Origin of the sequence: Agrobacterium albertimagni AOL15, assembly GCF_000300855.1 — a bacterium.
Classification (GTDB): domain Bacteria; phylum Pseudomonadota; class Alphaproteobacteria; order Rhizobiales; family Rhizobiaceae; genus Allorhizobium; species Allorhizobium albertimagni.
Genome location: NZ_ALJF01000013.1, coordinates 500,794 through 556,250, shown reverse-complemented (window position 1 = coordinate 556,250; position 55,457 = coordinate 500,794). Strand labels below are relative to the sequence as shown.

59 protein-coding genes, 1 tRNA gene and 1 pseudogene (2 of these 61 only partly in view) are annotated in these 55,457 nt (G+C 60.9%); 30 read left to right on the top strand and 31 right to left on the bottom strand.

Features of this window, described 5'->3' with window-relative positions:
* A protein-coding gene (locus QWE_RS25330) for an HGGxSTG domain-containing protein (protein ID WP_157790734.1) crosses the window boundary here: on the top strand, positions 1-147 show its end. Its footprint begins 441 nt before the window's first position; 147 of the gene's 588 nt are visible here — the last part of the coding sequence; its start codon lies off the left edge, out of view; its stop codon occupies positions 145-147.
* Complete coding sequence (locus tag QWE_RS18375; protein ID WP_006727675.1) at positions 147-467, top strand: hypothetical protein; 321 nt, start codon at positions 147-149, stop codon at positions 465-467. Before QWE_RS25330 ends, QWE_RS18375 begins: the two co-directional genes overlap by 1 nt.
* Positions 468-488: 21 nt before the next feature.
* Here the strand turns inward: QWE_RS18375 and QWE_RS18370 are convergent, their stop codons facing one another.
* The 4 genes from QWE_RS18370 to QWE_RS18355 all read right to left on the bottom strand — a co-directional run bounded on the left by QWE_RS18370 (position 489) and on the right by QWE_RS18355 (position 2,622).
* Positions 489-1,151: a hypothetical protein gene (locus tag QWE_RS18370; protein ID WP_157790733.1), complete on the bottom strand. Its 663-nt coding sequence runs from the start codon at positions 1,149-1,151 to the stop codon at positions 489-491.
* A gap of 65 nt (positions 1,152-1,216) precedes the next feature.
* The gene (locus QWE_RS18365) at positions 1,217-1,603 is read right to left on the bottom strand and encodes a hypothetical protein (RefSeq protein ID WP_006727673.1); all 387 of its coding nucleotides are present in this window, start codon (positions 1,601-1,603) and stop codon (positions 1,217-1,219) included.
* 99 nt (positions 1,604-1,702) lie between these two features.
* The gene (locus QWE_RS18360; protein WP_040300482.1) at positions 1,703-2,347 is read right to left on the bottom strand and encodes a recombinase family protein; all 645 of its coding nucleotides are present in this window, start codon (positions 2,345-2,347) and stop codon (positions 1,703-1,705) included.
* Between the two features lie 50 nt (positions 2,348-2,397).
* Complete coding sequence (locus QWE_RS18355; protein WP_006727671.1) at positions 2,398-2,622, bottom strand: hypothetical protein; 225 nt, start codon at positions 2,620-2,622, stop codon at positions 2,398-2,400.
* A 594-nt stretch (positions 2,623-3,216) separates the two neighbouring features.
* On the opposite strand from QWE_RS18355, the gene QWE_RS18350 reads away from it, so the two are divergent.
* Genes QWE_RS18350 through QWE_RS18335 form a run of 4 tightly spaced genes read left to right on the top strand, consistent with a single transcriptional unit; the run spans position 3,217 to position 8,723 of the window.
* Positions 3,217-3,714 (top strand): hypothetical protein, encoded by a 498-nt coding sequence (locus QWE_RS18350; protein ID WP_006727670.1) that lies wholly within the window; start codon positions 3,217-3,219, stop codon positions 3,712-3,714.
* Positions 3,711-4,166, top strand: a complete 456-nt coding sequence (locus tag QWE_RS18345) for a hypothetical protein (RefSeq protein WP_006727669.1) — start codon at positions 3,711-3,713, stop codon at positions 4,164-4,166. Before QWE_RS18350 ends, QWE_RS18345 begins: the two co-directional genes overlap by 4 nt.
* A gap of 13 nt (positions 4,167-4,179) precedes the next feature.
* The gene (locus QWE_RS18340) at positions 4,180-5,748 is read left to right on the top strand and encodes a hypothetical protein (RefSeq protein WP_006727668.1); all 1,569 of its coding nucleotides are present in this window, start codon (positions 4,180-4,182) and stop codon (positions 5,746-5,748) included.
* Complete coding sequence (locus tag QWE_RS18335; protein WP_006727667.1) at positions 5,745-8,723, top strand: hypothetical protein; 2,979 nt, start codon at positions 5,745-5,747, stop codon at positions 8,721-8,723. Before QWE_RS18340 ends, QWE_RS18335 begins: the two co-directional genes overlap by 4 nt.
* Before the next feature lie 35 nt (positions 8,724-8,758).
* Here QWE_RS18335 and QWE_RS18330 read toward each other — a convergent pair whose 3' ends face one another.
* The 4 genes from QWE_RS18330 to QWE_RS18315 all read right to left on the bottom strand — a co-directional run bounded on the left by QWE_RS18330 (position 8,759) and on the right by QWE_RS18315 (position 10,560).
* On the bottom strand, positions 8,759-9,229 hold the full coding sequence (locus QWE_RS18330) for a hypothetical protein (RefSeq protein ID WP_006727666.1): 471 nt from the start codon (positions 9,227-9,229) through the stop codon (positions 8,759-8,761).
* A complete protein-coding gene (locus QWE_RS24505; RefSeq protein WP_006727665.1) occupies positions 9,222-9,782 on the bottom strand; it encodes a type II toxin-antitoxin system HicB family antitoxin in 561 nt (186 codons plus the stop codon). Before QWE_RS24505 ends, QWE_RS18330 begins: the two co-directional genes overlap by 8 nt.
* A complete protein-coding gene (locus QWE_RS26060; RefSeq protein ID WP_006727664.1) occupies positions 9,779-10,030 on the bottom strand; it encodes a type II toxin-antitoxin system HicA family toxin in 252 nt (83 codons plus the stop codon). Before QWE_RS26060 ends, QWE_RS24505 begins: the two co-directional genes overlap by 4 nt.
* Positions 10,031-10,227: 197 nt before the next feature.
* Entirely contained in the window at positions 10,228-10,560 is a 333-nt protein-coding gene (locus tag QWE_RS18315; RefSeq protein ID WP_006727663.1) for a hypothetical protein, read from the bottom strand.
* A 294-nt stretch (positions 10,561-10,854) separates the two neighbouring features.
* On the opposite strand from QWE_RS18315, the gene QWE_RS24500 reads away from it, so the two are divergent.
* From QWE_RS24500 to QWE_RS18300, 3 genes are read left to right on the top strand one after another with little or no spacing between them, the layout of a single operon-like run.
* On the top strand, positions 10,855-12,627 hold the full coding sequence (locus tag QWE_RS24500; RefSeq protein WP_006727662.1) for a hypothetical protein: 1,773 nt from the start codon (positions 10,855-10,857) through the stop codon (positions 12,625-12,627).
* Between the two features lie 2 nt (positions 12,628-12,629).
* A complete protein-coding gene (locus QWE_RS18305; RefSeq protein ID WP_006727661.1) occupies positions 12,630-13,076 on the top strand; it encodes a hypothetical protein in 447 nt (148 codons plus the stop codon).
* A 16-nt stretch (positions 13,077-13,092) separates the two neighbouring features.
* Positions 13,093-13,278: a DUF4376 domain-containing protein gene (locus QWE_RS18300; protein WP_006727660.1), complete on the top strand. Its 186-nt coding sequence runs from the start codon at positions 13,093-13,095 to the stop codon at positions 13,276-13,278.
* A 63-nt stretch (positions 13,279-13,341) separates the two neighbouring features.
* Here QWE_RS18300 and QWE_RS18295 read toward each other — a convergent pair whose 3' ends face one another.
* The 3 genes from QWE_RS18295 to QWE_RS18285 form a co-directional block, all read right to left on the bottom strand.
* Complete coding sequence (locus QWE_RS18295) at positions 13,342-14,478, bottom strand: hypothetical protein (protein WP_006727659.1); 1,137 nt, start codon at positions 14,476-14,478, stop codon at positions 13,342-13,344.
* Positions 14,475-14,969 (bottom strand): DUF4365 domain-containing protein, encoded by a 495-nt coding sequence (locus tag QWE_RS18290; protein WP_006727658.1) that lies wholly within the window; start codon positions 14,967-14,969, stop codon positions 14,475-14,477. The genes QWE_RS18295 and QWE_RS18290 overlap by 4 nt, the downstream gene beginning before the upstream one ends.
* Before the next feature lie 605 nt (positions 14,970-15,574).
* Positions 15,575-15,650 (bottom strand) — tRNA-Thr (locus QWE_RS18285).
* Between the two features lie 194 nt (positions 15,651-15,844).
* Here QWE_RS18285 and QWE_RS18280 point away from each other — a divergent pair.
* The 3 genes from QWE_RS18280 (at position 15,845) to QWE_RS18270 (ending at position 17,909) form a co-directional block, all read left to right on the top strand.
* On the top strand, positions 15,845-16,618 hold the full coding sequence (locus QWE_RS18280; RefSeq protein WP_006727657.1) for an NAD kinase: 774 nt from the start codon (positions 15,845-15,847) through the stop codon (positions 16,616-16,618).
* 8 nt (positions 16,619-16,626) lie between these two features.
* The gene (locus QWE_RS18275; protein WP_006727656.1) at positions 16,627-17,103 is read left to right on the top strand and encodes a hypothetical protein; all 477 of its coding nucleotides are present in this window, start codon (positions 16,627-16,629) and stop codon (positions 17,101-17,103) included.
* 92 nt (positions 17,104-17,195) lie between these two features.
* The gene (locus QWE_RS18270) at positions 17,196-17,909 is read left to right on the top strand and encodes a methyltransferase domain-containing protein (protein ID WP_052018218.1); all 714 of its coding nucleotides are present in this window, start codon (positions 17,196-17,198) and stop codon (positions 17,907-17,909) included.
* 64 nt (positions 17,910-17,973) lie between these two features.
* Here the strand turns inward: QWE_RS18270 and prfB are convergent.
* The 3 genes from prfB to QWE_RS18255 all read right to left on the bottom strand — a co-directional run bounded on the left by prfB (position 17,974) and on the right by QWE_RS18255 (position 23,160).
* Positions 17,974-19,102 (bottom strand): peptide chain release factor 2 gene (prfB, locus tag QWE_RS18265; protein WP_167539704.1). Its coding sequence is split into 2 segments (ribosomal slippage): positions 17,974-19,032 and positions 19,034-19,102, totalling 1,128 coding nucleotides; the frame shifts between segments, so codons are not numbered across the junction.
* 105 nt (positions 19,103-19,207) lie between these two features.
* The gene (locus QWE_RS18260) at positions 19,208-21,661 is read right to left on the bottom strand and encodes a penicillin-binding protein 1A (RefSeq protein WP_006727653.1); all 2,454 of its coding nucleotides are present in this window, start codon (positions 21,659-21,661) and stop codon (positions 19,208-19,210) included.
* A 242-nt stretch (positions 21,662-21,903) separates the two neighbouring features.
* Positions 21,904-23,160: an N-acetylmuramoyl-L-alanine amidase gene (locus QWE_RS18255; RefSeq protein ID WP_006727652.1), complete on the bottom strand. Its 1,257-nt coding sequence runs from the start codon at positions 23,158-23,160 to the stop codon at positions 21,904-21,906.
* A 687-nt stretch (positions 23,161-23,847) separates the two neighbouring features.
* Here QWE_RS18255 and QWE_RS18250 point away from each other — a divergent pair.
* Positions 23,848-26,778 carry an Rne/Rng family ribonuclease gene (locus tag QWE_RS18250; RefSeq protein ID WP_006727651.1) on the top strand — a complete coding sequence of 977 codons (2,931 nt, stop codon included), beginning with the start codon at positions 23,848-23,850 and terminating at the stop codon, positions 26,776-26,778.
* Between the two features lie 74 nt (positions 26,779-26,852).
* On the opposite strand, the gene QWE_RS18245 is transcribed toward QWE_RS18250, so the two are convergent.
* Together QWE_RS18245 and QWE_RS18240 are read right to left on the bottom strand one after the other, a co-directional pair.
* Positions 26,853-27,413 (bottom strand): GNAT family N-acetyltransferase, encoded by a 561-nt coding sequence (locus QWE_RS18245; RefSeq protein WP_040300597.1) that lies wholly within the window; start codon positions 27,411-27,413, stop codon positions 26,853-26,855.
* A 116-nt stretch (positions 27,414-27,529) separates the two neighbouring features.
* A complete protein-coding gene (locus QWE_RS18240) occupies positions 27,530-28,696 on the bottom strand; it encodes a pyridoxal phosphate-dependent aminotransferase (protein WP_006727649.1) in 1,167 nt (388 codons plus the stop codon).
* A 191-nt stretch (positions 28,697-28,887) separates the two neighbouring features.
* On the opposite strand from QWE_RS18240, the gene QWE_RS18235 reads away from it, so the two are divergent.
* The 6 genes from QWE_RS18235 to QWE_RS18210 all read left to right on the top strand — a co-directional run bounded on the left by QWE_RS18235 (position 28,888) and on the right by QWE_RS18210 (position 33,713).
* Complete coding sequence (locus tag QWE_RS18235) at positions 28,888-29,649, top strand: DsbA family protein (protein ID WP_006727648.1); 762 nt, start codon at positions 28,888-28,890, stop codon at positions 29,647-29,649.
* A gap of 143 nt (positions 29,650-29,792) precedes the next feature.
* On the top strand, positions 29,793-30,233 hold the full coding sequence (gene aroQ, locus QWE_RS18230) for a type II 3-dehydroquinate dehydratase (protein ID WP_006727647.1): 441 nt from the start codon (positions 29,793-29,795) through the stop codon (positions 30,231-30,233).
* Positions 30,234-30,255: 22 nt separating this feature from the next.
* Positions 30,256-30,738: an acetyl-CoA carboxylase biotin carboxyl carrier protein gene (gene accB, locus QWE_RS18225; protein ID WP_006727646.1), complete on the top strand. Its 483-nt coding sequence runs from the start codon at positions 30,256-30,258 to the stop codon at positions 30,736-30,738.
* Between the two features lie 4 nt (positions 30,739-30,742).
* The gene (gene accC / locus QWE_RS18220; protein ID WP_006727645.1) at positions 30,743-32,095 is read left to right on the top strand and encodes an acetyl-CoA carboxylase biotin carboxylase subunit; all 1,353 of its coding nucleotides are present in this window, start codon (positions 30,743-30,745) and stop codon (positions 32,093-32,095) included.
* A 5-nt stretch (positions 32,096-32,100) separates the two neighbouring features.
* The gene (gene aat / locus QWE_RS18215) at positions 32,101-32,715 is read left to right on the top strand and encodes a leucyl/phenylalanyl-tRNA--protein transferase (RefSeq protein ID WP_006727644.1); all 615 of its coding nucleotides are present in this window, start codon (positions 32,101-32,103) and stop codon (positions 32,713-32,715) included.
* 17 nt (positions 32,716-32,732) lie between these two features.
* Positions 32,733-33,713: a hypothetical protein gene (locus QWE_RS18210; protein WP_006727643.1), complete on the top strand. Its 981-nt coding sequence runs from the start codon at positions 32,733-32,735 to the stop codon at positions 33,711-33,713.
* A 158-nt stretch (positions 33,714-33,871) separates the two neighbouring features.
* Here QWE_RS18210 and QWE_RS18205 read toward each other — a convergent pair whose 3' ends face one another.
* Positions 33,872-35,350 (bottom strand): phospholipase D-like domain-containing protein, encoded by a 1,479-nt coding sequence (locus QWE_RS18205; protein ID WP_006727642.1) that lies wholly within the window; start codon positions 35,348-35,350, stop codon positions 33,872-33,874.
* A 242-nt stretch (positions 35,351-35,592) separates the two neighbouring features.
* Here QWE_RS18205 and QWE_RS18200 point away from each other — a divergent pair, with 242 nt between their 5' ends.
* The 3 genes from QWE_RS18200 to QWE_RS18190 all read left to right on the top strand — a co-directional run bounded on the left by QWE_RS18200 (position 35,593) and on the right by QWE_RS18190 (position 39,277).
* The gene (locus QWE_RS18200) at positions 35,593-37,872 is read left to right on the top strand and encodes an FdhF/YdeP family oxidoreductase (protein WP_006727641.1); all 2,280 of its coding nucleotides are present in this window, start codon (positions 35,593-35,595) and stop codon (positions 37,870-37,872) included.
* Positions 37,873-38,033: 161 nt separating this feature from the next.
* Positions 38,034-38,777, top strand: coding sequence for a cytochrome c oxidase assembly protein (locus QWE_RS18195; protein WP_006727640.1), 744 nt, complete (start codon positions 38,034-38,036; stop codon positions 38,775-38,777).
* A complete protein-coding gene (locus QWE_RS18190) occupies positions 38,777-39,277 on the top strand; it encodes a CopD family protein (RefSeq protein WP_006727639.1) in 501 nt (166 codons plus the stop codon). The genes QWE_RS18195 and QWE_RS18190 overlap by 1 nt, the downstream gene beginning before the upstream one ends.
* Here QWE_RS18190 and QWE_RS18185 read toward each other — a convergent pair.
* Complete coding sequence (locus QWE_RS18185; RefSeq protein ID WP_040300596.1) at positions 39,255-39,752, bottom strand: DUF2231 domain-containing protein; 498 nt, start codon at positions 39,750-39,752, stop codon at positions 39,255-39,257. The two genes, QWE_RS18190 and QWE_RS18185, sit on opposite strands and share 23 nt — an antisense overlap.
* A 39-nt stretch (positions 39,753-39,791) precedes the next feature.
* Between QWE_RS18185 and coxB the strand changes: the two genes are divergently transcribed.
* From coxB to QWE_RS24495, 3 genes are read left to right on the top strand one after another with little or no spacing between them, the layout of a single operon-like run.
* Positions 39,792-40,502 carry a cytochrome c oxidase subunit II gene (coxB, locus tag QWE_RS18180; protein ID WP_240532576.1) on the top strand — a complete coding sequence of 237 codons (711 nt, stop codon included), beginning with the start codon at positions 39,792-39,794 and terminating at the stop codon, positions 40,500-40,502.
* Entirely contained in the window at positions 40,499-43,024 is a 2,526-nt protein-coding gene (ctaD, locus tag QWE_RS18175; RefSeq protein ID WP_006727636.1) for a cytochrome c oxidase subunit I, read from the top strand. Before coxB ends, ctaD begins: the two co-directional genes overlap by 4 nt.
* Position 43,025: 1 nt before the next feature.
* A complete protein-coding gene (locus QWE_RS24495; protein ID WP_006727635.1) occupies positions 43,026-43,361 on the top strand; it encodes a hypothetical protein in 336 nt (111 codons plus the stop codon).
* 9 nt (positions 43,362-43,370) lie between these two features.
* Here QWE_RS24495 and QWE_RS18165 read toward each other — a convergent pair whose 3' ends face one another.
* From QWE_RS18165 to QWE_RS18140, 6 genes and pseudogenes are all read right to left on the bottom strand, one after another.
* Complete coding sequence (locus QWE_RS18165; protein WP_006727634.1) at positions 43,371-43,850, bottom strand: VOC family protein; 480 nt, start codon at positions 43,848-43,850, stop codon at positions 43,371-43,373.
* A gap of 164 nt (positions 43,851-44,014) precedes the next feature.
* A complete protein-coding gene (locus tag QWE_RS18160) occupies positions 44,015-45,064 on the bottom strand; it encodes a sensor histidine kinase (RefSeq protein ID WP_052018217.1) in 1,050 nt (349 codons plus the stop codon).
* Positions 45,065-45,171: 107 nt separating this feature from the next.
* Positions 45,172-45,411 (bottom strand): hypothetical protein, encoded by a 240-nt coding sequence (locus tag QWE_RS18155; protein WP_006727632.1) that lies wholly within the window; start codon positions 45,409-45,411, stop codon positions 45,172-45,174.
* Between the two features lie 462 nt (positions 45,412-45,873).
* A pseudogene (locus tag QWE_RS25820) lies at positions 45,874-46,308 on the bottom strand (DUF2155 domain-containing protein); the annotation flags it as partial.
* A 107-nt stretch (positions 46,309-46,415) separates the two neighbouring features.
* Positions 46,416-46,814, bottom strand: coding sequence for an NADH:ubiquinone oxidoreductase subunit NDUFA12 (locus QWE_RS18145; protein ID WP_006727630.1), 399 nt, complete (start codon positions 46,812-46,814; stop codon positions 46,416-46,418).
* A gap of 108 nt (positions 46,815-46,922) precedes the next feature.
* Positions 46,923-47,390, bottom strand: a complete 468-nt coding sequence (locus tag QWE_RS18140; RefSeq protein ID WP_006727629.1) for a GNAT family N-acetyltransferase — start codon at positions 47,388-47,390, stop codon at positions 46,923-46,925.
* 57 nt (positions 47,391-47,447) lie between these two features.
* On the opposite strand from QWE_RS18140, the gene QWE_RS18135 reads away from it, so the two are divergent.
* Positions 47,448-47,882, top strand: a complete 435-nt coding sequence (locus QWE_RS18135; protein WP_052018216.1) for a hypothetical protein — start codon at positions 47,448-47,450, stop codon at positions 47,880-47,882.
* A 27-nt stretch (positions 47,883-47,909) separates the two neighbouring features.
* Here QWE_RS18135 and QWE_RS18130 read toward each other — a convergent pair whose 3' ends face one another.
* The 3 genes from QWE_RS18130 to gatB are packed head-to-tail and all read right to left on the bottom strand — an operon-like array spanning position 47,910 to position 51,129.
* On the bottom strand, positions 47,910-48,407 hold the full coding sequence (locus QWE_RS18130; protein ID WP_006727627.1) for a GNAT family N-acetyltransferase: 498 nt from the start codon (positions 48,405-48,407) through the stop codon (positions 47,910-47,912).
* An 11-nt stretch (positions 48,408-48,418) separates the two neighbouring features.
* Positions 48,419-49,618: a TIR domain-containing protein gene (locus tag QWE_RS18125; protein ID WP_006727626.1), complete on the bottom strand. Its 1,200-nt coding sequence runs from the start codon at positions 49,616-49,618 to the stop codon at positions 48,419-48,421.
* Between the two features lie 5 nt (positions 49,619-49,623).
* Positions 49,624-51,129: an Asp-tRNA(Asn)/Glu-tRNA(Gln) amidotransferase subunit GatB gene (gatB, locus tag QWE_RS18120; protein WP_006727625.1), complete on the bottom strand. Its 1,506-nt coding sequence runs from the start codon at positions 51,127-51,129 to the stop codon at positions 49,624-49,626.
* A gap of 138 nt (positions 51,130-51,267) precedes the next feature.
* Between gatB and QWE_RS18115 the strand changes: the two genes are divergently transcribed.
* Positions 51,268-51,618, top strand: coding sequence for a DUF1294 domain-containing protein (locus QWE_RS18115; RefSeq protein ID WP_006727624.1), 351 nt, complete (start codon positions 51,268-51,270; stop codon positions 51,616-51,618).
* Here the strand turns inward: QWE_RS18115 and QWE_RS18110 are convergent.
* The gene (locus tag QWE_RS18110) at positions 51,600-52,109 is read right to left on the bottom strand and encodes a GNAT family N-acetyltransferase (protein ID WP_006727623.1); all 510 of its coding nucleotides are present in this window, start codon (positions 52,107-52,109) and stop codon (positions 51,600-51,602) included. The two genes, QWE_RS18115 and QWE_RS18110, sit on opposite strands and share 19 nt — an antisense overlap.
* Before the next feature lie 274 nt (positions 52,110-52,383).
* Between QWE_RS18110 and QWE_RS18105 the strand changes: the two genes are divergently transcribed.
* The 3 genes from QWE_RS18105 (at position 52,384) to QWE_RS26055 (ending at position 53,190) form a co-directional block, all read left to right on the top strand.
* Positions 52,384-52,641: a YjhX family toxin gene (locus QWE_RS18105; protein WP_006727622.1), complete on the top strand. Its 258-nt coding sequence runs from the start codon at positions 52,384-52,386 to the stop codon at positions 52,639-52,641.
* A gap of 83 nt (positions 52,642-52,724) precedes the next feature.
* Positions 52,725-52,910, top strand: coding sequence for a hypothetical protein (locus tag QWE_RS18100; protein ID WP_006727621.1), 186 nt, complete (start codon positions 52,725-52,727; stop codon positions 52,908-52,910).
* Complete coding sequence (locus QWE_RS26055; protein WP_100220937.1) at positions 52,894-53,190, top strand: type II toxin-antitoxin system RelE/ParE family toxin; 297 nt, start codon at positions 52,894-52,896, stop codon at positions 53,188-53,190. Before QWE_RS18100 ends, QWE_RS26055 begins: the two co-directional genes overlap by 17 nt.
* Before the next feature lie 3 nt (positions 53,191-53,193).
* Here the strand turns inward: QWE_RS26055 and QWE_RS18095 are convergent, their stop codons facing one another.
* From QWE_RS18095 to gatC, 3 genes are all read right to left on the bottom strand, one after another.
* Entirely contained in the window at positions 53,194-53,676 is a 483-nt protein-coding gene (locus QWE_RS18095; RefSeq protein ID WP_157790731.1) for a GNAT family N-acetyltransferase, read from the bottom strand.
* The gene (gene gatA, locus QWE_RS18090) at positions 53,670-55,151 is read right to left on the bottom strand and encodes an Asp-tRNA(Asn)/Glu-tRNA(Gln) amidotransferase subunit GatA (protein ID WP_006727618.1); all 1,482 of its coding nucleotides are present in this window, start codon (positions 55,149-55,151) and stop codon (positions 53,670-53,672) included. The genes QWE_RS18095 and gatA overlap by 7 nt, the downstream gene beginning before the upstream one ends.
* Before the next feature lie 77 nt (positions 55,152-55,228).
* Positions 55,229-55,457, bottom strand: partial view of an Asp-tRNA(Asn)/Glu-tRNA(Gln) amidotransferase subunit GatC gene (gene gatC / locus QWE_RS18085; RefSeq protein WP_006727617.1) — the 3' portion only. Its footprint extends 59 nt past the window's final position; the window shows 229 of its 288 coding nt (coding positions 60-288); its start codon lies off the right edge, out of view; its stop codon occupies positions 55,229-55,231.

Below are 55,457 nucleotides of genomic sequence, written 5' to 3'. Positions count from 1 at the left end.
AAGGCGCTGACAGAACAGCCCGAGCGTCCCGCCTCGCCGGAATTGGCGGCGCTACAAGCGCACGCTGCATATCTGGAAGCCGAGCGCGATCGATACCGGGCCTTGGCCCAGGCAGAACAGCAAGCGACAACAGGGGTTTTTGACTGATGACAGTCGAGCACGATGAAGAAGACGCAGCACGCGCAAGAGCAATTCGAAGACTGCGCACCCGTGGGCTGGAAGCGGCAGTGAACGCCTTGATCGATCTTGCCGAGGACAAGACCGCTCCGGCCAACAGCCGAGCGGCAGCCGCGAGCGCGCTTGCGCGTGGGAACGGGCTCTATGCGACCACCGGCAATGAACCTCCCAAGGCTCTCCATGAGATGACGGCCGCCGAGCTAAAAGCGGCAGGTGAAGAGATCGAGCGGGAGCGCCGTGAATTCCTCGCCCTCATGGAAGCCGGGGCCGAGGGCAGCGTTTTCGAATGAGGGTGGCAGTTAGTGCCTCCCTCAGATCTTCGAGTTCTTAAGCTGGTCGGTGCCGGTCCAGGCCGCGCCGCCCCCTTGCCCTACACTTTCGACCCAACCGCCTTCCCGCAGTTGCATCATGACGGCGCGCAACGCGAGACGCTTCATCTTCGGGACCAGCGGGCTGATGTCCTTCAGTTGCATCGATCCGCGAGCATGAATGGCCTTCAAAATCTTTCGGGCGTTCGGGGTCTTATGAAGGTCTGCTATCCGTTCGACCCGCGCCGCTCGTGTTCTGGCGTGGTAGCGCTCAGTCGGCGTCGGGGTGGTAGGTTGCGAAAGCCCCGGGGAATCCGGCGGCGTCGGCTGCTTGGAATCACCGGGGGCTTTGATCGGTGCGCGCATCTGCGCAACGCGCTTTCGCACCACGCTGTGCGGCTGATACCCAGCCCAGTAAGCTCGATGCTTGCGGCGTTTGCCTTCCCGTATCTCAACCAGCCAAGAGCGATCCGGGTCAGTTTCTGGAGAGTGAATGCCGCCGAATACGTGGTCGAGCACATCGAGAGCAGCACTCGACGCTGATCGGTCACTCGGGATTCTATCTGCGGCCGACAGGGCGTCAGCGAGGCTCAGAGTATAAATGCTGAGCGCTCGCGCCTTTCCTTCTGTATCGAGGCCCGGTTGCGAATAGGCATCTTGCAGCATCACCTGAATGCCGCATGTCACGAGGGCAACGAACTCTTCGCGCTTCGCCCGTTCAGCGTCGGGATCTATGCACCCAGCCACTGCAAACCCGTTGCAAGCCATGGCTTCAGTAGAAGACCCGCGACCGCTGCCAGCACCGCCAAACCTATGGCGGCCGATGGGCCAAATAGCTCGAATTTCAGCTCATCACGAAAGCCAGTTGCGGGCCGTGCGCCCATAAGGTTCGACGCGACCTCGTCACGGGCCGCGACGGCACCAAGAACGGTATCCGCAAGCTCTCCAGCTAACCGCTCGACCAGTATCAACGCAGCGGAGAACGCGAGCGCAAAGGGCGCCGGAATGGCGGCCCAAATCACACAGTGAGTAAGAAAGGCCAACCCCACGTAAACGACGCCGCGCGCCTGGCGTGACGCCATCGTGTTCGAGACCAGATTATCGGGCATGTGGGCCATAGCAGACGCCTTTCCAGGTTGTGGCGCTCCTGCAAAATGCCCTTGCGGGCGCGTTTCGTCAATCAACGCGCCCGAGACGTGGCAAAGGCGGGGTTACGGCTACAAGCCCCACTCACTCAGGTTCTTATCGGCGGCGCCCGGATCGGATCGGATCCGCATAACCGTTTGGCGTGTCAGTCCGGTTTCGTCGGCGATCGCCGTCACCCCGGCATCTTCCGCCAGCATCTCGATCACTCTCGCCAGTGTCTTTCGATCGAAGCTCGGCTTCCGGCCCCGGTAGACTTTCGTCCGTTGGGCCGCTTCCGCCTTGGCATGCTCAATCCCGGCCTTCTGGGCTATCTTGAGCGCTTCCGCCTGCGCTTGGGCCGACGCAGCCATAAAGGCGATCATCGCATCCCTCACGGCCATCTGCATGGGATCTTTGGTCGAGCCGTCAAAGGTCAGGCCGTTGATCACAGTCTTGATCACGACCCCTTGGGCCATGAATTCGCGGATCGTCTCTGTCACATCCGCATAGTTTCGCCCAAGGCGATCAACCCAGCGCACCACGAGCGTGTCGCCCTCTCGCAGCATGTCGAAAAGCCTTCGTCCTTCAGGTCGGTCCCGCATCTTGACGTTGAAGCCTGAGACGCCGTGATCGGCAACGACGCGGTCAAAGACGAACCCAGCCTTTTCAGCTTGGGTCTGTTGGTGGGCTAGGGTCTGCTCTGTGGTGGAGACCCGGCAATATAGAACTGTCTTCATGATGAATTGGCCGGCTTGCGCCGGCCCTCCTTGGTTGAAATGGATATGGCTCACATCACCCCGACGCAATAGGCGTCGGCGTATTCGGCATGGTTGCGCAGGAAGGTCGCGGTAGCTTCGCGAAGGCGGGGCCACTGGCAGTGCATCCAAATGGCTTCGATCTCTCCCAGAGCGTCCCTCGTCGTCGCCAGATCGCCCGATGCGATTGTCTCGCGCACTTCGTGCTGGAGCATGGCGAATTCACGGAGCATCTGTTCAGCATGGGCAATGTTCATAGCGTCTCTCCTTCGTACGCTTGGGTTGTGACCGTATACAATCATGACCGTTGACTGTATGTCAACCCGTACGTACGTAAAAAGTGACCGAAAATGCATTTACGCTACGGTATGCCCTAGCGGACACCATGAGACGGCCCTGATAGCATTGACGCGCCACGCTTGGCCGCAACGCAGCAGCGCCCGCGCCGCACCGCTGCTACCCTGCGCCCCCGCCCGCACCCCTGGCACATAGTCGCCCGCGCATCTGACCCCCACCGGGCCGCGCCGCTAGAAATTTGCGATTTCGTGGATGTTCGGACCTCTCAAAACGCACCCGCCCCGCTGGCTTCGGGAGCTGTTTCCTGCTACATTCGTGTCGCTGGTAAACCGCGAAAATCGAGCAGTCGCATCGCCGCCCGTCTCGGGCTCTCGTCAATCGAACAAAACCCGTCAGCACTCCGCCGACGCGCCAGTTCGTGACCATGCGATGCAGCCATGCGCCCCTTTGATCCCGCCGAACCCTTCGCAGTATTCCTCCGGAAACGGAGGGGTAGATCAGTCAGTCAGCACAGCCGAAACTTCGACAACATCAACGTCGAAGCAGGTTGCACCGTGGACGGCATCGCAGTACAGGCAGCAAATCAGAGTGCGGCTCACGCAATTCAGCAATTGCGCCTGGTCGGCGGGCAATCGGATTGGACCTTCAATCTCCAGATGGGTCTTGGGACCATTCTGGACCTCTCCGACCCCCGGCGCGAGAGGTACGAGCTGCCCGACAGCCGACCGACGCGGGATCTGCTCGCTGGCGTCTACGGAGCACTTGGAAATGCTATTCGGTGGGGTACGTCTGACCCCTACATGGGAAAGATCGAGGCCGAGCATCTGACCGAAGGCCTGCTGGCCGCCGCGCGGCTGGTCGAGGCGATCGACAAAGAAGACACCAGCGCCGACCGGTACATCGATGACCGCACCCGCGTGAAGATCCTCATCCACCACGCCCGAATTGCCGAACACCGCCAGAACCTCGAAAGGCGCCGGCGAGATCGTGAGCATGGGACCATCGACCAGATACTCGGAAAGGCGGCTAACGAGGCCGAGTTGTTCGCATGAGCACCAAGACCGGGAACGAATGCCTCGAAATTGCCGTCGCCAAGCTCAGCAACGCAGCCGAGGGCAAGCATGCCCTTCTGAATTGCGCTGACGGCCTTTCCGCAATGATCGCGGCCACCAGCTTGGGCGGGCTCGATCAGACCCTCGCGGCTGATGCTCAGCGGCTCTTGTTCGCAGTAGCCCCGCAGGTGGTCGCCGATCCGGCGCTCATGGGCCGGCTTCCTGCCGAGCATGTCTATCACGCGCTTGGCGCGGCCTCTGCGGCTCTGACAGCTTCGGACCCTGACAGGTTTCTGTGGTTGTTGGCCTTCACTCGGCTGTTCGAAGCCGAGATCCGGGCCTTGCATCTGCGCAGCCTCGTCGCTGCCTGCAATCAGCCCGATCTTGCCCACGCTATCAGCCGCAACCCTCTCGCCGCCGTGTTCCATCCCGAACCGATGACGGCGCACTGAAGGAACCGACGCCATGATTTCGAAAAATCGGCATTTCAACAGCCCAATTATGGCTCAAGCCGCCGCAAACCTGTCGTCGCTGTTCGCTCCCGCCATGGGCATGGAGAGCGGTGCAGACGCAGCCGCCTATGCGACGGCCGATGCGCGCCGCGCTGAGATGAACAATCTCGGTCGACTTTTTGAGTATTCGCAAGACCCGAACCTTGACCAGACACGCTTCGACCGAATGGGGCAGGCAGTCGGCCGATGGAACCCGTCGCAGGGCTACTACGCTGTAGATCAGGGCAACGCGACGCAGCGTTACGGGTACGACACTCAGGCCGCGACGTCGCTCCAGAACAACACCGCTGATAACCTGCGCGCATTGGAAGAGCGCCGCATGATGGAAGCGGCTGCGATGGATCGCCAGATGGCTTCTCCGGTGGTCCTCAATCAAGGCCAGCGGGCCTTTTTGCCTTCCCTGACCGTTGAAGCAACGGACCTGATGCAGATCCTGGAGGGCGCGCCCAAGCCGCTCAGCGAAACGGAATGGACCGCTCAGCAGAACCAGCGCCTGCTCGACAACGGCCGTCTGACAGACGCCGACCTGATGGACGCCATCATGGGCGACAAAGCCCCGGTGAAGGCAATCGATCCGCGCACCAATCAGCCCGCTTTCATGACGCCAGGGGCAGCGACAAGGACAGGGGCTCAGCCCTATGAGCCGGCCAGCGCCGAGCGCGTCGACAACTATCTGGCAGTCGGCCCCGATGGGCAGGAATTCCGCTTCCCCGGCATCGTCGGGCCAGATGGTCGGATCGTGAACGCGAACAACGGCCAGGTCGTGACGAACGTGATCCGCAAGGAAGGCACTGGCGGCGGCATGTCCCTTGAGGCCGATGGCCAGGGCGGCATCCGCTTCACGACGGGCGGGACCGGCAACACGGTCAGCCAGCAGACACAGCTTCAGGGCCAGCGGGACGCAGCAGCGCGCAGCGCACGTGAGCTTCAGACCTTGTTCGACAACATCTCGGCTTCTGATGTCGGCGTTGCGGGTAACTTCAATGAGCTTCTGACGAACTATGGCGCCCAGATCTGGCCCGAGGTGGCCCGCGGCGACGTGACCTCGATGCGGGCTCAGATGACCGCAACCACCATGGGACTGGCCCGCAGCTTGGCCGGTGACAGCCGGATCTCTGATACCGATCGGCGCATGGCCCAAGAGGTCATGGCCGGCAAGGGCTTGGGCGAGAGCTTGCCCGGCGCAAGGGCGAAGATTGCAGCGCTCACAGTCCTGCATGCCTATCGCGAGAAGTTCGCCGGTACGCTGGCCGAAGGCGGCGAAGCCCTGCCCCCGATCAATCGCGCAGTCGTGGGCCAGCTTGTCGATGAAGGCGCAATCTCGCCGGCACTGGCACAGACCTACGTTGAGACCATGCTCAGCACCAGCCGGGGCGGCCCGACGCGGGTTCCGGGAATGGACAGCCTGCAACCGAACCAGCCCGCGCAGGCCCCCGCCTCGCCTCAGTCGCCACCGCCCGGAGTTGATCCAGCCGATTGGGAATTCCTGACCCCTGAAGAGAAGAGGCTTTTCGGACAATGACCCCTGAACAGCAGAAAGCCCTTGCTCTCGCCCGCGCTCGTCGCCGCCGCACCGAGGCCGAACAGATGGAAATCCGGCCGGAAGACCGCCGAGACAGCCGGGGCGTTCCGGGTGGTCCCGATCTGCCCGCGATCCCGCCGCCGGGGCGCGCCGAGCGTGCAATTGATACCGCCGGCACGGTTATGGGCGCACCGCTCGACATGGCCGACAGCGTTCTCAGCAGCATTTTCGGCATGCCGCCTTCTGAGATCTCTGCGGGCGAGCTGTTCGGCTCGGGAATGCAGGCCGTCGCGGGCATCAAGGAAAACCGCCACATCGAGGCGACCAATCCGGGCATTCAGCCGGGCGGGGCTCCGCTCAGCGAGCGGGCCTACTCCTCATTCCTGAACACGCCTGAAGCCCGCGATCGCTATCTGACGAACACCTACGGCGCGCAGAATGAAGGCTGGTATGTCCTGAACGACCAGTTTGGCAATCCGACCGATCGGCGTGTTGTTCGGGATAAGGACGGCATCGAGCGTCTGTTCAATCCGCCAGGCATCGACATGGGCGATATTGCCAGCATGTCCGGCGGCGTGCCTGATCTCGTCGGGGCCATTGGCGGCGCGGCGGCATCCGTGCCGGCCTATTCCGTCAGCCCCGCCGTGGGCATCCCCGCTTCGGCGGTCATGTCTGCCGCAGGCGCCCAGATGGTCGGCGAGACCGTCGGTCGCCTCTTTCCCGAGAACCGGGAAGTCGAGCCGTCGATTGTTGACGACGTTCTGCCCCGCGCGGCTGGAGAGGCCAGCGTGGACGCGCTCCTTGGGACCATCTTCGGCGGGGCCGGCAGGCTGGCATCCGGCGCGACGAATTGGGCCAAAGCCCCCTTTGCCAAGTCGGCATCCGATCCCATCGCGACTGAATTCCGGCAGGCATCCGAACGCCTGCGCTCCCAGGGCTATGATATCGCCCCGCTGGCATCCGAAGAGGGCGCGGGCGGGTTCATCCCCCGAATGGAAGGCATGCTTGAAAAGCTCCCCGGATCGAGCGAAGCGATGCGTCAATATCGCCAGCGCGGCGATCAGGCTGTTTCTCGCTTCCAGGATGATCTGGCCGGCGGCGTGGATCCGAACCAGGTCGGACGGGAGGCTGTGGGCGAGCTTTCGACGCAGAGGCAAAATCTGACGATCGACCGTGAGCAGGCCCTGACCCGCGCCGATCAGGCTATTGACCGGAACCAGGCCAGCTTGACCGAGCGGCAAGGCCCGCTGATGTCGGCTGAAGGCGCCGGCCAGCAGACCCGTGCAGGCTTGGACCGTGCGCGGCAGGAGTTCAAGGACGAGGCGAAGCGGCTCTATGATGCCGCGCGCGCCGCTCCCGGCGGTCAGGACGCAATCGTGAATGTCGGCCCGGTTCGGGATCAGGTGGCCCGCATCCGGGAGGCGCTGCCTCCGACTGCTGACGGCAGCCCGAGCAACCGGTTCACGCCGCAGGGACTTTCCCGCTTCCTGCTTGGCGTCGATGACATTGCCGAGAACGTGACCATTGAGCAGGCTCGCCAGATGCGATCCCTGATCATGGACGCGATCGACGACAAAACTCTGATGCCTGGGGTGCCGGAACGCTACCTGAACCAGTTGAACCAGGCGATCTCTCGCTCGATTGATGACAGCGTTGCCCGTGCCGGAACGCCGCAACTGCGCCAGGCGCTTTCCCAGGCGAACCGGTTCTATGCGCAGAACATCGACCGCTTCAACCGCAAGGGCATCGCGGAGACCTACCGCGAACCGACGCAATCGGGCTTTGTGGAAGACAACAAGCTGGTCGAGCGGCTGCTGACTGGCAGAGGTGCGCCCGGCGTGATCCGCGAGACCCGCGACCTGATGGGAGCTGACAGCCGCGAATGGGCTGCCACCAGAAGGAGCGCCGTCGAGCAGATCCTGGACACCGGGCGGGACCAGACCCGGCAGGGCCGCAAAGTGGTCAACGTTGACGGGCTCGTGGAAAGGCTCAACCGGCTGGACGATGAAGCCGTGACCGAGCTTTTCGGCGTTGCCGACGCTCAGCAGCTTCGCAATCTGGCCGTCGATATCTCGAACCGATCGAAGTATCTCGACGCCGAGGCGCTATCCCAGAACGGAACGCCCAACATCATGAGCCAATTGCGAGCCGCAGCCGTCGCCGAGGACCAGATCGCCCGTCAGTACCGCGACAGCGCAATCGGGCCTTTCCTTCGGGGCGAGAACGGCGCGGCTGCCAAGCTGAACGCCGAAGAGTTGGTGCCGTGGCTCTATCGCCGCGCTTCGCCCAATGAGGCCCTGCAGGTCATGACCAAGCTGCCGGCGCCGATGAAGGCCCAAGTCGAGCGCGGGATCGTCGCGGACATCGTTGAAAGCGCGATCAGCCGCGGCGGTGGCGACATGTCGGCCGTGCGTCGTCTCGTGACCAACGAAGCAAACCCGGCAGATAGTCAGGGCATCGCGGAACTCCTCGGGGCGGGCAAGGACAGTGTGAGCCGCCAGCAGGCGGATCGGATCAACGCGCTCGTGTCGCCTGAAAACCGCCAGGCGCTGCGGGATCTGGCCCTGATCACGGCTCGCCGCCAGGAACGGGACGCCACGACCAGCGCGATCGGCGGACTTGCTGCAGGCGCTGCGGTGACGGGCATGCTCTCTTCTCCAGGCCGTGCTTTCCAGGGCGCCGTCGTTGCTCGTGGTCTCGCTGCCTTGATCACGCAACCCGGCTTCAGGCGCTGGATGACCAACACCAACCGCAAAACCATAAGCCCTGGCGCACAAGCCCAGATGACGGCGCTCACGCCCCAGGCGATCGGGCTAGCCGGCAACGCGTTGGCTGAGAACTCAGACGTGCAAGCCGCTTTGGAGTGGCTGAATGCTGGCGCATCCCAGGTCAACGAAGCGGGCGAGCGTGTGACCCGGCCGCCTCAGGGCGCTGGATCATGGGAAGACTTCTTCGAGCGCGAGATTGCGCGATAGACTGCTACACTTCACACGTGACTCAGAAGATGCGTTTAGTCGGCTTCGAGCAAAACGTCGTCGTCGCCTTCTTCCACGTCTTCCTCCACGCGAACCGTGGCTGCCATGGGTGGTAGTACGGGGAACTCTGCTCGCATCTGCTGGGTGACTATTGCTGCCAACGAAGCAAAGTTACCCCATATTACTGTCTGCGCGTATTTACGCGCGGATAGCTCCACAGCCGCTGCATCCATGTTTTCACACTGAAGGCCACAAAAGTAACGAGCCCGTATTGCCGTGCGGTAGGCTTTCGAGCCTTTCTCGCCCTTGCCGATTATTACCTTCGCGTTGAAGAAATACAAAGAATCTTCGACAAATTTGGGCGGCGTCACTACCAAGCTGTAGTTCAACTCTACGTCGTCAACATCCTCGAACGATGGGTCGAAAGAGAGATCGATATCAAGCAGCGATAAGCCTGCAATGGCGGACGTCGGCTTACTTTTCTTTGGCTGCGGCTTCTTAGGCATCGAACTTTGCTCTTGGCGCCACTTTCGCTACACGGCGCAACAACGCTTGGTCATCCTGAGATTCGTCATTCCAGCGGTGAAAATTCAAACGAACCTCTCGGCCATACTCATGGGACGCATCACTCCCAGCATGGGATGTTATTATTTTCGTCCATTGGGCGATCGATGCGGCGTCGATATGTGCTTTCGACTTGGAAAAAACGCCGTCGATCCTCTCCGAGAGCTTTCCACATTCAAGCTTTTCGTCGATTGACACGCAGATCCACTTGTTGAGGGTCATGCCCTCATCGGCGGCACGCATAGCCGCGCGCTTGTGTAGCTCAGGCCCAAGCCGCACATTGAAGCTGCCCTTGAACGGCTGTGTCGGCTCTCGCCCTTCCTCTGCACAGTCGAGCAAGTACGCTTCTATGAGGTCCTCTAGCGCCTTTTGCGCATCAGATGCTCTATCCACCTCGGCGACCAGAAGATCGTCGATGTGGAGCACTTTCACGAAAAGGGTGCCGTCTTCGAACTCAACGGAAGCTTGATAGCCTTTGTAGTTCACCGTTTTCATATCAATCCTTGCTCTTCGAGCGTGTCACGTATCTGACGCACCAGGTATAGCTTTATCTCCTTATCGGGATGCGGCTCGTGAAACCTGATGATGTGCTTCGTCTTGTCATGCACGAATTTACGCCCGGAACCCCCGTTCGCCGTCTTGTCGGAGTAACCCAGGTTGCCGAGCAGACGCAGAAGCTCCTTGTAAGGGAACGGTCCTTGGCATGCCCTAAAGTCCTGAAGCAGTCGTTCTGCGCGCGACATAGACAGCTACCTAACGTCTATTCCACGACCACAGTTCCGATGCAACTGAATTTTAGTCGCATGCGCCAGCGCATCGTATGTAGGGAATGTTTCGGACAAGTTAATGGCCACCGCCTGCGAATAAACCTAGTGATTCCGTGAAACTACATCGTGTCATCCTAAATTGGGAAGAGGTACGGGTAGTTATCGACTGTTGATCAGCTGCAACCCTTGCTCTTCAGGGTGTTCTCGATTGCTTGAACCTTCCCCTTCGCAACGGCAACCTGACCTTCCTTGTCGCCGCCGACGGCCGAGGACATTGGTACGCCGATCAGGAACACGCCGACTGCGTCGCCGGTGGCCGCTTCATTCTGAGCCTTCGAAACTGCGGCGAGGTTCTGTTGCTCCTTGATCAGCTCATTCCCAAGCTGCTGGCAGCTCTGGCCCTGGTACACGGCCATGGGGATATCGACTGGCACGATTGCGTCCGGGCGTTTGGCGCAGGATGAGAGAGCGGCAAGTGTTGCCGCGGCGACGACGTATTTCTTCATGATGCTCCCCAGCATGGTTTCCAAGCAGCAAGCTATCCGGGGAGTACTCAGAAATAAAGAGTTGTCTTGGTTTCCCACACAGACCTTAGGCTGAGGGACGGCCTCAGGAACTGTGGGAGATAGATGGCTGATCTCCTTGTACATTCCACGTAAATCAAGTAGGATTTCAGTGCTGGTAAACGGCGGAAAATCGAGCAGTCCGCACCACCGCTTCTTTGAAGCTGAGATCAACTCCTTCGCCCTTCCCTCGCCTTATGACGCGAGTTCCGCGAAGTTGTTTACGTGGTGCGATATATGCCTCCGCTGACACCGTACAGCCGTAGCTACTCCTTCACCGACTATCAGGCCAGTAACCCCTCGGCTCCTCTGCCCGGCATCCAGGTCGACAGCGAACTGGAAAACGTAGAACAGTCGATCGGCGGGATCGTGAACGCGATCAACGACGTGCGTAGATCCGACGGCAAGCTAAAGAATGCTATCGTCACGATCGACAGTCTCAGCCCTCAAGTGGCCGCGGGTGTCGGCGCCGGTGCGCTCGCTTCTGCGGAAGCCGCCGCTGCATCGGAATTGGCAGCCGCAGCAAGTGAAGCCGCCGCTGCTTCGTCGGCCTCTGCTGCGGCTGGCTCGGCCGCAAATGCTAGCGACGCCCTCGAAGATACGGAGATAGCTCAGGCACAAGCGGACACGGCCCGTGTCGCAGCGCAAACGGCCCGCGATTATGCCTACCAGTGGTCCAGCGCGGCGTCCGGCGTGGACGTCAACGACGGCGTGAACCCGGTCAACAAATCGGCCTATCATTGGGCACAGGTCGCGCTGGCGGCTGCGGCGGGCTCGATCGCTGATGGATCGGTGACGACGGCGAAGCTGGCCGATAACTCGGTCACTTCGGCCAAGATCGTGAACGGTACGATCGCCACGGCGGATCTCGCAGACGGGGCCGTGGCAACGGCGAAGATCGCTGATGAGAGTGTCACGACTGCGAAACTGGCTAGCAGTATTGCCGTTGTGCGGTTTGACGCCGTGCAGTCGCGGACGCTGACAGAGCGCGGTCAGGCGCTCGCGAATATCGGCGGCGGCGTCCTCGCCGGTTTCCGCAACAAGCTGATTAACGGGGCTGCGCAGATCATTCAGCGCGGCGGGCGCACGATCGCGGCAGGGGCTTCGGCCTATGTCTTCGACCGGTTTCTAGTGACAAACAACACCAACCAGACGGTTACAGTCAGCCAGGTAGCCTTTGCCCTTGGCAGCGGCTTCGCCCGCGAAGCCCGAAACGCAATGCGCTTCAGCTTCACCACCGCTCCGACCACCGGAACGCTTCGCATTGAGCAGCGCATCGAGTTCGTGGATAGCATTCGGGCGACTGACCACACCTTTATCGCGTGGATGTCTGGACCGAGCGGATCAGAAGCTCTCGCGGCAGAGTTCATCCAGAATTTCGGGACGGGCGGCTCGCCTTCTACGCAGGTTGTCACTCCGATGACTTTCGCAGGGTCGAGCCCGACGACGATCTTCTCGGCATCGACCAACCGGCGGGCTTGGGGTGTTACCGTTCCTTCGTTATCGGGCAAGTTTCTCGGTATCAACGGCAACGATTTCGCCGCTGCGGCAATCGTAATGACACCCCGGCAGGCTGGCAACTACGATCTGACTTGGCTGTCGTTCGTGGAAGGGAATGCAACGTCGGAAGAAGACCCCTTTGCTCCGCGTGATCGCGGGCACGAAATTGCCCTTTGTCAGCGCTTCTTTGAAAAGAGCTATTCTTTGACCGTCCCGCCGGGAACGGCAACAACGAACGGCCAAGAAGCGGCTGTTTCCCCGGCTGGCGGTATCGGGGCAATGCGCTTCTCACCAAGGTTCAAAGTGCAGAAGCGCTCTGCGAACCCGACAGTTGTGCTTTACAGCCCGTTTAACGGGTCTCAGGGCTTCATTTATGATGGCCCCGCGCTCACGAACCGAGCGGCGTCGGTCGATATCACCTCTGATGGCGCTTTCTCGTGCGTAAATAACGTCACGACGACATCAGGCGCTACCCACTCAGTCCAATGGGCAACGGATGTGGAGCTTTGATCATGGAAGTTCACAGTTATAACTTCGCGGGCCTGATCGAGGCCACCATCGACGGCGTCCGCATGACCGTTCCCGACAACATGGGAAACCGCCATCGACAGATGATTGCGGAGTGGGAGGCAGACGGGAATACGATCCCGGCTTTCGAGCCCCCGCCGGCGCCGGTACCGGAAGGCATCTCCGACCGGCAGTTCTTTCACATTCTCGCGGTGGACGGCCTCATCACCGAAGCCGAAGCCCTCGCTGCCGTGAAGACCGGCGATGCGCCGGCGGCATTCGAGACACTTATCGCATTATTGCCTGGGGACGAGCGGTTCGGTGCACGGATGCTTCTGGAGGGCGCGACGACATTCGAACGCCGTCACCCCCTCACTGACGCATTCGGCACGATGTACGGCATGACGTCCGAGCAGGTCGATGACTTATGGCGGCGTGCTGCGGCGCTATAGTTTGGAGTTCGCGCCCATGCGTGTTCGATTCCTCACCGATCGGGACAACGGCGACCACTATCTGACCCCTGCCCAGGTGATCGAACTGGTCAACGCCGGCAAAGCGTTCATGCAAGTTCTGCACGAGGCTAAGCGCGCGCTGAAGGCGGCAGACCCGATCCCGGTCGACTACGATGACGACAGCTACTGGCCATCAGCGTGACTGTCGCGTTGCTTTCGAGCGGCTGGGCGTTTCAGCAGCCATTCGTTGGCACGAATTTGAAGCTCAATCGCCGCCAAGATCTTCAGCAAGGACTTCCAAATTGCGAGGGTTATCGAGGCGCCAGCGCTGACCTTCTCTTCTGAGATCACCGGTGATCATAACCGGATTTTTGTCGTCGTGCGCAGCGAGTGCAACCGTATAGAGATCTGACGGAAGCTTCGTTTTGACTGAGACTGGTTTGCCATCCACGAACGTCTTAACAGTGACTTGTCCGTCATCATCTTCCACACGTCGCCCGGCGCCGACCACGTAACCTTCAAGACGTTCGTCTGGCCGCGGTTCCTGAAGGCGAAGGACGCGTGCTGCTTCGCGCAGAACTTCGCTCTCCGACTTCCCGAAGACGACCCGGCGCCGAGCTTCAGGTGTGGGTCGGGTTCTGGACCATGTTACGGAGACATCAAGACCTTGCCCCACGTCAATGAGGCTCGACAGAGCCTCGCACAGGTTCGCGCTTACTCCTCTTTGAACGGATTTCAGGAAGGCGCTTATTCCTTCCCCCCGGACAACCTGCTCAGCGGCTTTGTGCGCGGCTTGTAGGCCGTCAGCTAGATAACGGGTAACAAGACGGTCGAAGGGTTCCTCCGTAGGCACAGGCCAGAAGTCAGGTTGCTTGGGTTCAAGTGATGGGGGTACCGGTGCGAAAAGCGTCACGACAAAGCTGCCATGCTCGGTCTGCCCAAGCCTCACGCGGTTCATATATGCCGTGGCTTCCTTGTTCTTCCCGGTTCGATATGCGGGTCGCGGATCATTCGCGGAGCAGGCTGCCGACAGAAGTATCTCTCTTGCCTGCGCGAAAATGTTCACGCCTGCATCAACCTGCACCGAGCCATCGTCGTCTGCTTCCGGTGCCCTTACACGGATGACGTCCCGGTCCGACCCAATCAGGTCTCTAAAGACCTGCATTTCCGTGCGCCCTTCGAACCGTGCTAACTCGTCAATGATCTCGGCAACTATCCTTGGATAATCTCCTAGCTGTGCGGTGCCTGGGATAATAAGCTCCGGTCCACCTTCGCGTACATAGATGTCCGAATGCTCGCCGTATCGGTCAGTCCTCGCCCAACCCTCCGTAGTCGCGTAAGACATCAGGGCAAAGGGAGTAACCGAACCTAGGATCTCAGGATCGACAATCACGGCGTTCATCTTAATGTTCCTGTCCGGGACATTTCCAAGAGCCTGACAAGCCCAGGCACGTCAAATCTATTGTTCGACGGCACGTCAACAGTCACCGTGGTCGAATTTGCGGACGCGGGTGAACCGGTAAGACACACCCAATACGCACAGTTCCTGAGAATCAGGCAATCGATACCAACATTCACCCAATCAACTTGCTCAGATGGCAGATGCATCACCACCAATATGCGTGGTGTTTGCGTCTGAATAATGAGGTGATCGTAATTCCTTCTTTTCAGGGGAAATTTCCAAACGTCTTCCGACTTCGTTAGGTTTATCGTCGCCTTGACCTGAGCGTCTATCTTCGGTCGAAATCCTCCACCGGCTTCAATTGTGACATCAATGCCGTCCCTATCGAAGTTTCTCAGGGCAACGACATAGCCGGCCGCTGCGGCGACCGCATGAACATACGCCGTCGACAACGCCTCCTCGATATCAGTCGCTGCCAAAAGAGAATCCATTGCCGCCCCTCATTCTCCCAGAACAATGCCTTACAGAGATTTGCAAACAGTTTCCACCTTGGAAGAACTCGTCTCAACGGGGTCACAATAGTGCATCGCACACCTGATCCCGTTTGGCGTCGGCGCGTCGTTCAAGGTGCAGCCGTTACCGCGGGCGATCCGGTTAAGCAGATCCGGCATCACCACGTCCCGGGCCGACACGCGCAATCATCGCGTCACCGTCGTAACGGCGCCGGATCTCGCATCTCAGGCATTCAACGTGGATCTTTTGGCCGGCGTATTCGGCAAGGGTGCGGGCTCCCCTGGATGAAGACATGGGCGGTCACTCGTGGGCCGCCGCATATGGCCCGGTTATTCGTTCATGTCGCCGCCGGGCTCTCTATCGCTCGAATGGCCGAGACGCGCAAGCCTGGCAGTCGAGCGGCGACCTTCTGACGCTCTCCGGCTCTCTCCAGAAACTTCTTCGGCTGCCGAGGGCGCTTGTCGCGCTCATGTCGCGTCGATTCGCCGAGCATCAGTGAAAACCATTGGAAACCAACGTTTCTCATTTGCAACATGGCGCGACAAGGATTTGAGCGATTTCAGAGCTAAGTGCTTGAAATTTATGGTGCCCCCGGCAAGGTTCGAACTCGCGACCCCCTGATTACAAATCAGGTGCTCTACCAACTGAGCTACAAGGGCAGTGCGGGGTGTTTAGGCGGAAATCGGTTTGCGGTAAAGCAAAAAATCGGGCCAGGGTTAGCGGAAATGGTGAATAGCCAAGCGCAGGCCCGATGCTTCGCCCACCAGCGCGCCGAACCGATTCCGGGGCAAAACGGCTTGTGGTTACAGGTAGATGTCATGTACCACTTGGCGACATTTCATCAGGGCTCGCCATGTCTCGCACGTTCCGGTCGCTCGCCTTCATCGCCTCCAATACGGACGAAGCCCAGGCTTCGCGCAATGAGCTGATTCGCCGCTATGGTCATACCGAGCCAGCCGAGGCCGACGTGATCGTGGCACTCGGCGGCGACGGCTTCATGCTGCAGACGCTGCATGACACGATGAACAGCGGCAAGCTGATCTACGGCATGAACCGCGGCTCCGTCGGCTTCCTGATGAACGATTATTCGACGGACGAACTCACCGAGCGGATCTCGGCGGCGGTCGAGAATGACTTTCACCCGCTGAAGATGACGACGAGCAATGCGGACGGGTCGGTATCCTTCGCATTGGCGATCAACGAGGTCTCGGTGCTGCGGCAGTCCTATCAGGCAGCCAAGCTCCGGGTCATAATCGACGGACAAGTCCGGCTGGAGGAACTGATCTGCGACGGCCTGATGGTGGCGACGCCGGTCGGCTCGACCGCATACAATCTCTCGGCGCATGGGCCTATCCTGCCGCTGGAGGCACCGCTTCTGGCGCTCACACCCGTCAGTGCCTTCCGTCCGCGGCGCTGGCGTGGGGCGTTGCTGCCCGACAAGGTGACCGTGGTGCTCGAGGTGCTGGAGCCGGGGAAGCGGCCGGTCAACGCGGTGGCCGACCACACGGAGGTCAAATCGGTTCTTCGAGTGGAGATCGCGCAGTCGGAGGACACGACGGCGCGCATCCTGTCGGATCCCGACCGCTCATGGTCAGACCGAATCATCGCCGAACAGTTTTCCGATTGAGGTTCTCCATGAAGCTTCTCGCCCTCTCCGCCCTCCTGGTCCCCCTGCTCTTTTCCGCTCCGGTGATCGCAGACGAGATCGATGAGCTCCCCGTGACCGCCACCTTCGTGATCAGCGGCGGCTACTGGGAATCGGGGCCGGAAGGCGTCGCGGGGGTCGAGACGCCGGTCGAGGCCGGCGAACGGGGCTACTACAAGCTGGTCGCCATCCGCCAGGCGGATCGGACGGCGCGCATCCATTTGCAGATGATCGCCTCAGGCGAAGCGGGGCTCAGGCTTGTCGAGAGCGTCGAACTCGAAGAGTTCACGGCCATCAAACCCTATGTCACGGGCATTCGTCCCGAAAGCATGACCGGAGTTGCCGCAACGCCCGGATTCTTCGCCACCGTCTATCTGAAGACTTCGCCGGAAACCGAGCGTGTCGAGGAATGGACGGTGTTGATCGACGAGCTCGGCGACATCAAGGTCGAACGGGCGAGCAACTGAGCTTGCGTTAACCCTTTATTAGCTATGCGGTTTACAAGGGCGGTTAAGATTCCTTAAGGCTAGCCTCTCAAGAAGCTTACGGAATACCCGCCGTGTTCAACATCTCCCCCACTTCGTCCGGCAATAGGTTCCGTCTCAAACGGATCGAACAACTCGGGCGCATGATCGACGATGTCGTACGCATGAAGGGTTCCTGCAGCATCGTCGATCTCGGCGGCACGGCTGAATTCTGGCAGACATGGCAGTCGCGCCTCGATCTGGTGCACACGTCTGTCGAGTGCATCAACATCTCAGGCTCTCCTGACCAGGGCACTATCGATCTGCCAGGCGTGAAGACCACCATCGGCGATGCCTGCTCGCTTCCGATGTTCAAGGACAATGCTTTCGACATCGTGTTCTCCAATTCGGTCATCGAACATGTGGGATCGTGGACCAGAAAGCGGGCTTTCGCATCGGAAGCCAGACGGCTTGCGCCATCCTACGCGATCCAGACACCGAGCTTCTCCTTCCCGATCGAGCCGCATGCCAGGCTGCCCTTCATACACTGGCTGCCCGACCCGATGCGGTATCGGGCGCATTTGCTGATGCGCACGGGGTTCTATCCGAAGGCCGCCAACCTGGACGAGGCGATGGGCGCCCTGGAGGACGCCACGCTTATCGACCGCCGCCAGATGCAGCACCTGTTTCCAGACGCCACGATCTGCACGGAGACGTTCCTCGGATTTGCCAAGTCCTTCACGGCGATACGCCATACCGTGGCAGATGAGACGACTGCGGATCCGCCGCGGATGAGACGTGCGGCTTAGGCATGAAAAAAGGCGGAGCACCCGATGCTCCGCCTTTTTACGTCATGTCCGTTGATCGATGCGATCAGTCGATGTCAGACACTTCCGAAGCCTTGCCGCTGATGCGGTGAGCAAGGGCTGCTTCCATGAACTCGTTGAGCTCACCGTTCAGGACGCTATCCGGATCGGTGCTTTCAACGCCGGTGCGCAGGTCCTTGACCAGCTGGTAGGGCTGCAGCACGTAGGAGCGGATCTGGTGACCCCAGCCGATATCCGTCTTGGAGGCGGCTTCGGCATTGGCTGCTTCTTCGCGCTTCTTCAGCTCCACCTCGTAGAGACGGGCCCGCAGCATGTCCCAGGCCTTGGCGCGGTTCTTGTGCTGCGAGCGTTCCTGCTGGCAGGCAACCGCGATGCCGGTCGGGATATGCGTGATGCGCACAGCCGAGTCGGTCGTGTTGACGTGCTGTCCGCCGGCGCCCGAGGAGCGGTAGGTGTCGATGCGGCAATCGCTTTCGTTGATCTCGATCTGGATCGAGTCGTCGACGACCGGGTAGACCCAGATCGACGAGAACGAGGTGTGGCGACGGGCATTCGAATCGTAGGGCGAGATGCGGACCAGGCGATGCACGCCCGATTCGGTCTTCATCCAGCCATAGGCATTGTGACCCTTGATCAGGATGGTCGCGGACTTGATGCCGGCTTCTTCGCCGTCATGCACTTCCAGGACTTCCACCTTGAAGCCAGAGCGTTCGGCCCAGCGGGTATACATGCGCAGAAGCATGTTGGCCCAGTCCTGGCTTTCGGTGCCACCGGCGCCGGAATGGACTTCCACATAGGTGTCGTTGCCATCGGCTTCGCCGGAGAGCATGGCCTCGACCTGTCGGCGGGCAGCTTCCGTCTTCAGGGCCTTGAGCTGGTCCTCGGCATCCTTGACGACCGATTCGTCGCCCTCTTCCTCGCCCATCTCGATCAGCTCGATGTTGTCGTTCATCGCCTGTTCGAGGCGCTTCACGCCAGCAATGCTGTCATCCAGCTGCTGGCGCTCGCGCATCAGCTTCTGGGCTTCCTGGGCATCGTTCCAGAGGTTCGGATCCTCGGCCTTATTGTTCAACCAGTCCAGTCGTCTTATCGCCTGGTCCCAGTCAAAGATGCCTCCTCAGCAGGCTTATGGCCTGCTTGATTTCGTCGACGACATTTTCGATTTCATTACGCATGCGTTCGGTTCTCAACCTCTGAAACTGGTGAAAATCTGGTCTTCCGCATAGTTGCGCCCGGCCCTGATGTAAAGGGCCGGGCTGCGACGGATGGAAAGGATTGGATTAGAACAGACCGCCGGAACCGGAGGTGACGGCCTGATTGGCCTGCGGCGAGTCACGCAGGATTTCCTCCGGCGCCGCGTAGCCGTCCATGCCGATAATCGACAGCGAATCCGCCGGACCCGTGCCAGGCTTGAAGGCTTCGATGATCGTATCGGGCTCGCCCTCATAGGCAAACATGCCGGTGGTGCGATTGACCGGAATGAAGCTCATGCCGGCCGGGACGAAAAACTGGCCGGGTGGCGTGTCGGCCGTTGCCATCTGCATGAAGTCGTTGAAGACGGGGGCTGCAAGCGAACCGCCGGTCGAGCCGCGTCCCATGGGGGCCGGCTGGTCGAAGCCGATATAGACGCCGGCGACCAGATCGGGCGTGTATCCGACGAACCAGGCATCCTTTTCGTCATTCGACGTGCCGGTCTTGCCAGCGACAGGGCGACCAAGCTTGATCTTGCCGGCAGCCGTGCCGCGCGACACGACACCTTCCATCATCGAGGTGATCTGGTAGGCGGTCATCGGATCGAGAACCTGCTCGCGATTGTCGACGACTGTCGGCTCTTCCTGACCGGTGAAGCGCTCGGCGTTACAGGCCTCGCAGATGCGGTCCTCGTGCCGGAAGATGGTCTTGCCGTGACGGTCCTGGATACGGTCAATCAATGTCGGCTTGATCTGCTTGCCGCCGTTGGCGAAGACGGCATAGGCCGAGACCATGCGCATCACCGTGGTTTCGCCCGAGCCAAGCGACATGGCGAGCACCGGGTTCATCTTGTTATAGATGCCGAAGCGTTCGGCATATTCGGCGACGAGGTTCATGCCCATGTCGTTGGCGAGGCGCACCGTCATCAGGTTACGCGACTTCTCGATGCCAAGGCGCAGGGTCTGGGGACCGGCCGAGCCACCGCCGTAGTTCTGCGGGCGCCAGACCTGGCCACCGGAGACGAATTCGACGGGCGCATCCATGATGACCGAAGCCGGAGTGTAACCGGTGTCGAGAGCGGCGGCGTAGACGAAGGGCTTGAAGGAGGAACCGGGCTGGCGCATCGCCTGGGTCGCGCGGTTGAATTCCGACTGGGCGTAAGAGAAGCCGCCGGCGATTGCCAGCACGCGGCCCGTATGCGGATCCATGGCGACGAGGCCGCCCTGCACCTTGGGCAACTGGCGGAGGCGGTAGGCGCTCGAACCCTCTTCCTTGGCTTCGACATAGACGACGTCACCCGGATTGAGGACACCAACGGGCGACTTGCTCGACTTGCGATCGGCGCTCGCCGAGCGGAAGGCCCATTCCATATCGCCAGGTGCAATCCGGCCGCGGACACGCTCGGCGACGACCTTGCCGCCGGCTTCCTTGGCTGGCTGCAGGCCGATATCGACGCCATCGGCGGCAACGTCGAGCACGACGGCGACCTTCCATTCCGGCACATCGGCAAGCGCGGGGATTTCGGCGAGCGGAACGCCCCAATCGCCTTCCAGCGAAATGGTCTTGATCGGTTCGCGGAAGCCGCGACGCTGATCATATGTCAGGAGCGCCGACTGCAGCGCCTTGCGGGCCGCAACCTGCATCTTCGGATCAAGCGAGGTGCGAACTGAAAGGCCGCCTTCATAGAGCGCCTGATCGCCATATCGTTCGATGATCTGGCGACGGACTTCCTCGGCGAAATAATCCGAAGCGAAGAGCGAGGAGCCGGTCCGGCGCAGGTTGACGCCGAGCGGTTCCTTCTTGGCTTCGTCGCCCTCCTCGCGCGCGACAAAGCCATTTTCGACCATGCGGTCGATGACCCAGTTGCGGCGCTCGAGTGCCGCTTCGGTGCGGCGGAAGGGATGATAGTTATTCGGGCCCTTGGGGAGGGCCGCGAGATAGGCGGTTTCGGCGATGGTCAGTTCTGTTACCGACTTGTCGAAATAGGTGAGTGCCGCGCCGGCGATGCCATAGGCATTCAAGCCGAAGAAGATCTCGTTCAGGTAGAGTTCGAGGATCTTGTCCTTCGAATAGGCCTGCTCGATGCGGAAGGACAGGATCGCTTCCTTTATCTTGCGGTCCATGGTCTGGTCGGACGAGAGGAGGAAGTTCTTCGCCACCTGCTGGGTAATGGTCGAGGCACCGACTGGACGACGACCGGAGCCGAAATTCTGCAGGTTGACGACAATCGCGCGACCGAGACCGGTGATGTCAACACCGGGGTGGTTGTAGAAATTCTTGTCTTCGGCCGAGAGGAAGGCCGCCTTGACGCGGTCGGGGATCGCCTGGATCGGGAGGAACAGGCGGCGCTCGCGGGCATACTCGGCCATCAGCGCGCCGTTGCCGGCATGGATGCGGGTCGTGACCGGCGGCGAATAGCTGGCGAGAACCTCGTAGTCCGGCAGGTCTTTGGTTACACCTATCAGATAGACGGCGATGACCGCCGCGACGCCGAGCGCAAGCACGGACGCCAATCCGAAGAGATATCCAATCAGTCTGATCATGTTTCCGCTACCGGCTCTGCTTCAGGTTCGCGCGCTCTTCTTTAGAGCTTCGCATACCCTGTGGCGTTTTGCACGTCATGCGGTGGATGGCAAGACATGCGGACTTCACGTGTAAGGCCGGGCGATTCGAGATCGCTCACCTTTGCGTAACCTACATCGGAGTAACGGAGACAATGTGAGGAAAATAGGGCCGTTAGCGGCAGAAGTCCGCCGTGACCACAGCTTCCCTTTCACGATGTTGCCTATCCGCCATTGGCGAACTGCGGCTCGCGATATCGCTTGATCGCCTCAACCAGAAGATCGGCTACTCTGTCGCGCCAGGCAGGATCGAGCAGCAGCTTTTCATCGTCCTTGTTGGACAGGAAGCCGAGCTCCAGAAGAATGGAGGGCACATCGGGCGCCTGCAGAACTCGGAAGCCGGCATGGCGGTGGGGATTGTTGATCAGCGAGATCTGCCCCTCGAAGGAACCGACCACGGCCTGGGCCATGGCGATCGAGAAGGCCTGCGTTTCCCGACGCGTCAGATCGAGCAAGATGTCGCCGACCTCCGGCTCCGTTTCCGTCGGCAGCTGCACCCCGCCGATGGTGTCGGAAAAGTTCTCGCGCTCAGCCAGCTGGGCCGCCATGTGGTCGGACGCCTTGTCCGAAATCGTGTAGACCGTGGCGCCCCGGATGTCGGCCTGACGCAGCGTGTCGGCATGCAGCGAGATCAGGAGATCGGCCCCCTTCTGGCGCGCAATCAGCACGCGCTCGGAGAGCGACAGGAACTTGTCGGCGTCGCGTGTCATCACGGCTCGGATGCCCGGCAGGTCCTTCAGCTTCTCTTGCAAGATCTTGGCAAAGGCGAGCGTGATGTCCTTCTCTGCCGTCTTGGTGGATGCCCCCGTAGCGCCGGCATCGATCCCGCCATGGCCAGCGTCGATCGCGATGACAAACTCGTCGGTCGCGGGAGCTGCAACCGGAAGCGCGCTTGTGGGCGAAGCTCCCTCCTGCGGTTCGCTCCAGGCTTGACCCGAGACGAGTGCGGCAAAATCCTGGGCGGGAACCAGTTCGGCATCGAGCACAAGCCGATAGCCACCCTCGGCCTCGTTTGGCATGACGGTTGCGGTTGCAAGCCGTGCCGGACGTGCAGCCGTCAGCACCAACCGGGCGGAGGTGGCATCCATAGAGCCATAGCGGATGTCGCTGAAGAGGCCGGTCGCCTTCAGGTCGTCCTGCGCGAAGGCAAAGGCAGTGGCCGGAAGGTCGATGACAATACGATCAGGGTTGGCGATGTAGCGGATGGCGATCGTCGGCGCCCGGTCGAAGTCGAGCACGATGCGGGTCCGCGCCTCATCACCGGCGATGCGCGCACCATAGGCTACCAGACGTCCGGCAGGTGCCTCAGCAGTCACGGCATGGGCTGTACCGACACTCGGTGACACCGGCGCCAGCCAGACGAGCGCCGCCAGAACGATTCGGCTGAAAAGCGCATGTTTTCGCCCCGCCGGTACCGCCAATGCTCGTGTCAAATCCTGCCCCCGTCGCGGCGAAGTCACAACTGTGATGCAAATCACAAGCCGCACGCTTCGCCATTTTCTGCAATTGTCCGCCGCATGCCTCGCCCTGCCGGCCCGATGAGCGTGGAAATTGCGGTTCAGAACCGCTTTCACGCTCTGAATCACGCACACAGAGGCAGTGTCTCTAATTCACTGCCATTATGGCATAAATCCGTTTGCTCTTGCTATTGTGACGTAGAAAACATACAAGGCAAACGAGGGATAAAAGTGCAAACGGGATAGAATTCCGCCCACGGCTGCCAACCTCAGACAATGGAATTGGCGCCTGTTCAATCGGACATTCATCTGCCGTCGCCGCATTTTTTCCTGAAACTGGTTCAACACGCCGACACGGTCGGCACATCATCGGTGGCTCTCCACCATCAGCTCTTTACCGAGCCTTCATCGGGCCCCGAGGGGTTCATATCATTGTCGTTGACGTACGGTTTTTGATGTCTTTGCAACAGGTTTACATAACCAGGAACGGATCGGGATCAGAAAGTGTCCCGCTGTCCGTCCGTATGTTGCAAACCCGGTCCTCCGTGCGTCCACATCTATATCCGGCGCACAGTCCGCTAGGTTCCAGCCGCTTCAAAGTTCAGCGCGCGGGTGGACCACCGACCGAGGGCGCCGAGGAGCACAGCTTAAATGGCAGACAAAATGCTTATCGACGCGTCTCACGAGGAAGAGACGCGCGTTGTCGTCGTTCGTGGTAACCGCATTGAAGAATTCGACTTCGAATCCCAACATAAAAAGCAGATCCGAGGCAATATCTATCTGGCGAAGGTAACGAGGGTCGAACCATCGCTGCAGGCCGCTTTCGTCGATTACGGTGGCAACCGCCACGGCTTCCTGGCCTTTGCCGAAATCCACCCCGACTATTACCAGATCCCGCTCGCCGACCGTCAGGCGCTGCTTCGCGCGGAAGCCGAAGAGCATCGCAAGGAAAACGACGTCGAAGGCGATGAGGTCTTCAACGACCCTGCCCAGCAGGATCAGCCCGACATCGGCATCAACCCCACCAATTCCGTCGCCTCGGCGATCGTTGACGATGTCGCGGCCGAACTGGCAGCTGAAGCCGACGCCGATGTCGCCGCGGCGGCTGTGGTCGAAGGCGAGAGCGAAGTTGTAGCCGAAGAACCTGCTGCCAAGGCCAAGCCGAAGCGGGTTCGCAAGCCGCGCGCCAAGAAGGCCGCCGCTGAGGAGACGTCTGCGGAAGAGGGCAGCGAAGGCTCCGACGACGCCGAAGGCGGCACCATTGCTGCCATGGTCGACATGGACGAGATCTCCGAAGAAGCCGGCGGACGCCGTGGCGGCCGTCGCGGCGATGATGACGGCGACGATGATGACGACGATCACGTCGAGGAAAAGGAAGAGATCGAATCCGTTGGCGCAGAAGACGCCATGGAAGAGGTTCCGGATCGCGTCATCCGCAAGCCGCGCAAGCAGTACCGCATCCAGGAAGTGATCAAGCGCCGGCAGATCCTGCTGGTTCAGGTTGCCAAGGAAGAGCGCGGCAACAAGGGTGCGGCTCTCACCACCTATCTGTCGCTCGCCGGACGTTACTCGGTCCTGATGCCGAACACCGCGCGTGGCGGCGGCATTTCCCGCAAGATCACCCAGCCGACAGACCGCAAGCGCCTGAAGGAAATCGCCCGCGGGCTCGAAGTGCCGCAGGGCATGGGTGTGATCTTGCGCACCGCCGGTGCGAACCGCACCAAGGTCGAGATCAAGCGCGACTTCGAATATCTGATGCGTCTGTGGGAGAATGTCCGCACGCTGACGCTCGCCTCGACCGCGCCTTGCCTTGTTTACGAAGAGGGATCGCTGATCAAGCGCTCGATCCGCGACCTCTACAACAAGGATATTTCCGAGATCATCGTCTCGGGCGAAGAAGGCTATCGTGAAGCGAAAGACTTCATGAAGATGCTGATGCCGAGCCATGCCAAGGTGGTTCAGCCGTATCGCGACCTGCATCCGATCTTTGCCCGTTCGGGCATCGAGGGCCAGCTCGACAAGATGCTGCAGCCGCAGGTGACGCTGAAGTCGGGCGGCTACATCATCATCAACCAGACGGAAGCGCTGGTTTCGATCGACGTCAACTCCGGTCGTTCGACCCGCGAATACTCGATCGAAGACACGGCCCTCCAGACCAACCTGGAAGCGGCGGAAGAAGTTGCCCGCCAGTTGCGTTTGCGCGACTTGGCCGGCCTGATCGTCATCGACTTCATCGACATGGAAGAAAAGCGCAACAACCGCGCCGTCGAGAAGAAGCTGAAGGATTGCCTGAAGAACGACCGCGCCCGCATCCAGGTCGGCCGCATCTCGCATTTCGGCCTTCTGGAAATGTCGCGCCAGCGCATCCGCGCATCGGTGCTGGAATCGACCACGCAGGTCTGCCCGCATTGCGCCGGTACTGGCCTCATCCGCTCGCAGTCTTCCGTTGCCCTGCATGTCCTGCGCGGCATCGAGGAATTCCTGCTGAAGGCAACGACGCACGACATCATCGTGCACACGACGCCGGAGACGGCACTCTACCTCCTCAACCAGAAGCGCGACACGATCGTCGACTATGAAGGCCGCTTCGGCGTGTCCATCGTCATCGACGGCGGCATGCCCGCCCAGCATGGCGGCTCGCAGCACTTCACCATCGAGCGCGGTGAAGCCGTCGAGAACCCGGTGAAGATCGAAAGCCTGATGTCGCTTCTGCCCGAGATCGAGGAAGAGGACGACTACATTCCGGAGCCCGAGGACGAAGACGAGGAAGAAATCGTCGTCGCCGCCAAGACGGAAAGCGCGCCGCAGCCGGCACGCGCCGAGGGTGACGATCAGGGCAACCGCAAGCGCAAGCGTCGCCGTCGCCGTCGTGGCAAGAACGGCCAGAACGGCAATGGCAGCCATGCGGACGCCCAGAACGGTGACAACGGCGCCGACCTCGACGATGAGGATGGTGACGAGGGCGAGGACGACGCCGGCGAGAACAACGGCGAAATCCGCGCAACCGAAGTCGATGGTGACGGCAATGGCGACGACGCCCAGAAGCGCAAGCGCCGCCGTCGCGGCAAGCGCGGTGGCCGTCGCAACCGTCCGGGCGAAGAAGGTTCGATGGACGCTTCCGACGAAGCCGGTGACGAGGGCGAAGGCGACGACGCGGACGATGCTTCGGTCGAGGCCGTAGCCACCGAAACCGCGGAGGTCGCTGCGCCAGAAACGACGGAAACCGTCGAAGAGCCAGTCGCGGCCGCAAAGCCGAAGCCGCGCCGCACCCGCAAGGCAAAGGTAGGCACCGAGCCTGAAGCGGTTGCCGAATTGGCCCCGGTCGTGGCTGTTGCACCCGCCGAAACTGCCGCGCCTGTCGAAACTGTCGCCGAAGCGATCGTGGACGTGCCCGCTGCTGAGTCGGTGGCCGAGCCCGCCCCTGCGGTTGCCGCAGAAGAAGCAAAGCCCGCCCGCGCCAACCGCGAATCCAACGTCGCGTCGTCCGAGCCGGTCGTGACCTCAGTCAAGGCATCGGAAGATGGTGCAGACGCGGCCAAGCCCAAGAAGGGCGGCTGGTGGCAGAAGCGCGGTTTCTTCTGAGACCTGCCGCTTCCTGAGTGAATGCAAAAAGGGCCCTCGACGGGGCCCTTTTTTCTTTGGTCGGTTCGTTCAGTCTAGGAGGACGACTTCGAAGGCCGCTTCATCACGGCTGTCGCACCGCCTTGAAAGCTCGTCTCATATTCGAGCCGATATCCGCATTTCTCGGCGACCCTGACCGATGCATGATGCGCGGGATCCAAGATGCAGGCCGTATGGTCATGGGGATTGTGCGCGTCGATCCACGCATGGGCTGCCTGCATCACTTCGGTTGCAAGACCGCGTCCTTGGCTTGCCGAAACGATCGCCCAACCGGCTTCCGGCGCGGAGCCGAGGGGTGGATCCATGTCGCGGTGAAAATCGGCGAAGCCCGCTTCCCCAAGATAGAGCCCCGTCTCTCGGTCTTCGATCACCCAGTAGCCGAAGCCGAGGGCATGCCAATGACCGATATAGCGAAGGAGCCGCGACCAGGTTTCGTTCGAGGTCGAGGGACGACCCGTGATGTGGCGGACGACGGCATCGTCCTGCCACATGGCCAGCATCGCCTCGAAGTCCTCGAGCCGGTGGGCGCGCATATGCGTGCGCTCGGTGAAAATATCAGGGGCGCTCACCAGTTGGCTGATCCGTTTCGATGTCATGCCATCCCCTCCCCATGCGATCATTCCGCCGACTTCATAAACTGATTCAGAAGGCTCTCGATCCGATTCAGCAAAGGGCCAGAAGCCGTTGATCGCGAATCTATTTCGCTCAATGCCTACACGCTCTTCGGCAGCCATCTTTCCAGGCGTTCGGTCGCTTCGACCATGTCGGCCATGGTGCCTGCATAGGACAGTCGCAGCGCCAGATGCCCATCGACCGGATCGAAGTCGCGACCGGGCGTGACCGCGACATCGGTCTCGGCGAGAATGCGCTTTGCAAAGCCCATGCTGTCATTGGTGAAGCTGCTCGCATCGACGTAGGCGTAGAAGGCTCCGTCCATCGGCGAGAGCAGCGGCAGGCCGAGTGCCGGCAGGCGCGCCAGCAGGAAGTCTCTGTTAGCCTGGCAGGCGGCCTTGTAGTGTTCCAGCTCTTCGGTCGCGCTCAACGCGGCGAGTGCCGCGATCTGCGAGAGTTCCGGGGCGGAGATGTAGAGGCTCTGGGCGACGCATTCGACCGGGCGCACCAGCTCTTGCGGCAAGACCATCCAGCCGATGCGCCAGCCGGTCATGCAATAGTACTTGGAGAAGGAGTTGATGATGACGGCATCGTCGCCGATCTCGAGCGCCGTCGCCTCTTCAGAGCCGTAGGTCAGGCCGTGATAGATCTCGTCGGAGATCAATGTGATCCCTGCGCCCTGACAGTAGTCGTAAACGGCCTTGAGCTGGGCCTTGGTGGTCACCGTGCCGGTCGGGTTGGCGGGGCTTGCGAGCAGCACGCCCTTGAGGCGGATGCCCGCCTCGGCTTGTGCACGCTCCAGGCTTTCCGGCGTGAGCGTAAAGCCGGTGTCAGGGCCGACTGCGACTTCGACGACCTTCAGGCCGAGTGCCGCCAGAATGCTGCGATAGGCAGGGTAGCCGGGTCTGGCGATGGCGACGGCATCGCCAACGTCGAAGAGCGAGAGGAAGGCAAGGTTGAAGCCGGCGGACGAGCCAGTGGTGACGACGATGCGGTTCCAGTCGACGGAGACATTGTGTCGACGCTCGTATTCCTCGGCAAGCGCCTGGCGCAGGCCGGTCAGGCCGAGCGCATCCGTGTAGCCGATGCGGCCGCCTTCGAGCGCCTGACGCGCGGCTTCAAGCGCTGCCTGGGGTGCCGGATGGCCGGGCTGACCCACGGCCATGGAGATGACCGGGCGCCCCTCCTGCCGTCTGCGGGTGGCTTCGGCCAAAACATCCATGGCGTGGAAGGGTTCGACGGCGCTGCGGCGGGAAATCGAAATCAATGCTTGGCTCCTCGATCAGATGCCCGACATTTGCCGCAAAGCGCGCGTCATCACAATGGAGAGGCTGGACAAGGCAGTGCAAAAAAGCCATTCCGCTTGAAAGCATGAGCCTTTAGGCTCGATGTCAGCCGGTAAGGACGACCCGATATCGCCTGATATCAAGAACGAGGACGGCAAGGACGAGGAACGACATGGCCCTGAACTTCAAGATGATCGCCAGCGCAAGCGTGGCACTCCTTCCCGCCCTGATGCCGCTTCCGGCTGGTGCCCTCGACGACGCGCAGAAGAAGGAGTTCGGCGAGTTCATCCGCGAATACCTGATCGAAAACCCGGAAATCATGCTCGAAGTGCAGGAATCCCTGCAGAAGAAGCAGGAAGAGATCCGCTCGCAGCGCTCGGCCGAGGCCCTCTCGACCAACAGGGATGCGATCTTCAATTCGGCCTATGATCTGGCCATCGGCAACCCGGAGGGCGATGTCACCGTGGTCGAGTTCTTCGACTACAATTGCGGCTATTGCCGCCGTGCCCATGCCGACATGGAAGCGGTCATCGCCGAGGACAAGAATGTCCGCTACGTCCTCAAGGAATTCCCGATCCTCGGACCGGACTCGGAAGCCGCGCACAAGGTCTCGGATGCCGTGCGCAAGCTGTCGCCCGACAATTACGGTGCCTTCTTCCGCGCCATGATGACCCAGGACGGCCGCGCCTCGGAAGAAAGCGCGATCGCCATTGCCGGCGAGCTCGGCTTGGCCGAGGATGCCATTCGCGCCAAGATGGCCGAAAGCTCGAATGCCGAACAGGTGCAGGAAGCCTATCAGCTGGCGACCAGCCTCGGCATCACCGGCACGCCTTCCTATGTCATCGGCAACGAAACCATCCCCGGCGCCGTCGGCAAGGAGGCGATCGTCGCCAAGGTTGGCAATGTGCGCGCCTGCGGCAAGGCCACCTGCTGAGGGACAAAATCTCCCTCTTTCCCCTCCCCGTCCCGCCGCCATTCCCGGTTTTCCGGGGACGGTTTGGCGCGATCACGGCAAAGGGCTTTCCCTACAGGGGCTCTCGGTCTATAGGAGGCGGTTGAAAGTCGACGGAAGCGTAGATGAGCAAAACCATTTTCGTGCTGAACGGCCCTAATCTCAACATGCTGGGAAAGCGGGAACCGGGGATCTATGGCGGCAAGACGCTCGCCGATATCGAGGCAGACTGCAAGGCCGCCGGCGCCGAGCTCGGGCTGACCATCGACTTCCGCCAGTCCAATCATGAGGGTGACCTCGTGAGCTGGCTGCACGAGGCAGGCGAGAAGTCGGTCGGCGTCGCAATCAATGCCGGGGCCTATACGCATACGTCGATTGCCCTGCATGACGCGATCAAGGCCGTATCCCCGCTTCCGGTCATCGAGGTGCATATTTCCAACGTGCATGCGCGCGAGGAATTCCGCCACAAATCGGTGATAGCGCCCGCAGCTAAGGGCGTGATCTGCGGCTTCGGACCTCATAGCTACATCCTGGCGCTTCAGGCGCTGAAAACCATCACGCAATAACAAGAATACAGGACATCCACCCATGGCTGAAAAGAAATCGGGCATCGATCAGAAGCTGATCCGCGATCTCGCAAACATCCTCAACGATACGGATCTCACCGAGATCGAAGTGGAGCAGGACGACCTGCGCATCCGCGTTTCGCGCAACGGCACCCCTGTCATGATGCCGCAGCAGATGCAGGGCTATGCCTACCAGGCGCCGGCCGCACCGGCCCCCGCTGCCGCTCCTGCCGCTGCCGCAGCACCGGCTGCTCCCGCCGCCCGCGACCTTTCCAATGCCGTCACCGCCCCCATGGTCGGCACGGTCTACTTGTCGCCGGCACCGGGCGCCCGCGCCTTCGTCGAAGTCGGCCAGACGGTCAAGGAAGGCCAGACGCTTCTGATCATCGAAGCCATGAAGACCATGAACCAGATCCCCTCGCCCAAGTCCGGCAAGGTCGTCGAGATCATCATCGACGATGCAAGCCCGGTCGAATACGGCGAGCCTCTCGTGATCATCGAGTGATCCGATGAGCGGTATCTCGAAAATCCTCATCGCCAACCGCGGCGAAATCGCGCTGCGCGTGCTTCGCGCCTGCAAGGAACTCGGCATTGCGACCGTGGCGGTCCATTCGACCGCCGACGCCAATGCCATGCATGTGCGCCTTGCCGACGAAAGCGTTTGCATCGGCCCGCCGCCGTCGCGCGACAGCTATCTCAACATCCACCAGATCGTCGCTGCCTGCGAGATCACCGGTGCTGACGCAGTCCACCCGGGCTACGGCTTCCTGTCGGAGAATGCCAAGTTCGCCGACATCCTCGACGCCCACGGCATCACCTTCATCGGACCGACGGCGGAGCATATCCGCCTGATGGGCGACAAGATCACGGCGAAGAAGACCGCGGTCGAACTCGGCATCCCGGTCGTTCCGGGTTCGGACGGCGAAGTGCTGCCCGAGAACGCGTTGAAGATTGCGCGCGAAATCGGCTTCCCCGTGCTGATCAAGGCGACTGCCGGTGGCGGTGGCCGCGGCATGAAGGTGGCAAAGAACGAGGCCGAGCTGGAAGAAGCCGTGTCGACGGCCCGTTCCGAAGCGCTGGCCGCCTTCGGCAACGACGCCGTCTACATGGAAAAATATCTCGGCAAGCCGCGCCATATCGAGGTGCAGGTTGTCGGTGATGGCGCCGGCAATGCCATCCATCTCGGTGAACGCGACTGCTCGCTGCAGCGCCGCCACCAGAAGGTCTGGGAAGAAGCCAATTCCCCTGCCCTCAATGTCGAGCAGCGCATGAAGATCGGCCAGATCTGCGCTGATGCGATGAAGAAGATGAAGTACCGGGGCGCCGGCACGATCGAATTCCTCTACGAAAACGGCGAGTTCTTCTTCATCGAGATGAACACCCGCCTTCAGGTCGAGCATCCGATCACCGAAGCCATCACCGGCATCGACCTCGTGCATGAGCAGATCCGCGTCGCCTCCGGCGCCGGCCTCTCGGTCACGCAGGATCAGGTGGTGTTCTCCGGCCATGCCATCGAATGCCGTATCAATGCCGAGGACCCGCGCACCTTCGTGCCATCGCCCGGCACGATCACGCATTTCCATGCACCGGGCGGCCTCGGCGTTCGCGTCGATTCCGGCGTCTATGCCGGCTACAAGATCCCGCCTTACTATGACAGCCTGATCGGCAAGCTGATCGTGCATGGCCGCACCCGCGTCGAATGCATGATGCGGCTCCGCCGCGTGCTCGACGAATTCGTCGTCGACGGCATCAAGACGACGCTGCCGCTGTTCCAGGATCTCGTGGCCAACCAGGACATCGCCAACGGCGACTACGACATCCACTGGCTGGAAAACTATCTGGCCGAAACCTCGGCCAAGTAAACAAGATGGCTGGGCGACGCAGCAGGGACCGAAGCATTACGCCGGAGCTCTTGCTGCGCGCCTATTCCATCGGCATGTTCCCGATGTCGGAATCGGCCGATGACCCGGAGCTCTTCTGGGTCGAGCCGGATATCCGCGGGATCATCCCGCTCGACGGTTTCCACGTCTCGAAAAGCCTGCAAAAGGCGATCCGCAAACCCCCCTTCGACATCCGCTTCGACACCGCCTTCGACCAGGTGGTAGCCAAATGCGCCGAAGCGGCAGACGACCGGCCGAGCACCTGGATCAACCAGACCATCCGCGACCTCTACAGCGCGCTGCACCGCCTCGGCCATGCCCATAGCGTCGAAGCCTGGGAAGGCGACGAACTCGTCGGCGGCCTCTACGGCGTCACCCTCGGCTCCGCCTATTTCGGCGAGAGCATGTTCTCAAGGCGCACCAATGCCTCGAAGATCTGCCTCGTGCATCTGGTGGAGCGGTTGCGGGAACGCGGGTTTACGTTGCTCGACACGCAGTTCACCACCGAACATCTGAAGACGTTCGGGGCGGTGGATATTCCGAAGGCGGAGTATGGGGTGTTGCTGGATAAGGCGATGGAGGGGGATACGGTTCGGTTTTAGAGGGGGGTGGAAGCGAAATGCTCGACAGGGGACAGAAGAACCCAAGCTTGATAGACAAGCTCCAGAAGATTCTGGCACGCAACTCGTTTGCGTTTCGCAGAAGGGTGGCGCGCCTCGGATTCAGATATCGTCGAGACCGCTATTTTCGGAAGCGCCATCCAGTTCTGTGGTTGACTCCAAGTCAGCTTCTGGAAATGGACCTTGAGCACTATGAAGCGGAGACTGACGCGCATTCGCTATCGCTCACGACCTTGGAACGGCTTAGGACTTACAGGGACGCTATCGAGGAGAAAATGAAACGAGCTAGGCAGATCAGTTTGCTTATGTTCGCCGCGCTAGTTTCCAATTATTTCGCGATCGACAGCGACCTATCCTTCGCCTTTGGTATCCAAGCAAAATTCGCGGGGTTCCGGGAAGTATTTCTAGTGGCTCTCAGCTTTATTGGCGTATTCATTGCGATTCTTGAGAACAATGTGTACACATTGAACTCATATATGAAATTCATTATAGGACGCTTACCTGAAGAGGTGAGGCAGATGCATATCGCAGCTCATTTTTTCTCGGAAAACATGAGCCGATACACACCCGTAAACCTCCCCCGAATATCGCAGACACCAATCAACTCGAACCTAAGCTTGATCCCGTTCCTGTTTGGCTTATTTCTGCTTCTCACTGCATTACTGATATATGGCGGTATGTACTTCCTCATCGCTCGTGACATCTGGCAGAACGGCAACTTAGAGAGCTGGAGTAAGGTAAGTGTAGCTGTGGCGGTTACAAATGCGGTGCTAGGCATCATTTATGTTGTGACCACGAGGGCGCCGCTGCCTTACCGAGATTTTCGCAAACTGGACGACATCGAATTCATGAAAGCTGTTGCTCCGTCTCAACTGGAAAAGCTCCTTAACGAGATGAATTCAGATATCATCGCCGACTTCAACCGAATGGTTGAGAAGGGGTATATGAAGGCCGATGAGGATCTATACGGAAAGCTTTAGATTTTTTGGCTGCCGGACAGGACTCTTCGCCTTTTTGGATTCCGGCGCGTCAGCGAGAAGCAGTGGAAGGAGCTAGTAATCCCTCAGGCTACTTAGGCCTATGCGCATCGTTGCCCTCGCAAACTACCTTCGCCCTCGGCAACACAGCCCCCCCTTCCTCAGCTCTTCCGCCGCCTCGGCCGCTTCAGCATGCCCCGAAACAGCCCCCGCTTCTCGATCGGCTCGAACACTGCATCCGAGCCTTCTGGATCCAGAATTTCGTGGTCGGCGAGCCATTCTTCGAGGTCTGAAATCGCCGGTGTCTCGTAGGGCTTCAGCGTTTCTCCCCCTGCAGCTTCGTTTTCTGCCCTCAGCTGCTCGATGGCTGAAATCAGCGAGCCGCCCTCTCGGATGGCACGGTCGATCGCGTCTGTTGTTACCCCTAAGTGCTCGGCCAGCAGGTCGTTGCGGAAGCTTGTAATCTTCGCCGAGACGTCTTCCGAACCGCCCGCCTCAAGCGCCACGTCGCATTCCTGGTCGAAGCGCATCGAGCGGTTGTTGATGTTCGACGAGCCGACGCGGAGATACTGGTCGTCGACGATCATCAGCTTGGCATGGACATAGATCGACTGTCCCTGGGCGGTCACCGGGTGATAGATCTTGAAGCGCCCGTAGTCGTCGTGGCGGTGGAGGGATTCGGCGAGCCGGGCGCGGGCCGTGTCCATGGCGATCGTGCCCAGCCAGTTGTCCGAGGTCACAGGATTGATGAGCACGATTTCCGGACCGTCCGGTTCGGCAAGCCTGCGCGCAATGGCCTGGGCGATGGCGCGCGAGGCGAAATACTGGCTTTCGGCATAGACGGTGTGACGCGCCGCGTTGATCATGTCGAGATAGAGCTGCTCGATCTCGGTGACGGCGCTCTCGTCCTGGTAGGCCGGGCTCGTGCGGGCGATCGCGAGATCGACGCTGCCGAAGGAGAAGTTCGGCGCAACCTCCGCCTGAGCCGGCTCTGACCTAACTGGGGCCACGTCCTTTCCGCCGGCACGCGTCCAGCGATGACGGCAGAGTTCGCCGAGCGCCTGCGCGGCAGGACCGGTAAAACGGCTCGAGATGTCGTGCCAGGGACCGTAGGGCTTGCCATTGGGGCGGCGCCTGTCGGGGTTTTCGTCGAGGTGCTCGCGCGTGTCCCAGCGGTCGAGCGTCACGTCGATGCCGCCGCAATAGGCAATGGCATCGTCGATCACCAGCATCTTCTGATGATGCGAACTGCCCATCGGATGTTTGCCGTCCAGACGAACGGTGATCTGCCGATTCCATTTCCAACGGAAGAGATAGGGAAGGTTCGACAACCTCGCCCAGCTGGCCAGCGGAGCCGGGCTCCACAAGAGGATCTTGATTTCGAGGCCCGGGGTGCGGCGGGCCAGCCAGAGAAGAAAATCTCCGACCTTACGCGGGGCGCCATCATCGACCTTGGGATGGCCAAGGGTGATCGCGGCGTCGAAGTCCCAGCCGACAAAGTAGATCACCCGCTTTGCCGCCATCATCGAGGCACGGATCGAGGCGAAATAGTCATTGGCATCGATCAGGATCGAAAAGTCGTCGGCTTTCTCGATACGCCAGCAATTCCGGGAAGGCGAAAAAAAGGGGGAAGGCGCCATCTCATACTCCAGACACTGGGTCGCCACACTCGGCTAGCGTAACCGGCGCGTCAGGTCCAGCCTTAAGGGTAGTGGCTACGTTCCGGCTTGCAAGCCGTCGGGATGAGAATGCCCGTTGCACTTGTTAGAGCGAGCACCTCACCCGTTTGTGTGCCGACGCGCAAGCTGTTGTTCCCTAGCCCGCGCAACCAATCACGCCCCCAGTCGTTCCCCCTTCGAAACATATGTGAAGGGAGCGGATAATGGCGAAGGATGATGGGACGGTGACGTATGACGGGCCTGCCGGTGGCTGGGGATCGCTTCGGGGCATTGCCCGGATTGCCGGCGACGAAGGCATCAGCGCCGGGGCGATCGCGACACTTCTGGAGCAGAACAAGCCCGGTGGCTTTGCCTGTGTCTCCTGCGCCTGGACGAAGCCCGCCGATCACCATCCCGTCGAGTTCTGCGAAAACGGTGCCAAGGCGACGCTGTGGGAGCTGACCAGCCGAACGGCCACCCCGGACGTTTTTGCGCGGCACAGCGTGACCGAGCTCAAGACCTTCAGCGATTACGATCTGGAGCAGTTAGGACGGCTTACCCATCCGATGCGTTACGACCGGGCAAGCGACCATTACGTGCCCTGCTCTTGGGACGAGGCATTCGCCGAGATCGGGCGGGAACTCAAGGCCATGGATCCGAAGAAGACGGTCTTCTACACCTCCGGGCGCGCCAGCCTCGAAACCTCCTATTGCTGGGCACTGTTTGCCCGCGCCTATGGCCACAACAACCTGCCCGACAGTTCAAACATGTGCCACGAGACGACCTCGGTCACCCTGAAGAAGGTGATCGGCTCGCCTGTGGGCACCGTCGTGCTCGATGACTTCAAGCATTGCGATGCGATCTTCTTCTTCGGCCAGAACACCGGCTCGAATAGCCCGCGTTTCCTGCATGTGCTGCAGGCGGCGGTCAGGCGCGGCTGTCGGATCGTGACCTTCAACCCCGTTCGCGAGCGGGGGCTGGAGAAGATGATCAACCCGCAGGAGCCGACGGCAATGGTGACGGGTAAAGAAACCGCGCTGTCCTGCCAGTATCACCAGGTAAAACCGGGCGGCGACATTGCCGTGCTGCTGGGGCTCTGCAAGCATGTTCTGGCTGCCGACGATGCGGCGCAAGCCGACAATCGCCACGTCATCGACCGCGCTTTCATCGCCGAGCATACCGTTGGCTTCGAAGAGTTCGAGGCACGGCTGAGGGCGCTCGATTGGGCCGAGATCGAGGAAGTCTCCGGGCTCACGCGTACGGCGATCGAGGCGGCTGGCACCGTCTATGTCGAAGCCGAAAACACCATCGGCATCTATGGCATGGGCCTCACTCAGCATGTGCATGGCTTCGAGAACATCTCGACCTACGTCAACCTGCTCCTGATGAAGGGCAATATCGGCCGGCAGGGTGCCGGCATCTCGCCGGTGCGCGGTCATTCCAATGTCCAGGGCCAGCGGACCGTCGGCATTGCCGAGAAGCCGGAACTCGTGCCGCTCGACCGGCATGCCGAGATGTTCGACTTCTCGCCGCCGCGCGAGAAGGGCATGAACACGGTCGAGGCCTGCGAGGCGATCCTGAAAGGCGAGATTTCGGCCTTTGTCGCGCTCGGCGGCAATTTTCTGCGCGCGATCCCCGAACAGAAAGCGATGGAGGAGGCCTGGCCGCGGCAGCGGCTCACGGTACAGATCGCCACCAAGCTCAATCGCGGCCACCTGTTCAACGGCGAGATCGCCTATCTCCTGCCCTGTCTCGGGCGGAGTGAAATGGATCCATTGACCGGCCATCCGCAGGTGGTGTCGATGGAAGACAGCCTGAGCTGCGTTCACGGCTCCGTCGGCAAGCGCACGCCGGCGAGCGAACACCTGAAATCCGAGATCGAGATCGTCAGCCGGCTTGCCGAGGCGACCCTGGCGCAGAACCCGAAGATGCTGTGGAGCCACTGGGCGCGCGATACGGCCTCCGTCCGCGATCTGATCGAGAGGACTTATCCAGAGGAATTCCGCGACTTCAACACCCGCATCTTTACGCCCGGCGGCTTCTATCGCGGCAACTCCGCTCGCGAACGGGAGTGGAAGACGGAGAGCGGCAAGGCGGAATTCGTCACGCCCGAGATGCTCTCGGCCACAGGCTTTCAGCCGGCGCCCGGGCGGATGAGCCTGGTGACCTTACGCAGCAACGACCAGTTCAACACAACGGTCTATGGCTATAGCGACCGCCTGCGCGGCATTGAGGGCAAGCGCGACGTGCTGCTGATCAGCCCCGCCGAGATCGAGCGGCTTGGGCTGACAGTCGGCGAGCGGGTGACGCTGGTAAGCGATGCCGAGGACGGGATCGACCGGCGCGTCGGCGGGCTCGAGGTGATGCCCTTCGACCTGCCGGACGGCTGCGTCGGTGGCTACTATCCCGAGCTCAATCCGCTGGTGCCGCTGGCGCATCACGACCGCGCCTCGAAGACACCGGCCTACAAATCCGTTCCGGTGCGGATCGAGCGGGGCAGCTGAGGTCATTCCGTCAGGCTTTTCCCCAGACTTCTGCGCCGATGGAACAATTGGCATGGAACAATGTTGCGCGACGCGTGTTGCCCTCGCAGGGCAGCGGCCAAGCGGAGGGTGCGCGTGCGTGGGGCAATGACCGACTTTGACGGCGATTCGGGACTGACATCATGAACCTCGATATCTATTGCGGCCCGGCGCCGACACCGGAGATGCTCTGGCGTGACTGGAATTTCGACCCGCCGCTGCTTGCGGCAATCTGCGCTGTCTTCGTGCTGCTGATGACCACTGCCAGCAATCCGCGGCAACGCATGGCAGCTGGCGCCGCACTTCTCGTCATGCTGCTCGCCTTTGTCTCACCGCTCTGTGCGCTCGCTTCCGCGCTGTTTTCGGCGCGTATCCTGCATCACATCCTGCTCGTCACGTTCCTCGCCCCCCTCATCGTTCTTTCCATTCCGCCGAAGGCACGCGAGCGTCAGCCCCTGCCGGCGCAGCTCTCCTTTCTGGTGCACACGATCCTGATGTGGGCCTGGCATGCCCCGGAGCCCTATCTCTTCGCCCTCTCCTCGCCTGCGGCCTACTGGCTGATGGAACTGACGCTGATCGGATCGGCGGTCTGGCTGTGGTATGACATCCTGTCGCCTCGGCGCACGGTCGGGCCTTCGGTGGCGCTATTGCTCGGCACGACGATCCAGATGGGCATGCTGGGGGCTCTGCTGACCTTTTCGCGCGAGCCTCTGTTTGCAGCCCATATGGACACGACGCATCCCTTCGGCCTCTCACCGCTCGCCGACCAGCAGCTCTCTGGCCTTCTGATGTGGGTGCCGGCGGCCCTGCCCTATCTCTTCGCCGCTCTTCTCAAACTGCGCAGTCTGTTTGCCGGTCGCAGCTTCGACAGCGAGGCGCCGCGCTGATGATTGCCATACTGAAATTCGTCCATATCGCCGCCATCGCCATCTGGACTGCGGGGCTCATCAGCCTGCCGAGCCTTTACGTGCAGCGGGCGCATGTCGAAAACGACGACGCGCTCTACCGCATGCAGCGTATGACGCGCTTTGCCTTTGTCGTGCTGATCTCGCCGGCGGCCTTCATTGCGGTCGCAAGCGGAATTGCGCTGAGTTTCATGCGGGAAGTCTTTGCGCCGTGGTTTTCGTGGAAGCTCGCCTTTGTCGGTCTTCTCGCCATCTTCCACGTCTTTTCCGGCCTGGTGGTCATCCGGCTGTTCAAGAAGGGTGAGGTCTATCCGGCCTGGCGCTTTGTCGTGGCGACGGCGAGCTGCTGCGCCGTGGTTCTGGCGATCCTCATCCTCGTGCTGGCCAAGGAAGCGCCCCAGTTCACCCTGCCGGCGGTCATGTCCGAACCGGGTGGCCTGAAGCGCCTTCTCGAACCCTTTAATCCTTGGGCGACACCATGAGGCCGATTCCGTGATCGAAGATCAGCTTACCGCCGTGCCAGCCAGCAACACCGGTCAGGACGGCCGCCAGAACCGAAAGCAGCATGCCATGCGGCAGAACGACATTGGGATCGAGGAGCCGCAAGCCCCAGTTGGCGCCGGCAACCGAGATCAGGGTAATCGCCGCGATCGCATGGGCCCAGCTTGCAGCACGGGCGCGGATGCCGGGGACCAACAGAAGCTCGGCGGTTCCGACAAGCCCGGCGGCCACGCCGGCGAGGAAGGCCGTGCCCGAGGTCCAAAGGCCGACCCGCAGCCAGAAGGGATCGGCGCTGAACCAGTAGAAGACGTCGACCGCGAGCGTACCGAAGACCAGCGCGATCGGGAAATGCACGCTCATGGCGTGCAGCGGGTGGCCGGCAACAGCCACGGCGGACGTCTTGTCCTTCTCCTCAAGCTGCTCAATGACGGGGTTCGCTTCATCGGTCTCAGACATATTGGCCATAGGAGCCCTCCTTTTGCGGGGGAAAGGCCGATGCGGGCTCGAATGTTCCACCGCATCGCTTTCCTCGGCGTGATCGGCCTTACACTGACGGCCTGTTCGGGCGATCTGTCAACGCTGGACCCAGCCGGCCCCTATGCCGGAGCAATCGCCAATCTCTGGTGGATCATGTTCATCGGCTCCGGTCTCATCCTCGCGCTCGTCCTTGCGCTCCTCGGCCTCGTCTTCTTCAAACCCGGCTTCGGACGCAGCCTCTCGCCCAAGGGCTGGATGATCGCCGGCGGTTTGTTTCTGCCCGTTCCCGTACTGGTCGCCCTGATGGCCTATGGTATGGCGCAAGGGGAATATCTAATCGGCGCCTGGCAGAACGAGCCGGTGGTCGCCCGTGTCGAGGCACATGGGGCCATGTGGCATTGGGGTTTCCGCTATCCGGATCTCGGGGACGACGTGGCGACGGACGGGACCTTGCATATTCCGGCCGGCGGCGTGGTCGAGGTGCGGGTCACCAGTGCCGACGTGGTCCATAGCTTTTGGATCCCGAGGCTCGCCGGCAAGATCGATGCCGTGCCCGGGCATGAGACGGTCGTGCGCATCAAGGCCGATGTGCCGGGCCGCTATGGCGGCATCTGTGCCGAATATTGCGGCACCGGCCATGCCGGCATGCGCTTTACCGTCGAAGCCCATCCGCCCGAAACCTATCGCCAACGTCTGACCGCACTTGCCGCAGGAGTGTCCGCACCATGAACGACGCCAGACCCGAGACGGGCTATCAGACACCGGAAACGGCGATCCGGCTGCACCATGAGCTCGACGCCGTCTGGGGCTCGGGCCATGGCCTAGAGAGGCTGTCGGCGGTGAACCACACCGTTGTCGGCAAGCGCTTCATGGTGACGGCACTCGTGTTCTTCGCGATCGGCGGCGTACTCGCCATGCTGATCCGGGCACAGCTCGCCTCGACCAACAGCGCCTTCCTCGATGCCGCCCAATATGCCCAGGTCTTCACGATGCATGGCGTCATCATGATGTTTCTGTTCGCCATCCCCTTCTTCGAGGGGCTGGCACTGTATCTCCTGCCGAAGATGCTGGGCGCTCGCGACCTCGCCTTCCCGCGCATGTCGGCCTATGGCTACTGGTGCTACCTGTTCGGCGGCTCCTTCCTGGTCGCAGCGCTCATTTTCGGTATTGCGCCCGATGGCGGCTGGTTCATGTATACGCCGCTTTCTTCGCGCCCCTATTCGCCCGGCATCAATGCCGATGTCTGGCTGCTCGGCATCACCTTCGTCGAGATTTCGGCGCTGGCGGCGGCCATCGAGATCATGGTGACGATCCTGAAGCTCAGGTCACCGGGCATGTCGCTGACGCGGATGCCGATCTTTGCCTGGTACATGCTGGTGGTCGCAGGAATGATGATCATCGGCTTCCCGCCGCTGATTCTCGGCTCCATTCTGCTGGAGGTGGAGCGGGCCTTCGACCTGCCCTTCTTCGACCCTCTACGGGGTGGCGATCCGTTGCTCTGGCAGCACCTGTTCTGGCTGTTCGGCCATCCGGAGGTCTACATCATCTTCCTGCCCGCCGCCGGCGCGCTATCGACCATCATTCCGGTCCTGTGTCGCACGCGACTGGAAGGTTACGGCCTGATCGTGGCTGCCATCGTCGCCATGGCGTTTCTGTCATTCGGCCTTTGGGTGCACCACATGTACACGGTGGGCATTCCGCATGTGGCGCTGTCCTTCTTCTCGGCGGCCAGTGCGCTCGTCGCCATCCCCACCGGCATCCAGATCTTTGCCTGGCTTGCCACCATGGCGCATGGAAGACCCCGCTATTCCATCCCCATGCTGCATGTCTTCGGCTTCTTCTTCGTCTTCGTGGCGGGCGGCCTGACGGGGGTGATGCTGGCCATGGTGCCCTTCGACTGGCAGGCGCATGACACGCATTTCGTCGTGGCGCATCTGCACTACGTGCTGGTCGGCGGCTTCGTCTTTCCGATGATGGCGGCGGCCTATTACTGGCTGCCGCACATCACAGGGCGCCAGCCCGTGCAGCATCTGTCGAAGCCCGCCTTCTGGCTGGTCTTCATCGGCTTCAACGTCACCTTCTTCATCATGCATCTGACGGGCCTGCGTGGCATGCCGCGCCGGGTCTTCGAATATCCGCAGGCAGCCGGCTGGGAGGTCTTGAACTTCATCTCCTCGGTCGGCAGCTTCGTGATGACGATCGGTTTTGCGCTGGTGGCCCTCGACCTGATCATGCTCATTCGCCATGGCCGACCATTCCGCCGCGACCCCTGGGAAGCCGGAACGCTGGAATGGGCGACGCCCACGCCGCCGCCATCCTACAATTTCGGCTCGCTGCCGCATATCGACACCCGCGCCGATGCGCTCAAACCGCACAGCCTTGGCCCGGAGCTCGCCGCAGGGCGCGGTTATCTCGGCTTCATGCGCAATGGCTGGATGGAAACGCTGACCGTCGACATGGTGAGCGGTCGCCTCGACCATGTGGTCGTGCTTCCGCGCCCCACCTATCTGCCGCTCTGGACGGCGATCGCGACGGCTGCCTTTTTCGCCAGTCTGCTGGCCAAGATCTATTGGCTGACACCCGTTGCCTTTGTCGCGGTGATCATTCTCTTCTTCCTCTGGACACCGGCGACAGGCTTGAAGCACGAGATCGGCCCGCTGGACGTTGGGCGCGGCGAACGGGCACTGCATCACCAGGAAGTGGCGCAGCCGCCCTCGTGGTGGGCTGTGGTCTTTGCGCTTGCCGCCAATGCGACGCTTTACACCTCGCTGGTCTTCGGTGCCTTCTTCCTCTGGCTTTCCGCCCCCAACTGGCCGCCGCCGGATCTGGACTTCACCTTCGTCCTGCCGTCACTGATCGGTGCGGGCGCACTCGTCACGGCTGCGATCGCCGGACGCTTCGCCGATGGTCAGCCCGGCCGGACGGTCACGAGCCTGGCGGTAACGCTGGCGGCGCATATCATCAGCGTCGGCGCGGTCGCGGTGCTGCTGATGTCCATCCCGGCGCCGACGGGGCATGCGGCCTCCGCTTCGGCGTTTGCGGTCGCCGTTTATGTCGGGCTGCATGCGGCGATCGGCGCGGTGCTGGCGATCTACGGGCTCTGGCGCTGGAACAGCGGGTATATCGGACCGTCGCGCGTGCTCGACCTGCGCATTGGACGGCTGTGGCACGACTATACGGCCGTTGCCGGCCTGATCGGGCTCGCCTTCCCCTTCGTGCTGCAGAGCCTGACCGGGATCGGAGGGCGATGAGATGAAAGTGTCCCCGTTCATCCTGCTGCTCACCGGCTTCGTGATCTGGTCAGGTGCGTTTTTGCTGCTCTACGGCGCCCAGGCGACCGGATGCCATCTCGGCTGGGATCAGATCGATGTCGGCCCGGTCTCGGCGCTGCGGCTGTTGCTCGCGGTGATGCTCGTCCTGGTACTGGCGCTGATCGGTGGGCTGCACTGGTTTGCGACCAGGGCACTCACTGAGCCACAAACCGATGAGGTCCGGCTGCTGCACAAGATTGCCGGCCTGCTGCAGGCGGCAGCCCTTGTGGCGACGGTCATCACCTATGGTGGAGTGATGTGGCTCACCCTGTGCTGAAGTCCAGCCTCACCCTCGCCGCGCCGCGTCGATCCTGGCCACATCGATCTTGCCCATTTCCATCATGGCCTCGAACGCCCGCTTCGCTTCCTCACCGCCAGCGGCCATGGCTTCGGTCAGGGTACTTGGCGTGATCTGCCAGTTGATGCCCCATTTGTCCTTGCACCAGCCGCAGGCGCTCTCCTGGCCGCCATTGCCAACGATGGCATTCCAGTAGCGGTCGGTCTCCTCCTGGTCCTCGGTGGCGATCTGGAACGAGAAGGCTTCCGAGTGCTTGAAGGCGGGGCCGCCGTTCAGACCTATGCACGGAATGCCGGCAACGGTGAAATCGACGGTCAAGACGTCACCCGCTTTGCCGGCGGGATAATCGCTCGGGGCGCGGTGAACGGCCTTCAGTTCCGTGTCGGGGAAGACGGTGGAATAGAAGCGCGCCGCCTCTTCGGCGTCGCGATCGTACCAGATGCAGACAGTGTTCTTTGCAAGGGTCATGGCTCTCCTCCCATTGAGATTTCCAATCACTCCAGGTGACAGGACACCAATGATGCGCCGCAGCGTATCACGGCGGAAACCCAATGATGCCGGTCAAAGCGTCCGAACCCTGGTGGTACGGTCGAGCCCGGCAATCCTGCTGCATAGTGTCGCTGTGATCCCGCTTATTGCGGGATCGGCGCCCTCATGGTGCAAACAAGGCCGGTCGGGTGGTATTCGACGCTGACCTGTCCGGCGAAATCGGCAGCGAAGATTCGCGAAATGAGCTTCGAGCCAAAGCCTTGCGTCTTCGGCTCATGCACATGCGGTCCGCCGCTTTCCTGCCAAGAGAACTGGAAACCTTCGGCGGAATTTTCCGCCCTGCGGTCGACCTGCCAACGAATGTCGACCTTGCCATTGCCATCCGAGAGGGCGCCGTATTTAGTCGCATTGGTGGCCAGCTCGTGGATGGTGAGTGCCACCGTCAGGGCGTGTTTTGCGGTCAGGTCGAGATCGTGGCCGGAAATCGAGACGCGATGCTCGTTTTGCACATGCGGGCGCAGCGCATTCTCCACAACGGCGCGGATCGGCGCGTTCTGCAGCGCCTTCGTCGAAATCATGTCATTGGCTTCGGCCAGAGCCTGCAAGCGACCCGTGAAGGCATCGCGGCGATCGCGGATATCGTCGCCCTTCAGGGTCTGGCGCGCGATAGCGGTAACGATGGCAAGCGTGTTCTTGATGCGGTGTTGCAGCTCACCGTTCAAGAGCTCCAGCCGCTGCCGGGCGTCGGTGACGTCCGAGATGTCCTTGGATATCGACAGGATATGGGAGGGGCTGCCGTCGGCCTTGAATATCGGTGCCACCTGAACTTCCCAAAAGCGGCTGTTGCCCTTCACTGTGTTCGCTTCACCAAAGAAACGGGACGGTTTGCCGGCAATCGCCGCATCCACGGCCTGTCTGGCGGCGGTGTTGCCATCGCCACTCCAGAAATCCGGCCAGGGGCAGCCCTTGAGCGGCGCAAAATCGTCAACTTCCATGACCCGCTTGCCGCCTTCGCTCATGAATTGCAGGCGGCCCTCGAGGTCGAGCACCTTTATGCAATCACCGGAGCCGCTCAGGATCGCCGCTAGAAAGGCGTCATTGCCGACCAGCAGCGGGTCCGCCGCCGTCAGTTCGCCTACCATGCTGTCGACGGCAGAAACCGTGGTCTTGGACTGCATCACAGGGTCAGTCATCTGAAATATCGGTCCAATTCGAAAAGAAAATATCCAGCGGAATCCTTGCTATCAAAAACGACAGCTGGCAACCCGGAAACGTCATGCTGGGGCCCGTAAAGGCTCTGTCAGTTCACCGTCAGATCAGCTGTCTCGCCGAAGGCGATGATTAGCTTGGGACTGGTCATATCGCCGCTCTCCTCGTCGACCTGGATGGAATAGGCGGCGACGCCGAGGTGTCGGGCGGACATGGCGGCGGCGATCTTTTCAGCCGAGGCGGCGCTGGAGGCCTGCCGCATCTCGCCGGGCACGATGTTGCCCCGGTTCTTCTTGAACGGCAGGACAATGAATTTTTCGGCGAGCGACATAAGGGAACTCCTGTTTGTTCTCTTATTGTTCTCACCCGCCGGGATGTCAATGATCTTGAACGGTTTATCGATCGTAATGCGCGGATTGCACCCCGGCGCCACCGCGACGAGGGATGGCAAGCCGCGAGATCCCTTCCCGGATAAACCGAGCAGGCATGCCTTGGAAGAGCGTCAGAAGAGGCCGACGCCCGGGGGCGGTGTGACCTGGGTCGGCGGCGGCAGCGGTTGACCGTCCGGAATAAGGTCATCCTGCTGCAGACCGTCTTGTTCGGGCAGAGCGCCTCCGAAGTCTTCGCTGGGCACTTCGACAGGCGCATCGAGCGGCGGAACAACAGTTTGATTGGGATCCTCGCTCGGCATAGGGGCCTGAGACGGGTCCGTTACCGGCGCACCCGGCTGAGCGGAGACTGCTGCGGGCGCCGGCGTTGCGGCGTCTGCGGGCTTGGCCGGTTCCGGCGCGGGCTTGGCGACGGCCTCGACACCGGGCGGCGGCGGAACCTCGGACTCGACCTTGCAGCCTGTCAGCCAGACGTCGTAAATCGGGTGCTCGACGGCATTCAGCGCCGGGCTGTCGGCGAACATCCAGCCGGAAAAGATGCGGCGGATCTTGCGGTCCAGCGTGATCTCATCGACCTCGATGAAGGCATCGATCTTCTGGGCCTCGGTCTCGTCACGCGAGTAGCAGACCTTGGGCGTCACCTGCAGGGCGCCGAACTGGACCGTTTCGTTGACATAGACGTCGAAGGTGGTGATGCGGCCGGTGATCTTGTCGATGCCGGCAAATTCGGCGACGGGATTTTCGAGGCGAGCGGCATTGGCTTTGCCGGCCAGACCAAGCGAAGCGGCAGCGGCGAACCCGACTACCGGAATGGCCCATGCCCATGCACTCAACTTCATCATCCCGCTCGCTTTCATCGATCCTCTTGCCCGTCTCGACCGGATGCCAGATACAAGAAGGGCCTCACGATAGAGGCCCTAATGCCGGATTATGGCCAAATCGGGTATTAGCTGCCCGGCGTCCAGGCATCGTAGTCGCCGGTGACGCGCGGACGCTCGCCGGTGGCGGAAATCGAGCCTTGCGGGCGATAGGCGGCTGCGGTGCCGGTCTGGTTCGGGCGATGCGCCTTTTCCCATTCACGCGGCTTGTAGTCTTCCTTCGACGGCGGCGTGTCGGTGCGGTAATGCATCCAGCCATGCCAGCCGGCAGAAATCTTCGAGGCTTCGGCGTAACCGTTGTAGATTACCCAACGCTTCGGCTGGCCCCAGCTCGTCATCGGGCCTTCGTAATAGACATTGCCGAACTCGTCTTCGCCGACGCGCTTGCCGTGACGCCAGGTAAAGAAGCGGGTCCCCATGGTCTGACCGTTCCACCAGGTGAAGATCTGCAAGAGAAGCTGCTTCATGTCTTATCCTTGGGCAATTACCGCAGGCCGCAGAACGGCCTTGTCGATCCTTCGTCGCTTATGCCGCCTCACTCTCGGCTTGTCCAGTGATTCCCCGTCGCACCCCCGTCATTTCAGCTTCAACTTGAAGCCGATATGGGAAGGTGTGAAGCCGAGTCGCTCATAGAAGCGATGGGCATCCTTGCGCACAGCATTCGACGTCAGTTGGACGAGGCGCATACCTTCCTCGCGGGCTCTCTCGATTGCGAAATTGATCATCGCCGCGCCGATGCCCCTGCCCCGCATGTCGGCGCGGGTCTGAACCGCCTCGACGATCAGCGAGGAAGAGCCGCGCGCCGTCATGGTCGTGGTGACCATCGTCTGGAAGGTGCCGACGACTTCGCCGTCGAGCTCGGCGACATAGAGCGTCTCGTTTGGCGAGGCGGCGATCTTCCGGAAAGCGGCGCGATAACAGGGCAAGGCCTCAGGATCGGCCGTGTCGCCATGGCCGCCCAAGGGGTCATCGGCGAAGAGGGAGACGATCGCTTCCAGATCATTCTCGGTGGCTTCCCGGATCCGTGTCGAATGCGCTTGCATGCTGCCCCCGCTGTTGCGCTAGCCTTGCCCTCCATAGCGATCCCGGGGGACTTCTTGATGACAGCCATGCGACCACTTCTGACTATTCTGTGCGTAACGCTCTCAACCGTGGCCGTTCAAGCGCAGGAGGGAGGTCGCAAGGCAATCGCCTATGTGCAGGCACCGGAAATGAGCTCGGGGCTCTGCGCGGAAAAGGACGCGGCCAGCGCCATCGACTGCGCCGTCAAACAATGTATCGAAGGCGGCGGGACGGCCGAGGCCTGTGAGGTGAATGCAGTGTGTTCTCCGGGCAACTGGAGCGTCGATGTCTTCATGATGGCGGATGGCGGGCCGCACTGGCACCAGTTCTCCTGCGGCTGGCAGTCGAAGGAATTGGCGCTGAAGGCGGCCGAGCTTGCCTGCAGCAATGCACAGGAGAGCGGATTGATCGAATGCACCGCCGTGCAGCTGATCGACGAGGACGGCTCGGTGACCGAACCGCCGTTCAACTGACGTTTGCGCCAGCAACAAAAATGCCGCTCACTTGAGCGGCTTTTCCATGATCACCGCTTCGATCCCGCTATCGGGACCGCCGCAATTATTAGTCCTGTCGACCTCGACGAAATCATGCGCCTCGTAGAAGGCGATGGCGCCGGCATTCTGCGGCTCGACTTCCAGCCTGAGGATCTCGGCATCGGGAAAACAAGTCTCGATTTCGGCGAAGAGATCGCGACCGATGCCTTGGCGCTGATGATCCGGATGCACATAGAGCTGGTGCAGGATCGCAGTCTTGGTCAGCTTTTCGGAGATGGCCGCAAAGGCCATGCCGCCGATCCGCTTGCCATCGTCGGCAACCAGATATTCGCCGCCTTTGACATGGATGCGCCGCTTGATCTCGGCCGGCGAGTGCCAAGCCGCGATCAGCTCGGCAACCTTGGCCGGCCCGTAGAACCGGTCATAGGTCGCGTGGAAACTCAGCATCAGCAGGGCGCGGAGCGGTTCGACATCCCGTTCGTTGGCTGTGCGGACAAAGAACACGGAAGTCATCTCTAAATTTTATCGCTAATCAAAGTATCTACAATCTCGATTGATTGCTCAGACTTTGAGAAATGTGAATAGCTGTTATCGACTATGTGAGAGTTTTGGATTTTTATGAGCTCTGAATCAATAACCTCGAACAGATCCCCCTTAACGTTGTTCATCAACACATCAGCTCTTCTGAAGGTGACATCACGGCTCCCCACTATAGAAAATCCATAAAATTCCCTGTTATTAAATGCTCGAAGGCCGTCAAACATTAGATTTGATGAATTGTTTATGTCAGCTATACCGTAACAGCAATCGCGAATAATCGAGTTATTCACGTATACATTGCTACACCCGTCAAACTTTAACCCGAAGGTGCCACAACCATACATTTCACAATTATCTATGACAACATTCTCGCAGCCCGAAAACTCTAGAACGCCACCGGTGCAGTAACCCTCTTCGGGGAAGTGCCCAAGCTTAAGATTTACTAGCCGAAGGTTTGTGCATCCCCGGAAAGTCAATACGTTTGCGTATCTAGGTTCTATAGACAGATGTGCGCGCTCTGTTTGCTCTGATACGATGGAAAATCCATCCACATTATGAATTTCCAAACCTAAGCCGTCGAAGGATCTGACAAATCTGAAATTCAATCCAGAAAGCGAAGTTGCGCTCGACAAACCTATTTCAGGGGCTAGAGAGATCTGACAATTCGAAGACACCGCGTTCACGAGATCCGAAGCGGATTGAGCTTTGAAATGGTAAATGTCCTCTCTTCTGCGAGGCTCACACAAGGAAGTGACGTAACGAACAAGCTTATTTAAATCTTTGTTGTGGAGCTCCATTGCCTGATAGGAGTTAAATTTGACCCCATCCAATTTTATATCAGGTATTTTGCATTCATCGATCAGGATAGGCAGCAAATATATACTGCCGTGGGGAATTTCGGCCATCGCGTCGAGAGCCAGCTTGTACTCCCGCTGTACATAACCGCGCTTGCCAACTGAAACAGACGACAAAATCGCGAGAAACAGGGCAGAGTTCTTTATCGCAGTTCGTATCGAATGGTCCCAGTCCGCCCCATATGATATCCCAAAATCTTCGTACGGCTGCGGAGGCTTATCCATCCAGGGATTCAGACCCGCACGCCTCAGCGCCAGGTATAGATCGTCAGTAAACTGCTTGTCTTCTTTCGCGTGACAAAGAAAGCAATCGTACAGCAATCATCTCACTCCTCTGGTATACCCAGCTTGGCCTTGACCAGCGCCTGCACGGCCTGGGGGTTGGCCTTGCCGCCGGTCGACTTCATCACCTGTCCGACGAACCAGCCGGCAAGCGTCGGCTTTGCCAGCACCTTGGCAACCTGGTCGGGGTTGGCGGCAATGATCTCATCGACGGCCTTTTCGATGGCGCCGGTGTCGGTCACTTGCTTCATGCCGCGCGCTTCGACGATCTCGGCCGGATCGCCGCCCTCGTTCCAGACGATCTCGAAGAGGTCCTTGGCAATCTTGCCGGAGATGGTCTCGGCCTTGATGAGGTCGATGATGCCGCCGAGCTGTGCGGGCGAAACCGGAGTCTCTTCAATGGCTTTGCCGGCTTTGTTCAAGGCGCCCAACAGGTCGTTGATGACCCAGTTGGCAGCCGTCTTGCCGTCACGGCCTTCTGCCACGGCTTCGAAATAGTCGGCGATCGCCTTTTCCGAGACCAGCACGGACGCGTCGTAGACGGAGAGACCAAGCTCCGACACGAAACGGGCCTTCTTGTCGTCAGGCAGTTCCGGCAGATCCTTCTTCAGGTTCTCGATGTAAGCATCGTCGAATTCGAGCGGCAGCAGGTCCGGATCGGGGAAGTAGCGATAGTCATGCGCATCTTCCTTCGAGCGCATCGAGCGGGTCTCGCCCTTGCCCGGATCGAAGAGACGGGTTTCCTGGTCGATCGTCCCGCCATCCTCGATGATCGCGATCTGGCGACGGGCTTCGTATTCGATGGCCTGGCCGATGAACCGGATCGAGTTGACGTTCTTGATCTCGCAGCGCGTGCCGAACTCGCCGCCCGGCTTGCGCACGGACACGTTGACGTCGGCGCGCATCGAGCCTTCGTCCATGTTGCCGTCGCAAGTGCCGAGGTAACGCACGATCGAGCGCAGCTTGGTCATGTAGGCCTTGGCTTCGTCGGACGAGCGCATGTCGGGCTTCGACACGATTTCCATCAGGGCGACGCCAGAGCGGTTAAGGTCGACATAGGACATGGTCGGATGCTGGTCATGCATCGACTTGCCGGCATCCTGTTCCAGATGCAGGCGCTCGATGCCGATCTCGATATCTTCGAAATTACCCTGACGGTCGGGGCCGAGCGAGATGATGATCTTGCCTTCGCCGACGATCGGATCCTTGAACTGTGAGATCTGGTAGCCCTGCGGCAAATCCGGATAGAAATAATTCTTTCGGTCAAAGATCGAGCGCTTGTTGATCTGAGCCTTGAGGCCAAGACCGGTGCGCACGGCCTGGGCCACGCATTCCTCGTTGATCACGGGCAGCATGCCAGGCATGGCGGCATCGACGAGCGAAACGTTGGAATTCGGCGCATTGCCGAAGACCGTCGAAGCGCCGGAGAAGAGCTTGGAATTCGACAGCACCTGGGCATGGACCTCCATGCCGATGATGACTTCCCAATCACCGGTGGCACCGGGAATGAAGCGTTTCGGATCGGGTGTGCGGGTGTCTACCAGGGTCATCGGATGCTCGTGTCATGCGTGGACGTGTTGCCTCGTGAGGTAGAGCAATTGCGCAGAAGGTGCAAGACTTCTGGGATGTTGGCAACGCGACCCTCCGTTGACGGAAAAGGCACAAAGACTGCCTAGACTTCGGACGTCATGACAATCGATGCCATCCTCACCCTGCTTGCGATCTTTGCCCTTTGGAACGGGATCGTGTTCCTCGTCTATGCCTTCGACAAGAGGGCGGCCAAACAAGGGGCTTGGCGCGTGCGGGAAGACACCCTTATCCTGCTTGCGGTTTTCGGCGGCGGCCTGGGCGCCTTTGCCTGTCAGCGACTTCTGCGTCACAAGACGCGGAAAGGGGCTTTTCCGGTCCTGCTGCCGCTCATGGCGGGGCTGCACCTCACCATCGTCCTGGTGATCGCGCTCATTCCAGACGCCCTCCTTCAGGCGTTGAACGAGGCTGCTTTGCTTCTTAGCCGGCTGATTCAGAATTCCTGGCCGTAGCCGCTGCCGCCGGATTCCGACAGCGATTTGGAGAGGCCAACGGACTGCACATCGCGATCGAGCTTGGGATTATAGCTGACAGTCAGCCAGTTCACCTGATAGCCCTTTTTCTCGAAGAACTTCAGTGCATCGCTGTTCATCGCATGGGTCTGAAGGCGGGCGAGCGGGATGCCTTGTGCCTTCAGTCCCTCCTCGACCGCCTGCAGCAAGGCAGTGCCAAGCCCCTGCCCCTCCAGATCCGGCTCGATCCAGAAATCGGTGATGTTTTCATCCATGTCTTCGCGCGCTGCCCAACCGGCGGGAACGCCGGAGACTTCGACGACAGTGATGGTGATCCAGCCGTCTTCCGTGAAGCGCGCAAAAGCGTCACGTGCATTTGCCGCCATTTCCTCCGCCTCGCCGACGGACGCCATGGCCTTGCGCCAGGCGCGCATGCCGATCTCCGTCAGCAGCCTTGTATCGTCCTGTCGTGCCTTGCGGATCGTGACCATCCTCACCTCTTTGTTGGCGACAGTAAAACATTGGTGATGATTCTTGGCCAGAGCGTGTGACATTGCGGTCATCGACGCCGCGCGGTGCGTCGTGATATGAAGACACCGCCGACAGGAGTTTTGATGTTCGGTTTGTCCGAGACCCGGTAAAGGCCCTGCCCGCGATCCGCTGAAGGATCCAACGGCCAGGGCCAGAAAACGAAGCCCCGACGCCTTCAGGCGCCGGACCCGTTTTCATGCGCGCTAGGCAGCGCGTTTCTCCGGACATCTCATCATGGACATTTCACGCTCGGACCAGCGTATCCTTCACCTCATGGCCCAAGGCGGCTGGATCGAACTCCACCGCGACGACCGACGCAAGATCGAGAAGGCCTTGTGCTTCTCCCGCGACGGCTGGCTCTATCCCGGCTTCGACATCGAACTCTTCCGGCGGCTGAAACGCCTGAAGGCGATCAGTTCGAAAGACGGCAAGCCTTATCGGATTACCGAACGAGGCTTGAAGCTCGTCAGGGCCGAGTTGGACAATAGGTGAGCTTGGGGCCGGCACCGCTGAACGCGGTGCCGGTCCCTATCGATCCAGTTGGCCTTGGATCCAAGTTGCGCTATTGTCGTCTAATGGCTGAATCGAAACCACAAGCTTCAGAAGACATCGACTTCGCCCCGCCGTCGGCGAACGCGTCCCCGGCGGAGTATGAGGCCTGGAAGGTGAAGAAGATCACCCACGCCCTCAAGCAGTGCGAAGATCGAGAATCGATGATTCCGGCCGCCGAGGTTTGGGAGCGCTTTGGCTTTGAACGTTAAGTTCTCACCACAAGCGAATGCAGATCTCATCGCCATTCATGCGTATATATCCGACCGAGACGAACTTGCTGCCGACAGGATTCTGTCACGTCTCCGACAGGCCACCGAGACACTAGGGCATTATCCGATGCTCGGTCGACCGGGTTCTGTCGCCGACACTCGCGAGTTTCCGGTGCACGGGCTGCCTTACACGATCATTTATCGAATGGTCTCAACCGCACAACTCGACATAGTGACCGTTCTTCATCAGCGCATGCTTTATCCGCCGTCGGAAGACTGAGGGTCAAAACACCAGCTGCATCTTCACCTTGTCGACCGCCATTCCCATGGACGGCGAATGCTGCATCCCGCGCCAGACGATGGTGAAGCCCAGATCCTTGTAGAGCCGGATTGCGCCTTCGTTGGCGGCATGCGTGTCGATCCGCGCCCGCTTCAAACCTTCGGCGCGCATCTCGCGCAGGAGCCTCGAGACTAGAGCCGAGCCGATGCCGAGACCCTGATGGGCGGGGCTCACCCAGAGATCGGAGATGTAGTCGCGCGCGCCGTCACGGGCGATCCAGCCGGCAATTTCGTCGCCGAGCTCGCCGACGGTGATCAGGCTGAACTGTTCCTGGGCGAAACGGCGGAAGCTCAGGCGAATGCGGACCATCATGTCGACGCCAAAGGCATTGAGCACCGGATTGGCGGCCCAGGCGTCGAAACCGACACGGCCGACGCTGTCCGCATCGGCCGCCGTCATGTCACGGATGACGAAGTCCTTTACCACCACTTGGCCGGCGTGAACTTGCCGGCAGCCTGTTCGATGACATGGGCCGTCTTGAACAGGGTTTCCTCCTCGAACGGCTTGCCGATGACCTGAAGGCCGAGCGGCAGGCCCTTGGCATCGAGGCCGGCGGGAACAGAGATGCCCGGCAGCCCGGCCATGTTGAGCGTGATGCTGAAGACGTCCTGCTGATACATTTTGACCGGATCGGCCGCGAGTTCCTTGTCGCCGATGGCAAAGGCAGACGACGGCGTGATCGGCGTCAGGATCGCATCGACGCCGGCTTCGAAGGCGAGTTCGAAGTCGCGCTTGATCAGCGTGCGGACCTTCTGGGCCTTCAGATAGTAGGCGTCGTAATAGCCGGCAGACAGCACATAGGTCCCGATCATGATGCGGCGCTGGACTTCCTTACCGAAGCCGGCGGCACGGGTCTTCTCGTACATATCGACGATGTCCTTGCCGTCGACGCGCAGACCGTAACGGACGCCGTCATAGCGGGCAAAGTTCGACGAAGCTTCGGCTGGTGCCACGATGTAATAGGCCGGCAGCGCGTATTTCGTGTGCGGCAGGGAGATATCGACGATCTCGGCACCGGCTTCCTTCAGCCAGGCGATACCCTGTTGCCAGAGCGCCAGGATCTCTTCCGACATGCCGTCGATGCGGTATTCGCGCGGGATGCCGATTTTCATGCCCTTCACGGAGCCGCCGATGGCCTTTTCATAGTCCGGCACGGGCAAGTCGACGGAGGTCGTGTCCTTCGCATCGGTGCTCGCCATGGACTTCAGCAGGATCGCGGCATCGCGCACGTCACGGGCGATCGGACCGGCCTGGTCGAGCGACGAGGCGAAGGCGACGACACCCCAGCGCGAGCAGCGGCCATAGGTCGGCTTGATGCCGACGGTGCCGGTGAAAGCGGCCGGTTGACGGATAGAGCCGCCGGTATCGGTTGCGGTCGCACCTGCGCAGAGATGGGCGGCGACGGCAGCGGCCGAACCACCGGACGAGCCGCCCGGAACCAGCTTGTCGTCGGAGCCGGTCGCTTTCCAAGGGTTCACGGCAGGGCCGTAATAGGAGCTCTCGTTGGACGAGCCCATGGCGAATTCGTCCATGTTGAGCTTGCCGAGCATGACGGCGCCGGCATCCCACAGATTGGTGGTGACGGTCGATTCATATTCCGGCTTGAAGCCGTCGAGGATGTGGCTGCAGGCCTGGGTGTGCACGCCCTTGGTGGCGAAGAGATCCTTGACGCCGAGCGGAATGCCTTCCAGCGCACCAGCCTTGCCGTCGGCGATACGCGCGTCGGACGCCTTTGCCATGTCGCGGGCGATGTCGGGCGTGACAGCAACATAAGCGTTCAGCGCGCCATTCGCCTGATCGATCGCGGAGAGATAGGCATCCGTCAGTTCGACGGCCTTGATCTCCTTTGCGGCGAGTTTCGCGCGGGCTTCGGCGATGGTGAGGCTGGTCAGTTCGCTCATGGTCGTTTCACTTCAGACTGTATTCGCCCATCCGGGCGGGAAATTCGGGAGGCTGGCTCAGGGGGCAGAGGTCGGTCTTATTCGACGACCTTCGGCACCTGGAAGAAATTGCGGTCGGTGGCAGGCGCATTGGCGACAACGGCATCGGCCTTGTTGCCATCGGTGACCACGTCTGCGCGCTTCTTCATCGCCATGGGCGTGACCGAGGTCATCGGCTCGACGCCCGTGACATCCACTTCGTCCAGCTGCTCGACAAAGCCCAGAATGCCGTTCAGCTCTCCGGTCATGCGCGCGGCATCCTCCTCA

Coding starts and splice junctions, on each gene's coding strand:
- QWE_RS18165 (WP_006727634.1), bottom strand. CDS start 43,850: ATGACCCTTGCAAAGAACACTGTCTGCATCTGGTACGATCGCGACGCC.
- QWE_RS18315 (WP_006727663.1), bottom strand. CDS start 10,560: ATGAAGAAATACGTCGTCGCCGCGGCAACACTTGCCGCTCTCTCATCC.
- QWE_RS18250 (WP_006727651.1), top strand. CDS start 23,848: ATGGCAGACAAAATGCTTATCGACGCGTCTCACGAGGAAGAGACGCGC.
- aat (WP_006727644.1), top strand. CDS start 32,101: ATGGCTGGGCGACGCAGCAGGGACCGAAGCATTACGCCGGAGCTCTTG.
- accC (WP_006727645.1), top strand. CDS start 30,743: ATGAGCGGTATCTCGAAAATCCTCATCGCCAACCGCGGCGAAATCGCG.
- QWE_RS18275 (WP_006727656.1), top strand. CDS start 16,627: ATGAAGCTTCTCGCCCTCTCCGCCCTCCTGGTCCCCCTGCTCTTTTCC.
- QWE_RS18210 (WP_006727643.1), top strand. CDS start 32,733: ATGCTCGACAGGGGACAGAAGAACCCAAGCTTGATAGACAAGCTCCAG.
- QWE_RS18110 (WP_006727623.1), bottom strand. CDS start 52,109: ATGGTCACGATCCGCAAGGCACGACAGGACGATACAAGGCTGCTGACG.
- QWE_RS18330 (WP_006727666.1), bottom strand. CDS start 9,229: ATGCCTAAGAAGCCGCAGCCAAAGAAAAGTAAGCCGACGTCCGCCATT.
- QWE_RS18100 (WP_006727621.1), top strand. CDS start 52,725: ATGGCTGAATCGAAACCACAAGCTTCAGAAGACATCGACTTCGCCCCG.
- QWE_RS18205 (WP_006727642.1), bottom strand. CDS start 35,350: ATGGCGCCTTCCCCCTTTTTTTCGCCTTCCCGGAATTGCTGGCGTATC.
- QWE_RS18345 (WP_006727669.1), top strand. CDS start 3,711: ATGAGCACCAAGACCGGGAACGAATGCCTCGAAATTGCCGTCGCCAAG.
- QWE_RS18280 (WP_006727657.1), top strand. CDS start 15,845: ATGTCTCGCACGTTCCGGTCGCTCGCCTTCATCGCCTCCAATACGGAC.
- ctaD (WP_006727636.1), top strand. CDS start 40,499: ATGAACGACGCCAGACCCGAGACGGGCTATCAGACACCGGAAACGGCG.
- QWE_RS18375 (WP_006727675.1), top strand. CDS start 147: ATGACAGTCGAGCACGATGAAGAAGACGCAGCACGCGCAAGAGCAATT.
- QWE_RS18370 (WP_157790733.1), bottom strand. CDS start 1,151: ATGCTGCAAGATGCCTATTCGCAACCGGGCCTCGATACAGAAGGAAAG.
- QWE_RS18190 (WP_006727639.1), top strand. CDS start 38,777: ATGATTGCCATACTGAAATTCGTCCATATCGCCGCCATCGCCATCTGG.
- QWE_RS24495 (WP_006727635.1), top strand. CDS start 43,026: ATGAAAGTGTCCCCGTTCATCCTGCTGCTCACCGGCTTCGTGATCTGG.
- QWE_RS18135 (WP_052018216.1), top strand. CDS start 47,448: ATGACAGCCATGCGACCACTTCTGACTATTCTGTGCGTAACGCTCTCA.
- gatB (WP_006727625.1), bottom strand. CDS start 51,129: ATGACCCTGGTAGACACCCGCACACCCGATCCGAAACGCTTCATTCCC.
- QWE_RS18235 (WP_006727648.1), top strand. CDS start 28,888: ATGGCCCTGAACTTCAAGATGATCGCCAGCGCAAGCGTGGCACTCCTT.
- QWE_RS24500 (WP_006727662.1), top strand. CDS start 10,855: ATGCCTCCGCTGACACCGTACAGCCGTAGCTACTCCTTCACCGACTAT.
- QWE_RS18355 (WP_006727671.1), bottom strand. CDS start 2,622: ATGAACATTGCCCATGCTGAACAGATGCTCCGTGAATTCGCCATGCTC.
- QWE_RS18185 (WP_040300596.1), bottom strand. CDS start 39,752: ATGTCTGAGACCGATGAAGCGAACCCCGTCATTGAGCAGCTTGAGGAG.
- QWE_RS18115 (WP_006727624.1), top strand. CDS start 51,268: ATGACAATCGATGCCATCCTCACCCTGCTTGCGATCTTTGCCCTTTGG.
- QWE_RS26060 (WP_006727664.1), bottom strand. CDS start 10,030: ATGTCGCGCGCAGAACGACTGCTTCAGGACTTTAGGGCATGCCAAGGA.
- QWE_RS24505 (WP_006727665.1), bottom strand. CDS start 9,782: ATGAAAACGGTGAACTACAAAGGCTATCAAGCTTCCGTTGAGTTCGAA.
- QWE_RS18245 (WP_040300597.1), bottom strand. CDS start 27,413: ATGACATCGAAACGGATCAGCCAACTGGTGAGCGCCCCTGATATTTTC.
- QWE_RS18305 (WP_006727661.1), top strand. CDS start 12,630: ATGGAAGTTCACAGTTATAACTTCGCGGGCCTGATCGAGGCCACCATC.
- QWE_RS18160 (WP_052018217.1), bottom strand. CDS start 45,064: ATGACTGACCCTGTGATGCAGTCCAAGACCACGGTTTCTGCCGTCGAC.
- gatA (WP_006727618.1), bottom strand. CDS start 55,151: ATGAGCGAACTGACCAGCCTCACCATCGCCGAAGCCCGCGCGAAACTC.
- QWE_RS18300 (WP_006727660.1), top strand. CDS start 13,093: ATGCGTGTTCGATTCCTCACCGATCGGGACAACGGCGACCACTATCTG.
- aroQ (WP_006727647.1), top strand. CDS start 29,793: ATGAGCAAAACCATTTTCGTGCTGAACGGCCCTAATCTCAACATGCTG.
- QWE_RS18200 (WP_006727641.1), top strand. CDS start 35,593: ATGGCGAAGGATGATGGGACGGTGACGTATGACGGGCCTGCCGGTGGC.
- QWE_RS18340 (WP_006727668.1), top strand. CDS start 4,180: ATGATTTCGAAAAATCGGCATTTCAACAGCCCAATTATGGCTCAAGCC.
- QWE_RS18290 (WP_006727658.1), bottom strand. CDS start 14,969: ATGGATTCTCTTTTGGCAGCGACTGATATCGAGGAGGCGTTGTCGACG.
- QWE_RS18145 (WP_006727630.1), bottom strand. CDS start 46,814: ATGAAGCAGCTTCTCTTGCAGATCTTCACCTGGTGGAACGGTCAGACC.
- QWE_RS18365 (WP_006727673.1), bottom strand. CDS start 1,603: ATGGCCCACATGCCCGATAATCTGGTCTCGAACACGATGGCGTCACGC.
- coxB (WP_240532576.1), top strand. CDS start 39,792: ATGCGGGCTCGAATGTTCCACCGCATCGCTTTCCTCGGCGTGATCGGC.
- QWE_RS18335 (WP_006727667.1), top strand. CDS start 5,745: ATGACCCCTGAACAGCAGAAAGCCCTTGCTCTCGCCCGCGCTCGTCGC.
- QWE_RS18260 (WP_006727653.1), bottom strand. CDS start 21,661: ATGATCAGACTGATTGGATATCTCTTCGGATTGGCGTCCGTGCTTGCG.
- QWE_RS18195 (WP_006727640.1), top strand. CDS start 38,034: ATGAACCTCGATATCTATTGCGGCCCGGCGCCGACACCGGAGATGCTC.
- QWE_RS18105 (WP_006727622.1), top strand. CDS start 52,384: ATGGACATTTCACGCTCGGACCAGCGTATCCTTCACCTCATGGCCCAA.
- QWE_RS18360 (WP_040300482.1), bottom strand. CDS start 2,347: ATGAAGACAGTTCTATATTGCCGGGTCTCCACCACAGAGCAGACCCTA.
- QWE_RS18140 (WP_006727629.1), bottom strand. CDS start 47,390: ATGCAAGCGCATTCGACACGGATCCGGGAAGCCACCGAGAATGATCTG.
- QWE_RS18295 (WP_006727659.1), bottom strand. CDS start 14,478: ATGAACGCCGTGATTGTCGATCCTGAGATCCTAGGTTCGGTTACTCCC.
- QWE_RS18155 (WP_006727632.1), bottom strand. CDS start 45,411: ATGTCGCTCGCCGAAAAATTCATTGTCCTGCCGTTCAAGAAGAACCGG.
- accB (WP_006727646.1), top strand. CDS start 30,256: ATGGCTGAAAAGAAATCGGGCATCGATCAGAAGCTGATCCGCGATCTC.